This window comes from Thermoanaerobacter siderophilus SR4 (assembly GCF_000262445.1).
GTDB lineage: Bacteria > Bacillota > Thermoanaerobacteria > Thermoanaerobacterales > Thermoanaerobacteraceae > Thermoanaerobacter > Thermoanaerobacter ethanolicus.
In genome coordinates this window covers 1,808,811-1,866,481 of record NZ_CM001486.1, presented here as the reverse complement: position 1 = coordinate 1,866,481, position 57,671 = coordinate 1,808,811, and the positions used below count along the sequence as shown (strand labels likewise).

General features: G+C 34.8%; 54 protein-coding genes, 1 tRNA gene, 7 pseudogenes, 1 riboswitch and 1 other annotated feature. Of the genes and pseudogenes, 15 read left to right on the top strand and 47 right to left on the bottom strand.

The window, feature by feature from the left end:
• Positions 1 to 124 precede the first annotated feature (124 nt).
• Together THESIDRAFT1_RS09150 and THESIDRAFT1_RS09145 are read left to right on the top strand one after the other, a co-directional pair.
• Positions 125 to 424, top strand: a complete 300-nt coding sequence (locus THESIDRAFT1_RS09150; protein WP_003870331.1) for an alpha/beta-type small acid-soluble spore protein — start codon at positions 125 to 127, stop codon at positions 422 to 424.
• A gap of 392 nt (positions 425 to 816) precedes the next feature.
• Positions 817 to 1,332 carry a DUF4364 family protein gene (locus THESIDRAFT1_RS09145; RefSeq protein WP_006570199.1) on the top strand — a complete coding sequence of 172 codons (516 nt, stop codon included), beginning with the start codon at positions 817 to 819 and terminating at the stop codon, positions 1,330 to 1,332.
• Here THESIDRAFT1_RS09145 and THESIDRAFT1_RS09140 read toward each other — a convergent pair.
• The gene (locus THESIDRAFT1_RS09140) at positions 1,319 to 2,236 is read right to left on the bottom strand and encodes a YncE family protein (protein ID WP_006570198.1); all 918 of its coding nucleotides are present in this window, start codon (positions 2,234 to 2,236) and stop codon (positions 1,319 to 1,321) included. The two genes, THESIDRAFT1_RS09145 and THESIDRAFT1_RS09140, sit on opposite strands and share 14 nt — an antisense overlap.
• Positions 2,237 to 2,446: 210 nt before the next feature.
• Positions 2,447 to 2,521 (bottom strand) — tRNA-Pro (locus THESIDRAFT1_RS09135).
• A 230-nt stretch (positions 2,522 to 2,751) separates the two neighbouring features.
• Between THESIDRAFT1_RS09135 and THESIDRAFT1_RS13280 the strand changes: the two genes are divergently transcribed.
• Positions 2,752 to 2,925 (top strand): hypothetical protein, encoded by a 174-nt coding sequence (locus THESIDRAFT1_RS13280; protein ID WP_157632019.1) that lies wholly within the window; start codon positions 2,752 to 2,754, stop codon positions 2,923 to 2,925.
• Positions 2,926 to 2,951: 26 nt separating this feature from the next.
• On the opposite strand, the gene THESIDRAFT1_RS09130 is transcribed toward THESIDRAFT1_RS13280, so the two are convergent.
• From THESIDRAFT1_RS09130 to THESIDRAFT1_RS09115, 4 genes are read right to left on the bottom strand one after another with little or no spacing between them, the layout of a single operon-like run.
• Complete coding sequence (locus tag THESIDRAFT1_RS09130) at positions 2,952 to 3,185, bottom strand: hypothetical protein (protein ID WP_003870333.1); 234 nt, start codon at positions 3,183 to 3,185, stop codon at positions 2,952 to 2,954.
• 48 nt (positions 3,186 to 3,233) lie between these two features.
• Entirely contained in the window at positions 3,234 to 4,517 is a 1,284-nt protein-coding gene (locus tag THESIDRAFT1_RS09125) for a bifunctional folylpolyglutamate synthase/dihydrofolate synthase (protein WP_006570197.1), read from the bottom strand.
• Between the two features lie 28 nt (positions 4,518 to 4,545).
• Positions 4,546 to 5,082 carry a GNAT family N-acetyltransferase gene (locus THESIDRAFT1_RS09120; protein ID WP_004397131.1) on the bottom strand — a complete coding sequence of 179 codons (537 nt, stop codon included), beginning with the start codon at positions 5,080 to 5,082 and terminating at the stop codon, positions 4,546 to 4,548.
• Positions 5,083 to 5,099: 17 nt separating this feature from the next.
• Entirely contained in the window at positions 5,100 to 7,739 is a 2,640-nt protein-coding gene (locus tag THESIDRAFT1_RS09115; RefSeq protein WP_006570196.1) for a valine--tRNA ligase, read from the bottom strand.
• 41 nt (positions 7,740 to 7,780) lie between these two features.
• Positions 7,781 to 7,982: a binding site (T-box leader), on the bottom strand.
• Positions 7,983 to 8,119: 137 nt separating this feature from the next.
• Here THESIDRAFT1_RS09115 and THESIDRAFT1_RS09110 point away from each other — a divergent pair.
• Together THESIDRAFT1_RS09110 and THESIDRAFT1_RS09105 are read left to right on the top strand one after the other, a co-directional pair.
• Complete coding sequence (locus THESIDRAFT1_RS09110; RefSeq protein ID WP_006570195.1) at positions 8,120 to 8,542, top strand: bifunctional nuclease family protein; 423 nt, start codon at positions 8,120 to 8,122, stop codon at positions 8,540 to 8,542.
• 135 nt (positions 8,543 to 8,677) lie between these two features.
• Complete coding sequence (locus THESIDRAFT1_RS09105) at positions 8,678 to 9,226, top strand: biotin transporter BioY (RefSeq protein WP_006570194.1); 549 nt, start codon at positions 8,678 to 8,680, stop codon at positions 9,224 to 9,226.
• A gap of 17 nt (positions 9,227 to 9,243) precedes the next feature.
• On the opposite strand, the gene THESIDRAFT1_RS09100 is transcribed toward THESIDRAFT1_RS09105, so the two are convergent.
• Entirely contained in the window at positions 9,244 to 9,801 is a 558-nt protein-coding gene (locus THESIDRAFT1_RS09100; protein WP_003870890.1) for a DUF2680 domain-containing protein, read from the bottom strand.
• A 207-nt stretch (positions 9,802 to 10,008) separates the two neighbouring features.
• Positions 10,009 to 10,902 carry a YckD family protein gene (locus THESIDRAFT1_RS09095; RefSeq protein WP_006570193.1) on the bottom strand — a complete coding sequence of 298 codons (894 nt, stop codon included), beginning with the start codon at positions 10,900 to 10,902 and terminating at the stop codon, positions 10,009 to 10,011.
• Positions 10,903 to 11,060: 158 nt separating this feature from the next.
• Between THESIDRAFT1_RS09095 and THESIDRAFT1_RS09090 the strand changes: the two genes are divergently transcribed.
• Together THESIDRAFT1_RS09090 and THESIDRAFT1_RS09085 are read left to right on the top strand one after the other, a co-directional pair.
• Positions 11,061 to 11,735, top strand: a complete 675-nt coding sequence (locus THESIDRAFT1_RS09090; RefSeq protein WP_003867722.1) for a response regulator transcription factor — start codon at positions 11,061 to 11,063, stop codon at positions 11,733 to 11,735.
• A gap of 2 nt (positions 11,736 to 11,737) precedes the next feature.
• A pseudogene (locus THESIDRAFT1_RS09085) lies at positions 11,738 to 13,077 on the top strand (sensor histidine kinase).
• A gap of 15 nt (positions 13,078 to 13,092) precedes the next feature.
• On the opposite strand, the gene larC2 reads toward THESIDRAFT1_RS09085, so the two are convergent.
• From larC2 to THESIDRAFT1_RS09045, 8 genes and pseudogenes are all read right to left on the bottom strand, one after another.
• A complete protein-coding gene (gene larC2 / locus THESIDRAFT1_RS14635) occupies positions 13,093 to 13,524 on the bottom strand; it encodes a nickel pincer cofactor biosynthesis protein LarC2 (RefSeq protein WP_003870893.1) in 432 nt (143 codons plus the stop codon).
• 7 nt (positions 13,525 to 13,531) lie between these two features.
• Positions 13,532 to 14,263, bottom strand: a complete 732-nt coding sequence (gene larC, locus THESIDRAFT1_RS14630; protein ID WP_006570191.1) for a nickel pincer cofactor biosynthesis protein LarC — start codon at positions 14,261 to 14,263, stop codon at positions 13,532 to 13,534.
• Positions 14,263 to 15,021, bottom strand: a complete 759-nt coding sequence (gene larB, locus THESIDRAFT1_RS09070; RefSeq protein WP_006570190.1) for a nickel pincer cofactor biosynthesis protein LarB — start codon at positions 15,019 to 15,021, stop codon at positions 14,263 to 14,265. Before larB ends, larC begins: the two co-directional genes overlap by 1 nt.
• Positions 15,014 to 15,835 (bottom strand): ATP-dependent sacrificial sulfur transferase LarE, encoded by an 822-nt coding sequence (gene larE / locus THESIDRAFT1_RS09065; RefSeq protein WP_039929302.1) that lies wholly within the window; start codon positions 15,833 to 15,835, stop codon positions 15,014 to 15,016. Before larE ends, larB begins: the two co-directional genes overlap by 8 nt.
• A 127-nt stretch (positions 15,836 to 15,962) precedes the next feature.
• Positions 15,963 to 18,023: a methyl-accepting chemotaxis protein gene (locus tag THESIDRAFT1_RS09060; RefSeq protein WP_006570189.1), complete on the bottom strand. Its 2,061-nt coding sequence runs from the start codon at positions 18,021 to 18,023 to the stop codon at positions 15,963 to 15,965.
• 59 nt (positions 18,024 to 18,082) lie between these two features.
• Positions 18,083 to 18,597: pseudogene (gene pgsA, locus THESIDRAFT1_RS09055) on the bottom strand (CDP-diacylglycerol--glycerol-3-phosphate 3-phosphatidyltransferase).
• A gap of 66 nt (positions 18,598 to 18,663) precedes the next feature.
• Positions 18,664 to 19,155 carry a hypothetical protein gene (locus tag THESIDRAFT1_RS09050; RefSeq protein ID WP_003870899.1) on the bottom strand — a complete coding sequence of 164 codons (492 nt, stop codon included), beginning with the start codon at positions 19,153 to 19,155 and terminating at the stop codon, positions 18,664 to 18,666.
• Positions 19,156 to 19,602: 447 nt separating this feature from the next.
• The gene (locus tag THESIDRAFT1_RS09045; protein ID WP_006570188.1) at positions 19,603 to 20,349 is read right to left on the bottom strand and encodes a Yip1 family protein; all 747 of its coding nucleotides are present in this window, start codon (positions 20,347 to 20,349) and stop codon (positions 19,603 to 19,605) included.
• Between the two features lie 148 nt (positions 20,350 to 20,497).
• On the opposite strand from THESIDRAFT1_RS09045, the gene THESIDRAFT1_RS09040 reads away from it, so the two are divergent.
• Positions 20,498 to 21,379 (top strand): phosphatase PAP2 family protein, encoded by an 882-nt coding sequence (locus THESIDRAFT1_RS09040; protein WP_006570187.1) that lies wholly within the window; start codon positions 20,498 to 20,500, stop codon positions 21,377 to 21,379.
• 63 nt (positions 21,380 to 21,442) lie between these two features.
• Here THESIDRAFT1_RS09040 and ltrA (THESIDRAFT1_RS09035) read toward each other — a convergent pair whose 3' ends face one another.
• The 3 genes from ltrA (THESIDRAFT1_RS09035) to THESIDRAFT1_RS09025 form a co-directional block, all read right to left on the bottom strand.
• Positions 21,443 to 22,855, bottom strand: coding sequence for a group II intron reverse transcriptase/maturase (gene ltrA, locus THESIDRAFT1_RS09035; RefSeq protein ID WP_006569145.1), 1,413 nt, complete (start codon positions 22,853 to 22,855; stop codon positions 21,443 to 21,445).
• Between the two features lie 448 nt (positions 22,856 to 23,303).
• Entirely contained in the window at positions 23,304 to 23,792 is a 489-nt protein-coding gene (locus THESIDRAFT1_RS09030; protein ID WP_003869099.1) for a ribonuclease H-like YkuK family protein, read from the bottom strand.
• A gap of 107 nt (positions 23,793 to 23,899) precedes the next feature.
• The gene (locus tag THESIDRAFT1_RS09025) at positions 23,900 to 24,709 is read right to left on the bottom strand and encodes a lipid II flippase Amj family protein (protein WP_006570186.1); all 810 of its coding nucleotides are present in this window, start codon (positions 24,707 to 24,709) and stop codon (positions 23,900 to 23,902) included.
• 119 nt (positions 24,710 to 24,828) lie between these two features.
• On the opposite strand from THESIDRAFT1_RS09025, the gene THESIDRAFT1_RS09020 reads away from it, so the two are divergent.
• The 3 genes from THESIDRAFT1_RS09020 to THESIDRAFT1_RS09010 are packed head-to-tail and all read left to right on the top strand — an operon-like array spanning position 24,829 to position 27,032.
• The gene (locus THESIDRAFT1_RS09020; protein WP_006570185.1) at positions 24,829 to 26,226 is read left to right on the top strand and encodes an MFS transporter; all 1,398 of its coding nucleotides are present in this window, start codon (positions 24,829 to 24,831) and stop codon (positions 26,224 to 26,226) included.
• A 5-nt stretch (positions 26,227 to 26,231) separates the two neighbouring features.
• A complete protein-coding gene (gene ndk, locus THESIDRAFT1_RS09015) occupies positions 26,232 to 26,639 on the top strand; it encodes a nucleoside-diphosphate kinase (RefSeq protein ID WP_003871053.1) in 408 nt (135 codons plus the stop codon).
• Positions 26,640 to 26,696: 57 nt separating this feature from the next.
• Positions 26,697 to 27,032 (top strand): hypothetical protein, encoded by a 336-nt coding sequence (locus tag THESIDRAFT1_RS09010; RefSeq protein ID WP_004397193.1) that lies wholly within the window; start codon positions 26,697 to 26,699, stop codon positions 27,030 to 27,032.
• Positions 27,033 to 27,034: 2 nt separating this feature from the next.
• On the opposite strand, the gene THESIDRAFT1_RS09005 is transcribed toward THESIDRAFT1_RS09010, so the two are convergent.
• The 3 genes and pseudogenes from THESIDRAFT1_RS09005 to THESIDRAFT1_RS08995 form a co-directional block, all read right to left on the bottom strand.
• Positions 27,035 to 29,710, bottom strand: coding sequence for a calcium-translocating P-type ATPase, SERCA-type (locus THESIDRAFT1_RS09005; protein WP_006570184.1), 2,676 nt, complete (start codon positions 29,708 to 29,710; stop codon positions 27,035 to 27,037).
• A 67-nt stretch (positions 29,711 to 29,777) separates the two neighbouring features.
• On the bottom strand, positions 29,778 to 30,488 hold the full coding sequence (locus tag THESIDRAFT1_RS09000; protein WP_003871050.1) for a DUF2225 domain-containing protein: 711 nt from the start codon (positions 30,486 to 30,488) through the stop codon (positions 29,778 to 29,780).
• A 54-nt stretch (positions 30,489 to 30,542) separates the two neighbouring features.
• A pseudogene (locus tag THESIDRAFT1_RS08995) lies at positions 30,543 to 31,591 on the bottom strand (YkvI family membrane protein).
• A gap of 175 nt (positions 31,592 to 31,766) precedes the next feature.
• Here THESIDRAFT1_RS08995 and THESIDRAFT1_RS08990 point away from each other — a divergent pair.
• Positions 31,767 to 32,678, top strand: coding sequence for an LCP family protein (locus tag THESIDRAFT1_RS08990; protein WP_006570182.1), 912 nt, complete (start codon positions 31,767 to 31,769; stop codon positions 32,676 to 32,678).
• 10 nt (positions 32,679 to 32,688) lie between these two features.
• Here THESIDRAFT1_RS08990 and THESIDRAFT1_RS08985 read toward each other — a convergent pair whose 3' ends face one another.
• The 6 genes from THESIDRAFT1_RS08985 to loaP all read right to left on the bottom strand — a co-directional run bounded on the left by THESIDRAFT1_RS08985 (position 32,689) and on the right by loaP (position 37,919).
• On the bottom strand, positions 32,689 to 33,468 hold the full coding sequence (locus tag THESIDRAFT1_RS08985) for a tyrosine-protein phosphatase (RefSeq protein WP_006570181.1): 780 nt from the start codon (positions 33,466 to 33,468) through the stop codon (positions 32,689 to 32,691).
• Entirely contained in the window at positions 33,468 to 34,178 is a 711-nt protein-coding gene (locus THESIDRAFT1_RS08980; protein WP_006570180.1) for a CpsD/CapB family tyrosine-protein kinase, read from the bottom strand. Before THESIDRAFT1_RS08980 ends, THESIDRAFT1_RS08985 begins: the two co-directional genes overlap by 1 nt.
• 14 nt (positions 34,179 to 34,192) lie before the next feature.
• A complete protein-coding gene (locus tag THESIDRAFT1_RS08975) occupies positions 34,193 to 34,885 on the bottom strand; it encodes a YveK family protein (protein WP_006570179.1) in 693 nt (230 codons plus the stop codon).
• Positions 34,886 to 34,963: 78 nt separating this feature from the next.
• The gene (gene galU, locus THESIDRAFT1_RS08970) at positions 34,964 to 35,872 is read right to left on the bottom strand and encodes a UTP--glucose-1-phosphate uridylyltransferase GalU (protein WP_006570178.1); all 909 of its coding nucleotides are present in this window, start codon (positions 35,870 to 35,872) and stop codon (positions 34,964 to 34,966) included.
• A 29-nt stretch (positions 35,873 to 35,901) separates the two neighbouring features.
• Positions 35,902 to 37,269 (bottom strand): phosphoglucosamine mutase, encoded by a 1,368-nt coding sequence (glmM, locus tag THESIDRAFT1_RS08965; protein WP_006570177.1) that lies wholly within the window; start codon positions 37,267 to 37,269, stop codon positions 35,902 to 35,904.
• 107 nt (positions 37,270 to 37,376) lie between these two features.
• Positions 37,377 to 37,919 carry an antiterminator LoaP gene (gene loaP / locus THESIDRAFT1_RS08960; protein WP_006570176.1) on the bottom strand — a complete coding sequence of 181 codons (543 nt, stop codon included), beginning with the start codon at positions 37,917 to 37,919 and terminating at the stop codon, positions 37,377 to 37,379.
• Positions 37,920 to 38,319: 400 nt separating this feature from the next.
• Here loaP and THESIDRAFT1_RS08955 point away from each other — a divergent pair, with 400 nt between their 5' ends.
• Positions 38,320 to 39,699, top strand: coding sequence for an amino acid permease (locus THESIDRAFT1_RS08955; RefSeq protein ID WP_006570175.1), 1,380 nt, complete (start codon positions 38,320 to 38,322; stop codon positions 39,697 to 39,699).
• Positions 39,700 to 39,722: 23 nt separating this feature from the next.
• Here the strand turns inward: THESIDRAFT1_RS08955 and kamE are convergent, their stop codons facing one another.
• From kamE to THESIDRAFT1_RS08865, 18 genes and pseudogenes are all read right to left on the bottom strand, one after another.
• Positions 39,723 to 40,532 (bottom strand): lysine 5,6-aminomutase subunit beta, encoded by an 810-nt coding sequence (kamE, locus tag THESIDRAFT1_RS08950; RefSeq protein WP_006570174.1) that lies wholly within the window; start codon positions 40,530 to 40,532, stop codon positions 39,723 to 39,725.
• Positions 40,529 to 42,088: a lysine 5,6-aminomutase subunit alpha gene (kamD, locus tag THESIDRAFT1_RS08945; protein WP_006570173.1), complete on the bottom strand. Its 1,560-nt coding sequence runs from the start codon at positions 42,086 to 42,088 to the stop codon at positions 40,529 to 40,531. The genes kamE and kamD overlap by 4 nt, the downstream gene beginning before the upstream one ends.
• Positions 42,089 to 42,236: 148 nt before the next feature.
• Positions 42,237 to 43,674 (bottom strand): annotated as a pseudogene (locus tag THESIDRAFT1_RS08940) (IS200/IS605 family accessory protein TnpB-related protein).
• Positions 43,655 to 44,248, bottom strand: a complete 594-nt coding sequence (locus tag THESIDRAFT1_RS08935; RefSeq protein ID WP_006570171.1) for an IS607 family transposase — start codon at positions 44,246 to 44,248, stop codon at positions 43,655 to 43,657. Before THESIDRAFT1_RS08935 ends, THESIDRAFT1_RS08940 begins: the two are co-directional and overlap by 20 nt.
• 25 nt (positions 44,249 to 44,273) lie before the next feature.
• Positions 44,274 to 45,782 (bottom strand): lysine 5,6-aminomutase reactivase ATPase KamC, encoded by a 1,509-nt coding sequence (kamC, locus tag THESIDRAFT1_RS08930; protein ID WP_006570170.1) that lies wholly within the window; start codon positions 45,780 to 45,782, stop codon positions 44,274 to 44,276.
• Positions 45,772 to 46,794 (bottom strand): lysine 5,6-aminomutase reactivase subunit KamB, encoded by a 1,023-nt coding sequence (kamB, locus tag THESIDRAFT1_RS08925; protein WP_006570169.1) that lies wholly within the window; start codon positions 46,792 to 46,794, stop codon positions 45,772 to 45,774. Before kamB ends, kamC begins: the two co-directional genes overlap by 11 nt.
• Complete coding sequence (gene kamA, locus THESIDRAFT1_RS08920; protein WP_244262621.1) at positions 46,787 to 48,040, bottom strand: lysine 2,3-aminomutase; 1,254 nt, start codon at positions 48,038 to 48,040, stop codon at positions 46,787 to 46,789. The genes kamB and kamA overlap by 8 nt, the downstream gene beginning before the upstream one ends.
• A gap of 34 nt (positions 48,041 to 48,074) precedes the next feature.
• On the bottom strand, positions 48,075 to 48,380 hold the full coding sequence (locus tag THESIDRAFT1_RS15195) for a hypothetical protein (protein ID WP_279624998.1): 306 nt from the start codon (positions 48,378 to 48,380) through the stop codon (positions 48,075 to 48,077).
• Between the two features lie 50 nt (positions 48,381 to 48,430).
• The gene (kdd, locus tag THESIDRAFT1_RS08915; protein WP_279624997.1) at positions 48,431 to 49,114 is read right to left on the bottom strand and encodes an L-erythro-3,5-diaminohexanoate dehydrogenase; all 684 of its coding nucleotides are present in this window, start codon (positions 49,112 to 49,114) and stop codon (positions 48,431 to 48,433) included.
• Positions 49,115 to 49,142: 28 nt separating this feature from the next.
• The gene (gene kce / locus THESIDRAFT1_RS08910) at positions 49,143 to 49,979 is read right to left on the bottom strand and encodes a 3-keto-5-aminohexanoate cleavage enzyme (RefSeq protein ID WP_006570166.1); all 837 of its coding nucleotides are present in this window, start codon (positions 49,977 to 49,979) and stop codon (positions 49,143 to 49,145) included.
• Between the two features lie 17 nt (positions 49,980 to 49,996).
• Entirely contained in the window at positions 49,997 to 50,383 is a 387-nt protein-coding gene (kal, locus tag THESIDRAFT1_RS08905; RefSeq protein ID WP_006570165.1) for a 3-aminobutyryl-CoA ammonia lyase, read from the bottom strand.
• A 115-nt stretch (positions 50,384 to 50,498) separates the two neighbouring features.
• Positions 50,499 to 50,677, bottom strand: a riboswitch (Lysine riboswitch).
• Positions 50,678 to 50,858: 181 nt separating this feature from the next.
• Positions 50,859 to 52,258: pseudogene (ltrA, locus tag THESIDRAFT1_RS08895) on the bottom strand (group II intron reverse transcriptase/maturase).
• Positions 52,259 to 52,709: 451 nt separating this feature from the next.
• Positions 52,710 to 53,980, bottom strand: a pseudogene (obgE, locus tag THESIDRAFT1_RS08890) (GTPase ObgE).
• Between the two features lie 44 nt (positions 53,981 to 54,024).
• Positions 54,025 to 54,240 carry a Spo0B domain-containing protein gene (locus tag THESIDRAFT1_RS08885; RefSeq protein WP_028986104.1) on the bottom strand — a complete coding sequence of 72 codons (216 nt, stop codon included), beginning with the start codon at positions 54,238 to 54,240 and terminating at the stop codon, positions 54,025 to 54,027.
• A gap of 54 nt (positions 54,241 to 54,294) precedes the next feature.
• Entirely contained in the window at positions 54,295 to 54,582 is a 288-nt protein-coding gene (rpmA, locus tag THESIDRAFT1_RS08880) for a 50S ribosomal protein L27 (RefSeq protein ID WP_006570164.1), read from the bottom strand.
• On the bottom strand, positions 54,579 to 54,917 hold the full coding sequence (locus THESIDRAFT1_RS08875; protein ID WP_003871518.1) for a ribosomal-processing cysteine protease Prp: 339 nt from the start codon (positions 54,915 to 54,917) through the stop codon (positions 54,579 to 54,581). Before THESIDRAFT1_RS08875 ends, rpmA begins: the two co-directional genes overlap by 4 nt.
• A 3-nt stretch (positions 54,918 to 54,920) precedes the next feature.
• A complete protein-coding gene (gene rplU / locus THESIDRAFT1_RS08870) occupies positions 54,921 to 55,235 on the bottom strand; it encodes a 50S ribosomal protein L21 (RefSeq protein WP_003871517.1) in 315 nt (104 codons plus the stop codon).
• Between the two features lie 119 nt (positions 55,236 to 55,354).
• The gene (locus tag THESIDRAFT1_RS08865; protein WP_003871516.1) at positions 55,355 to 55,726 is read right to left on the bottom strand and encodes a LapA family protein; all 372 of its coding nucleotides are present in this window, start codon (positions 55,724 to 55,726) and stop codon (positions 55,355 to 55,357) included.
• A 262-nt stretch (positions 55,727 to 55,988) separates the two neighbouring features.
• Here THESIDRAFT1_RS08865 and THESIDRAFT1_RS08860 point away from each other — a divergent pair, with 262 nt between their 5' ends.
• Together THESIDRAFT1_RS08860 and queF are read left to right on the top strand one after the other, a co-directional pair.
• Positions 55,989 to 56,471, top strand: coding sequence for a QueT transporter family protein (locus THESIDRAFT1_RS08860; RefSeq protein WP_006570163.1), 483 nt, complete (start codon positions 55,989 to 55,991; stop codon positions 56,469 to 56,471).
• Entirely contained in the window at positions 56,461 to 56,874 is a 414-nt protein-coding gene (gene queF, locus THESIDRAFT1_RS08855; RefSeq protein WP_006570162.1) for a preQ(1) synthase, read from the top strand. The genes THESIDRAFT1_RS08860 and queF overlap by 11 nt, the downstream gene beginning before the upstream one ends.
• 63 nt (positions 56,875 to 56,937) lie before the next feature.
• Here queF and THESIDRAFT1_RS13025 read toward each other — a convergent pair.
• Positions 56,938 to 57,671: pseudogene (locus THESIDRAFT1_RS13025) on the bottom strand (group II intron maturase-specific domain-containing protein); the annotation flags it as partial.

Sequence of the window (57,671 nt, the reverse complement as noted above, 5' to 3'; positions counted from 1 at the left end):
TTTTAGTAAAATTTATGCACATAAATATTTTAACACAATAAAATATATTTTTTAAAATTTTTCAAAGTATATTTTTTATCCACCTACACAAATTAAGTATGAGAAAGAGTAAGGAGGGATTTAAATGGCAAGAGGTAGTTGGAATGATCGTCCAAAAATGGTACCAGAGGCTCACAAAGCCCTTGATAATATGAAATACGAAATCGCATCAGAGCTTGGCCTTCCAGTTAAGCAAGGTTCTGAAGATTATTGGGGATATGTAAGTAGCCGAGATTGCGGCAAAGTAGGAGGACAAATGTTAAGACGAATGGTTCATTTTGCTGAATCTGCCATGGCAAGGGGCATCAGTATATATGGTTCTACTCCTGCACAGGGTGGCCCACAAGGTGCTGCAGGAAGTGAATCAGAATATATGCAAAGATAGAAAGAGAAAAAGAGAGTATTTCGTATACTCTCTCAGACTGTAGACAAACTTTCGTAAAGGAGATATTTTGCATAAGGAGCGACTTGTTACAAAGCGGTAACAAAACTTAGCAAGACCGAGGGTGGAGGCAGGGCCGAAGCCATGGATGGCGAAGGCGGGCACCTGAGGCAAGGAGGCCGATTGTGCCCGGTACCCTGCCGGAGCCCGAAGGTCGAGCTTTAGTTTTGTCGCTTTGGAACATCGGAGCGACGATGCAAAATATCTCCTTTGAATATTTTTTAACTTTGTCAACAAACTGAGAGAGTATTTCGTATACTCTCTTTTATTATTGTATATTTTGTGATAGAATTAATTTAAATATACCACATGTAGTAATAATGCGAGGTGGTAACTTGGCGTACGAAATACAAGAATTAGCAGAAAACAAGTTAATTATACTATACATCTTAAACAGAATAAATATGCCTATTACAGACGAGCAAATAAGCAAAATTATCTTAGATAACAAACTTATGAACTATTTCTATTTAAGACAGTACCTTGACGAATTAATAGAAACTGGCTTTATAAAATTAGAAGAAGAAAAATATTTTATTACTGAAGAAGGTATAAACATTTTAAAACTATTTTTCACAAGAATCCCCTTTGAAACACGGCAAAAAATAGACGAATACATCCTTTTAAACAAAGAAAAAATAAAACAGGAATCTCAATATATAGCCACTTATTACAAAAAAGGCGAAAATCAATATATAGCTAATTGTAAAGTCGTAGAAAATGATATAGTTTTGATTGAGCTAAATATAAATGTAGTAAACAGCGAGCAGGCAAAACTCATATGCGATAATTGGAAACAAAAATCTCAAGACGTATATGCATACATAATAAAAGTCCTCACGGGTCAATAACAAGGCCTTGGGGCTCTTTTCTTGTTTCAATAAACTTTACTACCCTCATTTCATCAATGTCAATTATATTCACTTTGTTTTCTTCTGCAGAAGAAACATAAGCATATTTATCTAAAATACATAAATACCCAGGTGCATATCCGCAATAAACTTCTTTTTTCTGTTTTGTAAATAAATCTATTTTGCATAGCGTATTAGAGCAAGAATTAAGCACATACAAAAAGTTTTCCTTTTTCCGTACCATTGTAGGAACTTTTCCCACTTCTATCTCACCAGTCACTTTAAAACTTTGCAGGTTTATCACAGAAATTTTCCCATTTATCCCCGTTTCAAAATAACTGTTTATTACATACAAACAGTCCCAATCTTCAGAGAAAGTCATCCCTATAGGTCTTGCCCCTGTTCCAATAAAATCTACAATCCTATAACTAAAAGGGTCGATTAATAAAATTTCATCGGAGTTCATATTGCTCACAAAAATCAAATCATACTTTTCATTGTAAATTATGTCCTGGGGGAAACTTCCTACTTTAACTTGCCCTATCACTTTTTTCTCTCCAATATCAAAAATACTTATAGAGTCTGAGTCCCCATTAACCACTAATATATAATCTCCATGCATAATGCCATTATTAGGATAATTACCTACATACAGAGAAATTTCTGAAGTAAAATCTTCTAGGTTTATTATACTAATTGAATTATCATAAGCATTTAAAGAATACAGTTTCTGTCTTTCTTTATCTAAAATTAATCGATGAGGACCACATAAATATTTAGAATAGACATTTAAGGGCAGATGTTTATTGTTATATGATTTAATCTTTGCAAAATCTCTATGATTTGTCTCCAAATTAACTCGCTCTATAACATCTTCTCCCATATTGGCAATGTAAATGTACAAAACACATCCCCCCACATATTAGCATAATTCCATAATATGCAGGAGGATATATTTGAGAAACCAATAACTCCATAAAAAATCGCTCACTTAAATTGTGAGCGTCTTTCAATATTTTTACAAATTTACCATCGAGGTGGCCCTGTATCATACCTGCAACCACTTGTTCTTTTAGCCTGTTGATAAGTCTTAAAACCCACATGGCTGTAATAATGGTCGGGGCAACAGGATTTGAACCTGCGACCTCACGGTCCCGAACCGCGCGCGCTACCGCTGCGCCATGCCCCGACACATTATTCATTTTATCATACTCCTTTCCTTTTTTCAATAAACAAAATAAAGTTATAGCCCTACCCAAACTCAAAACTATTTAATTATTTTTTTCAAAAAACCCTTATTAGTAGCAAACTTTCTGAGAAATTTGGCTCTAAAATGAATTTCTAAATTTTATAATTGCAATTGACAGATAAATGAATTAAGTGTATAATAAAACTATCAAATTGGAAAGGGCGATTGATATGACTTATTTGGAGTTAGAATTTATGCGCTCTTCAAAACCAGTAAATGCACCAATTAGAACGTTGAAGAAATGTAATGCAATTACATGTATCCATAATTGCAACAGTTTTTGTGTGACCTATAAAGATTTTAAGTGCGATTTTCAAGAAGAAATTAAAATACCTGAACAATAAATCAGGCGGTCGAAAGACCGCTTTTATCATACGTCTATTATTTTTTCCATCAATTCATTCATGTTATATTTGATTTTTTGTTCTTTAGCAATCCTTAAGAGTCTCAAATATTCTTGTCTTGCAAAATCGTACTTCAGCCTTGCTAACTTTATCTTGAGGTAGTTGTCATTTTCCAGCATTTCTAAATTTCTTTCTGCTTCTTTCATCGCCTTTAGTGCTTTATCTATCTCCCGTAACAACGCAGTCCCTGTCATTTCCATAACAACCACCTTCTCATTACGGCCTTTACACCTTACATTATATTAAAACTATGTCTTAATTATTACCTTTTTAAGCATAGACCTCACATAACCAATCATGTACAATGACCCACAAAAAAGTACCATATCCTCTTCCTTAGCTATATCTAAGGCGTATTTTACCGCCTTTTCAATATTTTCAATTGGAATTACGTTTTCTTTATCTATCTTTTGTGCAAGTTCACTTGCCTTATAAGCTCTTTCACTTATTGGGGTGGTTGTTATTATCATATTTGCCTCTGGCACAATTATATCCAGCATCTTCTGTGTATCTTTGTCTTTAAGCATTCCAATTACTAAAATCAATTTATCATATTTAAATAATTTTAGAGACTCTTTCAAAACAGTCATTCCTTGAGGATTGTGAGCACCGTCTATTACTACGTAGGGTTTTTTTCTCATTACTTCCAATCTTCCAGGCCATTTTGCCCTGTAAAGCCCTTCCCTTATATCTTTTTCTGTGATTTCGTATCCATACATTTTCAATTTTTCTACGCTCTCAATCGCCAAAGCAGCATTGTAAATCTGATGTTCTCCCAATAAAGTAATTTTTAAGTCCTTGTATTTTTTGTAGTCAAAAATCTGAAAATCAGGGTTTTGTTCTTTTATAATTACGTTACTTTTTTCAAGTACAGTCAAATAAGCATTTCTTACCTCACATGCTTCTATGATGACTTTCAATGCTTCTGGCTGTTGATAAAAACTTACCACCACTCCATTTCGCTTGATAATGCCTGCCTTTTCATATGCAATCTCTCCTAAAGTATGTCCCAATCTGTCTGTATGGTCATAATCAATAGTGGTTATAACAGAAACTAATGAAAAATCAATAGCATTTGTTGCGTCAAATCTACCTCCAAGTCCTACCTCTAAAACTACAAAATCCACTTTTTCATCATAAAAATATTTAAAAGCAATTGCAGTTACCACTTCAAATTCCGTCGGATGATTGTATCCTTCCTCCACCATACGAGATATCATAGGCTTTATATATTCAACATAATAAATCAACTTTTCCTTGGAAATATTTTCTCCATTTATTCTCATTCTCTCTTCAAATTCTTCGAGGTAGGGAGAAGTATATAAAGCTACTTTATATCCAGCCTGCTGCAAAATGTTGCTTATAAAAGCTGATGTAGAGCCTTTTCCATTTGTACCAGCAACGTGGATAATTTTAAGGTTTTTTTGAGGATTCCCCATATAATTTAATAATCTTCTTATATTTTCTAATCCCAACTTTATGCCAAATTTGTATGTACCATGTATGTAGCTAATTGCTTCTTCATAGTTCATTTAAGCCCATCTCCCATATAAACGGATTTTACAAAAACAATCCCATCAAAACCTCATCTACGTATTCATCACCAATTTTAAACTGTTTTTTTCTTCTACCCTCTTCTTCAAAACCAAATTTCTTATAAAGGTGTATTGCTACTTCATTGGTACTAAAAACACTGAGGCAAAGTTTTTCATAGCCTTTGCTTTTTGCCCAATTAATAGCTTCCGTAAACAACTTTGTTCCGATTCCTATATTCCTAAATCGAGCGTCTATACTTATACCTATTTCTCCTACATGTTGTACTTTAGGAGACCTTCCTCCATAATAACGAAAGAGAGTAAGGCAGCCTACGATTTCACCACCGTAGTCTGCCACTAGGATCAAATCTTTGTTGCGGTCTAAATTTTTAATAAGCTGTTTTTCTTCCTCCTCAGACCAATTAAATGTCTCTGACACCATATACAATTTTTCCCTTCCAACACTGTTTAAAAGCTTTATTATCCCCCTCGCATCTTTTATCTTAGCCTCTCTTATAACCAGTTGAGACTCTTTTTTGGGCCTTTTAAACAAAGATAACATACAAATCCCCCTAGAGGTTAACTCTTTAATAACTTAAGTCTTTCCTCTATGTTTTTAAGCATCGTAGTATATTTTTCTAATTTCTCTCTTTCAGCACTGACTACTTTTTCTGGCGCTTTTTTAACGAAATTTTCATTATTTAAAAGCCCTTGTGCTCTTTCAATTTCGCTTATCACTTTTTGTCTTTCTTCATTAAGCCTCTTTATCTCTTCTTCTAAGTCTATTAAATCTTCAAGTGGAAGTACCACCAATCCTCCTTCTATTGCTCCACTCAAAGCTTTATGAGGAATTTTACTTTTATCTGTTTCAATTACAACTTCGCTAGCACCTGCAAGTTTCATTATATAATTTGTACCCACTTCAAACATCTTTACATAATTTTCATTTTCAACAGTCACAATAACTTTTGCTTTTTTAGAAGGGGAAACATTTGCTTCTGCTCTTAAATTTCTAATGGTCCTAATAGCTTCCATTATAATCTCAGCATTTTTCGCTTCTTCAGTGAAATCCAGTTCTTCTTTGTATTTCGGCCATTCAGCAATCATTATGCTCTCGCCCTCATGAGGTAAATTCTGCCATATTTCTTCAGTTATAAAAGGCATAAAGGGGTGCAAAAGCCTCAAAGTATTATCAAGCACATATCTTAAAACAGACTTTGCAACCTTTTTAGCTTCAAGGTTATCACTGTAGAGCACAGGTTTGCTAAGTTCTATATACCAATCGCAAAATTCGCTCCACACAAAGTCATAAAGTTTTGTCGCAGCTATTCCTAACTCAAATTTTTCTAAATTCTCTGTCACTTCTTTTACTATATTGTTATACCTTGTCAAAATCCACTTATCAGCAATAGTTAACCCCTCTGTATAAAGATTAGTATCATTATCAGTTAAATTCAGCAACACATATCTTGAAGCGTTCCACAATTTATTTGCAAAGTTTCTGCTGAGTTCAACTTTATCTTGACTAAACCTCATATCGTTTCCTGGAGCATTTCCTATGACTAATGTAAACCTTAAAGTGTCTGCTCCATACTTTTCAATAACCTCTAACGGGTCTATTCCATTGCCAAGAGATTTGCTCATTTTTCTACCTTGAGCATCCCTGACTAAACCATGTATCAAAACATGCTTAAATGGTACTTCTTTCATAAATTCCAAACTCATAAAAATCATTCTTGCAACCCAGAAGAAAATTATGTCATATCCCGTAACAAGTACATCTGTCGGATAGAAATATCTTAAATCTTCTGTTTCTTCTGGCCAACCCATAGTAGAGAAAGGCCAAAGTGCAGAACTAAACCAAGTATCTAATACATCTTCGTCTTGATGTATGTGTATGCTTCCGCACGCTTCACATTTTTCCGGGTCTTTACGCGATACAGTTATATGCCCACAGTCATCACAATACCAGGCAGGAATTCTGTGTCCCCACCATAATTGCCTTGAAATACACCAATCCTTTATGTTTTCTAACCAATTAATGTATATTTTTTCAAACCGTTCTGGCACAAACTTAATTTTTCCTTCTTTTACAACTTCTAAAGCAGGTTTCGCTAAAGGCTCCATCTTTACAAACCACTGCTTGGAAAGTAGAGGTTCAACTACCGTATCGCACCTGTAACAATGTCCCACATTGTGAACGTGGTCTTCAACTTTTAGAAGTAGTCCGAGATTTTTGAGGTCTTCTACTATCTTTTCTCTCGCCTCATACCTATCAAGACCTTTATATTTTCCTCCATTTTCATTGATTATCGCATTCTCATTCATTATGTTGATAAATGGAAGATTGTGTCTTGTCCCCATCTCAAAGTCATTTGGGTCGTGAGCAGGCGTCACTTTAACAGCACCAGTTCCAAATGAAGGATCAACGTAGCTGTCAGTAATTACAGGTATCTCCCTTCCTACAAGTGGCAGTATCAAAGTCTTACCTACCACATCCTTATACCTTTCATCATCAGGATTTACAGCAACTGCTACATCCCCCAGCATCGTCTCTGGCCTTGTAGTAGCTATAACTACATATCCATCTTCACCTTTTATGGGGTATTTGATGTACCACAAATGCCCTTTTTGCTCTTTATGTTCCACTTCCGCATCAGATAAAGCAGTGTTGCAGTCTGGGCACCAATTTATTATCCTGTCACCTCTGTATATGAGCCCTTTTTCATAGAGAGAAACAAAAACCTCTCTTACCGCTCTTGAACATACTTCGTCCATAGTAAAGCGTGTCCTTGTCCAATCACAAGAAGAACCCAACTTTTTTAATTGGCTTAAAATACGGTTTTCGTATTTGTCCTTCCATGCCCATGCCCTTTTCAAAAACTCTTCTCTTCCTATTTCCTTCTTTGTGAGCCCCGTTTCTTCTCTTATCGTGTCTAAAACTTTTATCTCCGTCGCAATGCTGGCATGGTCTGAGCCAGGTATCCACAAAGCTGCATAACCCTGCATTCTTTTCCATCTTATCAATATGTCCTGCAAAGTATTATCAAGTGCATGTCCCATATGTAATTGCCCTGTTATGTTTGGAGGCGGTATAACAATGGTAAATGGCTGTTTTTCAGGGTCTATTTTAGGAGTAAAATATCCTTTTTCCATCCAAAAAGCATAAATTCTATCTTCAAATTCCTTTGGATTGTAGGTTTTAGCTATCTCTTTCATGCTTTACACTCCCTCCGTAAAATTTTAAAACCCTTTCACCCACAAAGGGCGAAAGGGCATTTCGCGGTACCACCTTCATTTATCACTCAAGCTATAACGGGCAGACCCGTTTAAACCTACTCAACTTCGGTTTACAGGCTCCAGAGCTACCTTCAGTGTACCTTTGGCGGGAATCCTTTCAGCCCATGGGATATCCCTCTCTTTAGCCAGTATACACTTACTCCTCTCTTTCATAGCCTCATATTCCATTTGATATATAATATATATAAAATCTCATGAATTGTCAACAGTTAAGTTGTTTTAAAGCAAACAATCAGATTAAATTTGCATAAGTATGATATAATGATAATAAGAAGATGTTTTAAATCGAGGTGTAAAAAATGTTAAAATTTCATGTTAAGGCAATTACGATGGACGTAGAAGGAAATTTCTCCGTCCTATTGACAGATGAAGAGGAAAAGAAAGTTTTACCTATAGTTATAGGTCCACTGGAAGCTCAAAACATAGCTATCCCTCTTCAGGGAATTACACCGCCTCGCCCTTTAACCCCCGACCTTTTAAAATCTGTTATTGAACAACTTGGAGGAAAACCTGAAAAAGTTGTAATTACTGATTTAAAAGATGACACTTATTATGCAGAGCTTTATATAAAACAAGGGGATAGAGTTATAAAATTAGACTCAAGACCCAGTGATGCGATAGCTTTGGCAATGCGAACTGATATACCAATTTTCATAAATATTCGTTTAGCGGAATTCACTTATGATATGGCAGATTTAAAATTTGATGATAGAGATAGTTAAAATTCTATTGGCCCTCTTAAAAATTTAAGAGGGCTACTTTTTTAAAGAATTGTTAACCATTATGTAAAAATAGTTGACAATTCTTTTTAAAAAAAATATAATAATTGTTGTAATAATACAATGAGGAGGAAAAATATGATAAAAACTAAAGACATGATTTTAGCTTCTCTTTTTGCTGCTATTACTTTTATAATGGGTTTTGTAAAAATCCCCTTACCTTTTTCTCCAGTACCTATCACAGGACAGACTTTTGCAGTAATGTTAGCTGGAGGGCTTTTAAATCCTACATCAGCATTTTTGAGCCTTTTTATTTTTGACCTTTTAGGTGCAATTGGAATACCTGTCTTTTCTGGACTTACAGGAGGCTTAAATGTTTTAGTAGGACCTACAGGAGGATATATTTTAAGTTGGCCCTTTGCAGCTTTTTTAATTTCTTTGACTTTAAAAAACAAAAAAGCAAATTTTATTAATATTTTTATAAGCTATCTCTTATTTGCAATAATTTTTGTTTATATTTTAGGAGTAACTCAACTCTCTTTTGTTACAGGAATGCCATTTAAAAAAGCCATTTTAGTCGGGGCACTTCCTTTTATACCTGGCGATTTAATCAAGGCATTTATCGCTTCCTATCTCACTTTAAAATTAAAACCTGTTATAAAATCTAATGAAAAAAGGCAAGGTTGAACCCTTGCCTTTTTTCATTACTGCTGAACAGTTGGTCCAAAGTTTCCTCTATAGCCTGCTCCTTTATGCGCTCCTTTAGCACCAAAACCTGCTCCCAAGCCTACACCTGTATTGCCATTGCTATTTTTTCCAAGTCCAAGACCTAAACCTACACCTGAACCTTTACCATATTGACAGGTTCCATCCCATGAATTTATCTTGTCTTCAATGGTTTTTTTGATTGTGTCAGCCCTATCCTGAGTTATTTTACCATCTTTAACTAATTGGTCTATAAACCCTTCTTTTTGCTCAATTAAAGCTTTTTTCAGATTGTCAAGTGTTATGCCATTTTCTTCTGCAATCTGAACTATTGTTTTCCCTGATTGAAGTTCACTTAAAATTTCATCTGCTGTCTTACCAGTCAGTTTTGCAAGAAAATCTGCATTTCTACTCATTCCGTATCTTGGTGCTGTCGTAGAATATTGAGGTGGCGTTGAAGAACTAGCTGTATTGCCAGTTGTGGCTGCATAAGCAGCTATTCCACTTAAAAGCATACCTCCTGTAAGTACTACTGCTACTACCTTTTTGAAATTCATTTAAAACCACACTCCTTTTTGAATTTTGTTTTTTATTTGTTACACTTATATAATAACCTTTTAGTTTGAGGTAACCATATTGAATTTGTGAAGGATGTGTGAAAATTCGTTTAAATTAATATGAGTATTGGCAATCTATAAAGTTTTGACAATATAAAAAAGAGATGGCTTCCCACCACCTCTTCTAACAATCAAATATTAAATTCATCAAATCGAATTATTGGAGCTTTGTGGAACACTATTCTGTTGATTATTTTCATTTTGCCATTTACCTTTAAAATCTCTTCTTTTTCCTTCAAAATGTTTGAAAAATCCTTGAGGCAATCCGTTTTGTTCCATATTTTTTACCATTGTATCAATTCTATTTTTAATCGTATTTCCTTGGTCCTGAGTAATAACTCCAAAGCTTACAAATTTATCAACTAATTGTTTTTGCAATTGTGCCATTTGTTTGTAATAATTGACTAACTCATTCTTTTGCTGGTCTGTCAATTTAGATGGATCAACACCTCTCAAAATAAACCCTAATCCATCGTTGCCACCAAACATCGCATAGCCTTTTTTATCAGCATTAGCTATTGCATTATCTATCGCACTTGTGATTTTGTTTGCTTGGTCTTGAGTCAATAATCCTTCAGATACCAATTTGTTTACTATATCCTTCTGAAGTGACGCCATTTGTTTGTATATTTCTGTCAAAGCTGCTTTTTGTTGTTCTGTAAGCTTTGAAGTATCAATTGGGCCTATTCCAAAATATCCTTTGTCAAATCCTCTTCCGCCACCAATGAAGAAGGGAACATTGTCTTGATTTGCTTTAGAAACTTTGCTATCAATGTTTTTAATTATATTATCTGCTTGTTGTTGAGTTATAAGCCCTTCTGATAAGAGTTTGTTTATAAACTCTTTTTCAAGGTCGGCTATTTTTTTGTTGTAATCTGTAATTATTTGCTTTTGCTCTGGTGTAAGCTTTGATGTGTCAATTCCAAAAAAGCCTTTTATGCTGTTTGTCAGTGGTGAATCAGTATTTGCTGCAAAAACTGTCAAAGGAATTGCTAAAGCCAATACAACTGCTAAAACTATTAACCATTTGTTTCTCTTCATATATGGATACCTCCTTTTAAATTTTTCCTTTTCATTCTTTATGATACCCAAATAGTTTGAAGTAATTTTATATAATTTGTGAGGAAAGTGTGAAGTTTAATTTTAAATGTTGTAAACTGAGTAAAAAATAATTAAACTAAAGATGGGAGGTGTTTTTTATGCAAAAAGTTTTAGTAATTGAAGACGAAGAAGGAATGAGAGATATTTTAAAAACTTATTTAGAAAATAATGGATATGAAGTATTGGTAGCTGAAAATGGCAAAATAGGGCTTGAATATTTTAATAATAATAAAGATATAAGCATAATCCTTTTAGATATAATGCTTCCAGATATAAGTGGTTGGAGCCTTTTAAAAACAATTAGAGAAAAGTCAAAAGTGCCTGTAATGATGATAACAGCAAGAGGAGAAGAGTATGATAAACTTTTAGGGTTTGAATTAGGAGCAGATGATTACGTTGTAAAACCTTTTAGCCCTAAAGAAGTAATCGCTCGCGTTAAAGCAATTTTGTCAAGAACTTATGGAGCTTCAGAAGAAGATGGGAAAACAGAATATGAAGGAATTTCTATAAATGTAAGTTCTAGAGAAGTCACGGTTGATGGAGAAAAAATTGACCTTACGCCAAAAGAATTTGACCTTTTAAAACTCTTAATAGATAATAAAGGAAAAGTTGTATCCCGCGAAAAGTGCCTTAATGAAGTATGGGGATATGATTTTTATGGAGATTTAAGAACCGTAGACACCCATATAAAACAGTTGAGAGAAAAATTAGGAGAAAAGCGCAAACTCATAAAAACAGTTTGGGGAATAGGTTACAAATTGGATGGTGAATAAATTTGAAAGGAATAAGAAAAAAGCTTTTTATCTCTTACCTTATCATAGGCCTTATAATTTTATCTATGTTTTGGCTTACTCAAGTAGTTTTTATTAATAAGATATACTCTTATTACAAAATAAATCAACTTAAAAATTACAGTGAAAAAATTGTAGAAGCAATAAATAACAACGATGAAATACTTATAAGTAAACTTATCGACAAATCTAGTGCCAGAGTTGTGGCAATAACAGAAAATAACATAATAATCGCGGGAGATAACAGAGGATACGGTAGGGGATTGGGAATCCCTGAAATATTTCTTCGTCCTACAAGCACTGTAAAAGTTGTAAAATATGAGCATCCTTTTTTGCATATAGAATATCTTTCTATTGTAAGGCCTTTTTTATATAGCGGAAAACCCGCTACTTTAATAATGAGCATCCCTATCGCCGCTATAAACGACTCTGTCAATCTTTTTAAACAAGTTTTTTGGCGGATTTTTGTCGTCACAATAGCAGCAATTTTATTTGTGTCAATTTACATGTCGAAAAAGTTTACTCGACCTATACAAATTTTGAAAAATGCTGCTCACCAAATCGCTTCTGGAAATTTAGATGTCAAAATAAATTACCAAGAAGAAGATGAATTAGGAGACCTTGCAAAATCTATGAACACAATGGTAAAACAACTGTCTATTACAGATAAATTTAGAAAAGATTTGATTGCAAATATAAGCCATGATTTAAAAACACCTCTTGGCCTTATACGTGGATATTCTGAAATGCTTTTAGACTACTATGGAGACGATAAAGAAAAAAGAGAAAAATATTTAAATACAGTGATTAAAGAAACAGAGAGAATGTCTAAATTAGTAGACGACGTGTTACAGCTTTCTAAGCTCCAATCAGGAATGGTAGAAATAAAAGAGGAACCTATAGATTTAGAAAAACTTATATTTGAAACTTTAGACATATTTGAAATTCAAATTTTAGAAAAAATATAGAAGTAAAGCTTAATAATCTTAAGCTTAAGGTAATAGCGGATAGGGAAATGATAAAACGGGCAATTATAAATATAATAAGCAATGCTATGGCGAGTATGGAAAATGGCGGAATTCTTACTATAACTGCAGAGCCTCAAGATAAAGAAATTTTAATTAAAGTATCAGATACGGGATGCGGCATCCCTCAAAAAGATTTAGAACACATCTTTGACAGATATTACAAAGGAAACAAATCAGGAACAGGGCTTGGACTTGCAATAGTGAAAGAAATATTGACATTGCACGGCAGTAAATATGGTATAGAAAGTCAAGAAGGAGTAGGAACCACTTTTTATTTTACATTAAAAGCGGGTTAACCCCGCTTTCAATCTTTAAAAAAATAGCAAATCAATGTGTCTTATCACATTCCGGTAAATATCGCTAATTGAATTCCCAGTCTTTTCAGCAATGGCTTTAACATCTTCATACTCAGGATACGCTTTAATAAGTTTTCCATTTAAATAGCCCTTTTTAACCCTTACTTTTCCGTAAGGAGTTTCCACAATTGAAAAATCCCTATCCAGTTTATGCCTTAAAACTTCATAATACCTTATGCCAAAAGTAGAAGTTTCTTTAAAAATTATCTCCTTTAATTTATCAGCATTTTCTTTCTCACAAATTACAGTAATGAGCGTACCCGGCCTTTGCTTTTTCATGATAATAGGAATCAAAAACACATCCAATGCCCCGTTTTCAAAAAGTTTTTCAAATAGATACTGATAAAACTCTGGATTCATATCATCTATATTAGTCTCTAAAATCATCAATGACTCAGGTTTTTTTTACCTCTTCCTCTCCCACATATGTCCTCAAAACATTTGGTATTTCCAAATCTTTGGTACCAGCTCCATATCCTATAGAATTTATAGTCATATCCGGTATACCACCAAATTCATTTACTAAAGTTTTTACAATAGCAGCACCAGTTGGCGTTACAATTTCGCCTTCTATATCGCTTTTATACACAGGTATTCCTTTTAAAAGTTCTGCTGTTGCTGGTGCAGGCACAGGTATAAGGCCGTGTTGAGTATCTACAAAGCCTGAACTTACTGGCAATGGAGAAGAAACAATCTTATCTGGCTTTATCATGTCTATAAGTATCGCCGTACCTATTATATCTACTATAGAATCTACTGCCCCCACTTCATGAAAATGCACTTCTTCAGGAGATTTGCCATGCACTTTTGCCTCTGCTTCTGCTAATTTCTCAAACATCTCAATACTCATTTTCTTGACTTCTTCTTCCAAATCACTCTTCTCGATGATTTCTCTCACATCTTTCATATGCCTATGATGGTGATGATGCTCTTCCTCATACAATACCTTAAAAGTCCTAGCACTTATACTGTTCTTTTGCGTTTCACCTATCTCTATATCAAAATTGTCCAAAGCTATCTTCTTTACCTTCTTTTTAAACTCTTCCACATCTACATGAGATAATAATGAAGCAATAGTCATATCTCCAGAAATTCCAGCAAAACAGTCAAAATATAAGACTTTCATTATGATTTCTCCCCTATCCTATTTATTAAACTGGCAGAATAAGCCGCACCAAAACCGTTATCAATATTTACAACACTTACGCCACTGGCACAGGAATTAAGCATAGTCAAAAGAGCGGACAAACCGTGAAAGTTAGCACCATATCCTACGCTTGTAGGTACTGCAATTATAGGAGAGCTAACCAATCCTCCTAAAACAGTAGGAAGTGCTCCTTCCATACCAGCAACTGCAATCAATACACGGCATTGTCTGATTTCATCTAATTTATCTAAAAGCCTATGTAATCCTGCAACTCCAACATCATAAAATCTCTTCACAGTGTTTCCCATAAGTTCTGCAGTAATAGCCGCTTCTTCAGCAACAGGCAAATCAGAAGTTCCAGCAGCCACTACTCCAATTATGCCTTTTGTCTTATTTATTGGCGTATTTCTTATAGAAATTATACGAGCTTCCTCATAATAGACTGCTTTTTCTACTACCTCTTTCACTGCTTCAAAATGTTGTTGTGAGGCTCTTGTCCCTAAAATATCACTCCCATTTTTATACATATTAAAAGCAATTTCTCTAACCTGCTGGGGAGTCTTTCCTTGACAAAAAATTACTTCAGGAAATCCCTTTCTTATCTCTCTGTGATAATCAATTTTAGCAAATCCCAAATCTTCATAAGGAAGTTTCTTTAAAGCTTCTAGCGCTTCATCTATTGATAACTTGTTTTGTTTGAACTCCATTAAAATTTGCAATATTTTCTCATTATACATTTTTTACCACCTTCACATGAGGTTCATTTAAGCTGCCAGTTCTGTATCCTTCTAAATCCAGTGCTACATACTTAAATCCAGCATCTTTAATCCTTTTTACAACTTCCTCCCTTATACCTTCTTCAAAAATTGTCTCCATCTGCTCCTTTGGAAGTTCAATCCTTGCAACATCTCCATGGTATCTCACTCTAAATCCTGAAAAACCTAAGTCTTTCAAATCCTCTTCTGCCTTTTCTACCATAGAAAGCTTATCATAAGTTATCTTTTCTCCGTAAGGAATCCTTGAAGCAAGACATGCATAAGAAGGTTTCCACCATGTAGGAAGCCCCATCTCTTTAGATAAAATTCTTATCTCTTCTTTTTTTATACCACATTCTAACAAAGGGCTTAAAATTCCTAATTCTTTTAAAGCCCTTCTTCCTGGTCTAAAATCAGACACATCATCTGCATTTGTGCCTTCTAGGATATATTTGAAGCCCTTTTCTTCTGCAATAGCTTTAAACCTTGAAAATAAATTGGATTTACATATATAGCACCTATTTAAAGGATTTTTTTTAAATTCTTCTATTTCAAGAATATCATTAAACTCCACAACCAAGTGGGGGAGTCCTATTTTTTTAGCAAGCTCTACAGCTTCTTTTAATTCACTTTTAGGATGCATCGGAGAAGTGGCAGTAACAGCTAATACTCTATTCCCTAAAACATCGTAACTTACTTTTGCCAAAAAAGTGCTATCTACACCTCCAGAAAAAGCAATTAATGCGTTATCTAACCTTGACAAATATTCTTGCAATTTCCTTAGCTTCTCTTTAATTTCTATATTAACACCCCCCTATGGTATACCCATCTATACTGTGTATAACTATTTTATCACATATATTAAAATAAACAAAATGTCAAAGCGCTTAAAAGTAAAGGCCTTTAAGCGCTTTTTAATCTATCTAAATTTTAAAAATCTTCACAGCCTCATCTAATTTCACTGCTACCTCTTCTAAATTCTTAGCTGAATCTGTTAGGTTTTCTACAGCTGAAAGCTGCTCTTCTGTAGAAGCACTTACTTCTTCAGTAGAAGCCGCTGTCTCTTCTGAAATTGCAGAAATACTTTCCATCGATATGACAATTTCATTTTTCTTTTCTTCCATGGCATTCATCAATGAATTTATATTGTCTATCATTTTTGTAATTCCACTTATAAAAGCTTCAAACTCCATAAAAGCATTTTGCGTATCTTTTACAGCTTGATTTTGTTTTTCAATGCTTTTGTCCGCCGACTGCATAGCATTTGTAGCCATATCAATTGCTTGTTGCATCTTTTCTATTATGTCTTTTATTTGATTGGTAGATTCTGCAGATTGCTGAGCCAATTTTTTTACTTCTTCGGCTACAACAGCAAAACCACGTCCAGCTTCTCCGGCACGGGCTGCTTCAATTGCAGCGTTTAATGATAAAAGGTTTGTCTTATCCGCAATTTCTTCTATCACTGCTGTTATAGCACTTATCTTATGAGAATTTTCCTTGATTTTGTTAATAGTTTCAAAAACATAAAATGTTGCCTTATTTGTCTCCTCTGAACTTTGTTTTAAAGCCTCTAACTTTTTCAAACCATCAGCTTTGACATCTTCTGCTTTATCTGAATATCTCTTCATTTCTTCGGTAGTTTTCAAAATTTCATCTATATCATTTCCAAATTCCGATATCTTTTGTACGCTTACCGATATTTCTTGTGCTTGGTCATTAGCCCCTTTTGCTATATCATCTACGGCATTTGCAATATCTTGAACAGATTGTGCTGTTTCATCGCTTATCTCTCTAAAACGAGTTGATGCTTCTATTAAAGAAACACTCGACTCTTTAACTTTTGTTGCAATAGCCCTTAATTTCTGTACTGTATCATTATATTCCCTTTCTAACACTCCAAATTCGTCTTTTCTTCTTGCATCAATAAAGGAAGTTAAATCTCCTTCTTTTAATTTATTCATGGCTGTTAACATTTTGTAGACTGGTCTTGTAAAGTTTCTAGCAAATAGATAAGCGATAACTAGCGAAATGAGTGAAAATATGATTATAATTGCTATAAAAATATTATTAATTTTTGACACTCCAGAAAGATAATCAGATTTATTTACAATTCCAACGACTTTCCATCCTGTAGTCGGATTAGTATCAAAAATTACAACACTGTCTTCATTGTTGAAGCGTGTTTGTATTTCTCCTTTTTGTTCTTTGAAAACATAATTTGCAAAAGATTGTTTATAGAAATTACTTCCTATCATTTTTTTAGTAGAATCCAAAAAAACTATTCCATTTTTATCGACTAAAAGGACCATGCCATTCTGTCCTATTTTGACATCCTTTAGGAGATTTTCTATACCATATAAATTTAAGTCCATTCCTACAACGCCAACCACTTCATTAGTAAGAGGATTCAACACGGACTGAGATACTGAAATTACATAATTTCCAGTTGCTTCATCTTTATAAGCATCTGTCCAAAAAGGATTTCCATTAGCCTTCACAGCCCCTGTATACCACGGTCTAGTAGTAGGGTCAAAATCAGAACTTAAATCAACATGTGGAAAAGTATAAATTTTTTTATCAGATGTCCCATAATAAATCAAAGAGGCATTAGGAGTCATATTTTTTAAATTTATAAGGACACTGTTTATTTTATCTGTAGTCTCTTCCTCTGTATTTCCTTTAATTAACAAATTAGAATCGCTCTTTGCAAAATAGTTGAGTTTACTTGCAGTATTATCCAAATAAAGATTTAATTCTTGATTAACTGAGCTAACACTACTGCTCATATTAGATAATGTCGAATTAGTAATTTCTTGCGCAGAAAACCTATAAGATATGTACCCGCTTAAAGCCAAAGAAGAAATTACAATGCCAATAATCATTAAACTTAATTTTGTTTGTATACTCGAAAGTTTTACCTGCTTTTTAAGATTCAATACTTCATTGATATTCCTCATTTTTTTTAAATTTATAGCTTTTTTCAATATATCTCCCCCCCAGATTGATATACTATTTCTTATATCGTCTTGTCCTTGTAAAAAGTTTAATTTCTCCTTGCTCTTTTATAAAATTCAAAAGCATAAATAAAAAATGCTAAAATTGCTAAAGCTAAAGCTATGATCATCAATGTAAAACTATAAGGCCATTCAAAAATTGAAAAAATTATAGCTATATAAAAGAAAAAAGTAGCAGTTTTGCCGTAATTGTTTGCGGGTATAGCAATTTTTTGTTTTTTGTAAAGTATTGCGGCTCCTATTATCATTGAAAATTCTTTTATCATTAAAATAGCAATAATAAAAAAAGGAATTAAATCTTTTATCCATAAACTGGTCAAAACGGTAAGTATCATCAACTTGTCCGCAAGAGGATCAAGTAAAGTACCCATTTTTGTCACTTGATTATAGTGCCTCGCTATATAACCATCCAAAATATCCGTAATACCTGATAATATAAAAATCAGTGCAGCATAAATGTTTCCTTCAGGCACATAAAAAAAGTATAAACAAAAAGAGGTATAAGCAAAAACCTAATAAAAGTGAGAAGGTTTGGTATATTCATGTAAACACTCCCTGCCTGTCAAGTTTAATAAAATTATAATACAAAAAAATCAAAAGTAAAAGGCCCTTATCGGGCCATATTTGCTGGGAACTTCATCTCATCCAAAGCTATTCGGAAACTATATCCATCTTCTTCTTTTTTAAAGTCTTCTATGTTGGTAAAACATTTAGCAAAAACGTCATTTTTTGTGTGGACTTCAATATCTCTTAAATTATACTTTAAAGCCGTCCTTCTCAGCAACGAATTAATTATTTCTTGAGCAGTTTCTAATTCTACATTTTCCTTCTTCTCAATATAAATATACATGCTGCTCCTTTTTTGTTGCCAGTCAATATCGTATAACACACAAAAGCCTAATTTCACGCCTTCTTTTGTTTCCAGCACAAACATTTTCCTATTCTTCCCAAAAGGTATATTTAAAACATTATCTTTCTCTCGAGATATTTTAAACAAATCAATTAAAAATTTGACCACATTAATGTCTTGCAACCATAAGGAAAATATTTTTTTGTCTTTTTTCTCTAAATCTTTAATTAAAACTTTTCCATTTTCTCCCATTCTCAACACCACCTATCTATAAATATATATTCTTTACAAATTTCAAAAATCCTGCTTAAAAACAGAAAATAATTTTCGACAAATAAACAATATAGAAATAAAAAAGAGGAGAAAGCCTCCTCTCAGACTGTAGACAAACTTTCGTAAAGGAGATATTTTGCATAAGGAGCGACTTGTTACAAAGCGGTAACAAAACTTAGCAAGACCGAGGGTGGAGGCAGGGCCGAAGCCATGGATGGCGAAGGCGGGCACCTGAGGCAAGGAGGCCGATTGTGCCCGGTACCCTGCCGGAGCCCGAAGGTCGAGCTTTAGTTTTGTCGCTTTGGAACATCGGAGCGACGATGCAAAATATCTCCTTTGAATATTTTTTAACTTTGTCAACAAACTGAGAGGAGTAAAACCTCCTCTGAGCTTGTTGAAATTTTCATAAGTCTTTATTTCTATAATTTATTGCATAGGAACATTTTTTAAAACCTCTGAAAATATGCTTATAAAGGTTGCACCTGCAAAAATTATCATTATTATAAATAAAACGACCAAAACTATGTAAGGAAGAAAATATACAAGCACTGCATTCCCCGTACTCATTTTATAATTTTCCTTTATAGCTATAATTTCTAAAACAATTACCCATACCGTAAATATCGCTAAAAATAAATACGTAAGTATTAAGCCAGCTCTTGAATTTAACAAACGGACAAATAAGTTTACAACAACCATAAAAATCATGGGAAGTTTTGCAAACCCTATTGCAGAATACAATCCCTTTGCTGTACCTATTACTACCTCTTCTTTCTCACCGCTTGCCTTTTGTTCAATTTCAGCATTATTCTCTTCAATTTGATCAAAAGATACATTATCTTCCACTTTAGCATACATTTTACCTTCTAAAATTTCCGCTAAAAAGTGATACACTGCTGCATAAACAAAGTAAGTCAAAGGAGCTATAAATATACTCCCAAATACAGCCATCGGAACAAATAAAGCTCTTAGCCTCCCAACATCAGGCATACCTGAGCTGGAAGTAAAAAAATCTGTACCAACCATTGTAAACCTATAATTGCTTGTCACAGTCAATAGTCCTGTAACTATAATGACAACAACAGCTTGCCAAATCGGTTTTTCCCTTACAATCTCTTTTATAGTTTCTACCGGCTGAAAAAATATCCCATATAATCTCTCTAAAAAATTCACTTCTATAACCTCCCAATTTTTTAAATTCAAAATTATGCTTATATAAATTTTACCACACTTTTTATTTTTTCTTTAAATTTTTGTTAAATTTTTTAACCATGAAGGAAAATAAATTTTTTTGGTGAATTATATATATCGAGGTGATAAAATGCAAGCAGAAATATTAAAAGCTATTCAAACAATTTCAAATCCTTTTTTAGATTATTTTTTTATAGCTGTAACCATGTTGGGAAACTCAGGTTTTTATTTTATTTTTATTCCAATCTTTTATTGGTGTGTAGATAAAAGATTTGGTTTAAAGCTGGGACTCATCTTGATAAGCTCTATCTATGTAAATACTGTTTTGAAAGAGACAACAAAAATAGCCAGGCCCATAGGATATCCAGGAATAAGGTCTATTTTTACACAATCGGCAGGAGGATATTCTTTTCCTAGCGGCCATGCACAAGGTTCTACAACCCTTTGGGGGACTTTAATGGTGCATTATCAAAAAAAATGGCTGTGGTATGTAGGAACTGCTATTGTGTTACTAGTCTCCTACTCCAGAATGTACTTAGGAGTCCATTGGCCAATGGATATTGCTGGAGGAATATTGATAGCTATTTTAATTATAATTTTAAGTGAACTTATTGATAGTATTATAAAAGAAAGCACTTTTAACATAAGTTTATCTTTTAAAGTTATTTTGTCAATTTTAATCCCTGCGCTTTTTATATTAATTTTCCCTCACAAGGATATTTATGAATACATGGGCTTAATTTCTGGTACTTTAATAGGTTATTTTATAGACAAAGAAAAATTTGATTTTACTGTCCATGCTCCTCTTCAAAAGCAAATTTTGAAGTTACTAATTGGCATAATTGTATTTTTTGCATTTAAAGAGGGATTAAAATTTGTGTTGCCTTCTGGAAATATTTTTAACGCTATAAGGTATGCAATTTGTGGCTTATGGCTTTCTCTTGGGGCACCTTACATATTCAATCTTTTTAAATTAAACGATAAAACAATAAAGGCATCGAGTAGGAGCTGAATAATTATTTTATTCAGCGTCCTCTCACACCACCGTACGTACCGTTCGGTATACGGCGGTTCATTAGGAATTGTGTACAATTAGATATCTTTGGGATAAACTCTTATAACCTATGCTTTCAAAGTATTTATTTGTAAGAGTCTTATTTAGGATTGGGCTATTGGATATTCTCCAGTAGCCTTTCCTTGTATTGGCGTATTCCCAGGCTTTTTGTTCTTCTACTCCTAGTTTTACTAAGTTATCATGCTTCGTTTTTATCTTCTTCCATTGTTTCCATATACATGCCCTTAGTCTTCGCCTTATCCATTCGTCAAGGGTTTTCATTATGCTTTTCGCGTCTGCTAATCCAAAATAGTTGACCCATCCTGTTGTTATTTGATTTAGTCTTTTTATTCTGTTTTCCATGCTTATTCCCTTGTTCCGATTGGTTATTTCTCTTACTTTTTCCTTAAACCTTTTGATGGATTTTTCATGGATTCTTATTCTTACTTCGTTTTCTTTTGTGTAGAATGAAAATCCAAGAAATTTTCTTCTCCATGGTCTATCTACAGCACTTTTTGCTTCGTTGACTTTTAGTTTTAATTTGCTTTCTATGAATTTCTTTATGCTCTTCATTACTCTGTTTCCTGCAGACCTGCTTTTTACATATATGTTGCAGTCATCTGCATATCGGCAGAATTTGTGCCCTCTCCTTTCAAGTTCTTTGTCTAGTTCGTCCAACATTATGTTTGCTAATAGGGGACTTAATGGCCCTCCTTGGGGTGTCCCTTCTTCTGTTGATATTTTGATTCCGTTTATCATTACTCCTGATTCTAGGTATCTTCGTATTAACTTTAGTACTCTTTTGTCCCCTATCCGCTTTTCTAGTTTGGACATTATTATGTCGTGGTTTACTCTGTCAAAGAACTTTTCTAAGTCCATATCTACAACCCATGTGTATCCTTCATTTATGTATGCTTCTGCGGCTTTTATTGCGTCTTTTGCACTGCGTCCTGGTCTGAATCCATAACTGCTATCTGAAAATGTATGGTTGTAGACTTTATTCAGTATTTGGGCTATTGCTTGTTGTATTAGTCTATCTAGTGCTGTAGGTATTCCTAGTAGTCTTACTCCTCCATCTGGTTTGGGAATTTCTACTCTTCGCACTGGTTGTGGTTTGTATTTCCCCTCCAGCAGTTGTTGTTTTATGGTTGGCCAGTTTTCTTTGAGATACGGTAGAAGTTCATCTACTTCCATCCCATCGACTCCATGGCTTCCTTTATTTGCAACAACGCGCTTGTATGCTGCTTCCATGTTCCCTCGTTCTACTATCATTTCAAGCATCTTGCCGGTATATCTTTGTACCTCGTTTCTTCCATCTTCCGACGCCGATGATATACTATGCACTTCCGTTGTCTTTTGAAATTCCATTTCTCTATTCAACGGATAGCCTCTTTGTTGAGTTGTCTGCAGTCTCTGCATATCTTTCGAGTCCATAAGATTTCCAAAACCTCCTAACGTTCGGTCCTTCCTTATCTATTCATGTCTAGATAAGTACTATGACCTCTGCTGACTTCTCAAGGTTCAACCATACATCACTGTATGGGTTGTCACTTCAGATTTTACTTCCATGACTTATCCTTGAGACCTCCCCGGGTAAGAACGATAACTTTCATCTCATATATCTGCCAGATTTACTGTATGGGATTCGGGTAGTGTTGGACTTCGTTTTGTTACGCAAACTCATCCATCCCAATTCAGCCTCTTATCTGGTTCTTGTTCATCAGACCGAGATTTTGCCTTAAGCTTCCTTCAGATTCCACCTCACGATGGACACCCTTGCTCTTGGCTAGTGGTTCCCACTACCAAGCCCACAGCGGACTTTCACCGCCTAGTTATCGCCCATGCCGGGCGCACATAAAAATAAGACCTCCTTCGGGAGGTCTTATCCAATATTAGCCATACTTTTAGTGTGCTTATCAGCTACTTTGCTAGCCCCATAAGATGCAGGCTTAACTTGTGCTTCAAATCCACATCCTAACACCATGTTAACCACTTCTTTTATAATATCTCTCGTTTTACCATTTTCCCCTACATCTAAATGAATCTGTATATTTATATCTTTTTTATCAGTCTGATTGATCTTTTCAAAAAGCTGATTCGCTATTTCAATGCTGTAAGTAGCCTCCATAAAAATCCGTTGTCTTAAAGACAACACCTTTTTATTATAAAATTTCCTATAATAGTACCTGGCACCTTTTCCTTCTCGGTATATGATTACAGCAGTAACAAAACATACGGATTTACCTGGTTGAGAGTCTGTGCCCACCATTAATTTGTAATTAGATTGCCGGTCTCCCTCAACAAATTCCATGATGTCTTCGAACATTTTATCAATATCCATTTTTCCCTTCGTTGGGCTAATGAAATACAATGGCCCCATCTCCTTTAACTGCAAATTGCTTAGCGCAATTAAATCTTATTTTAATTTTTATTATACACCATTTTCTTAAAAAGTGTATTAAAATTTTTTATTTTTTGTTAAACTATCAATTTTGTAACAAACAGTATCAAATCTGCAGCTGGTATAAATATAAGCTGAGCCAGCAACGTACCCAAAATTTTCCCAAACACAAGAAGCACTACCATACTGTCCACATCATGTTGGGTCCTTTTACCGCTTAAGGCCTGGTCAGTTATAAGAGCCGCCACAGGGTCAACTACAACGGTAAACAATACAGTCGCAAATCCATTTACAATACCCGAAAGCTGACTGGCTGTAATTCTATACTCAGGAATAATAGCTCCGGCGTAAAGTGAAGATATAACACCTGTGGTGTAGATAGAAGTAATAATAACGTTATATATCAAAAAAGTTTTTGGTATGTTAGCCTTCCAGACACCTTTTAACATAGACAGCCTTGGCAGAACAATCTTTTTCTTTACCTTTTTTAAATTACTCCATCTAAACCCCTTAAGAATAAGCTTAGGGACTGTTCCAGCTCCTTCCATTCCATTTATGGCAACAGTAAAAATCGATACAAAAGTGGGCATCAGGGGTGCTCCTATCAATGCCCCTAATGTAGCTGAAAAAAGTACAATTCTCATATCATTTTGAAGGAGATGAACCTTGTCCACTTTTATCGCCATATCTACAATACTGCCAAGAAAAGGTGCTTGAATCATATTTGATAGTCTTGATATCACAGCCATAATGTTAAAAAGCGAAAGAGCAACAGCAAGCTTTCGAGTTCTTACACCAGAAGGTCTTATGGAATAAGAAAGTGTATCAATCAAATTTATAACCATCGTAAAGAAAGCTACAATTATGAGTCTTTTTGCATCTATCATTTGTTCACATCCGTTTCTTTATTTAAATTCCTTTATAATTATATTGTACAATGCTTTTTTTTCAACATTTATCTTTTTCCAAAGTTTGTGGTATAATCTATGATATCGGAGGGATATAAATGACACAAAAACATTACAGCAAATGGGTAATTCTTTCTGCAGTCGTCATAGGCAGTATTATGGGACCAATTGATGGAAGTGTTGTCAACATAGCGATGCCAGAATTCACAAAAATTTTTCACACTAACATAACAACAGTAAGCTGGGTCTCCATGACATATTTATTAGTTTTAAGCAGTCTAATGATGACTTTTGGTAGACTTGGCGATATGTTGGGTTATAAAAAACTGTATCAATACGGTCTTTTGACTTTTTCAATATCTTCTGCAATTTTGAGTCTTTCTGTAAACATATATATGTTGATAATTATGAGAGCTTTTCAAGCAGTAGGAGCCGCCATGCTTATGTCAATGTCTTCCGCCATAATTACATCTGTGTTTCCTCCAAACGAAAGAGGTAGAGCTCTTGGCATCAACGCTATGTCTATATCAATCGGTCTCGCGATAGGTCCTACATTAGGTGGACTTCTTTTGAAATACTTAGGCTGGCGTTCTATATTTTACATAAACGTACCTATCGGTATAATAGGTTACATATGGGCTCATATTGTGGTCCCTGACAACAAAGGAGTAGCTGAAAAATTCGATCCTTATGGCTCTATTTCTTTCTTTGCTTTTCTTGCAAGCCTTTTGCTTTTTATTTCAGAAGGTGGAACATGGGGTTGGTCGTCTCTTACAAGCATAGTCGCATTAGTTACATCAATAGCATCTTTGATAATTTTTATCAACGTAGAAAACAAAGTAGAGTTTCCTATGTTTGACTTTTCCCTTTTGAAAATAAGGTCTTTCACTTTTGGAAACATAAGCACCCTGCTAAACTTTATGGCTCAAAACACGATGACTTTTTTAACCCCTTTCCTCCTTCAGCATCTAGGATTTACTACCGAAAAAGCAGGTATAATCATGACTTCTTTCCCTCTCGTCATGTTCGTCGTAGCACCTTTAAGCGGTATTTTAGCTGATAGATACGGCGCTCAAATTTTATCAACTATTGGCGCACTAATTTCTGCAACAGCCCTTTTTCTCATGGCAACTTTAACGGGAAAATCTACTATGTTTGCCATTATGGCTCGCCTTGCTCTTTTTGGAATAGGAAATGCTATCTTCCAAACGCCAAATAACAGTGCAGTAATGGGAAGTGCACCAAAAAACAGATTAGGGGTAGCCTCCGCCTTCCTTGCAACAATGAGAAATGTAGGAATGGTAATGGGCATCGCAGTAGGAAGTGCGATATTTACCAACAGGTTAAAAGTTTATCAAGCTCTAAAATTTTCTTCTAATGCAGCCTTTATGATTGCGATTAAAGAAGCTTATATAACTGCAGGGATTTTCTCATTGATATGCGCTTTTACTTCTCTGGTGAGAAATAATGTTAAATTAATACAAGGAAAGGATTGATTTAAATGGAAACCACTCTTGCTATAGTAAAACCCGACGGTGTCAAGAGAGGGCTTATAGGAGAAATATTAAAAAGATATGAAAACAAAGGTTTAAGGCTTAAAGCGGCAAAAGTAATAACTCCAACAATTGAGCTTTTAGAAAAGCACTACGAGGAACACAAAGGCAAGCCTTACTACAAACCTTTAATACAGTACATGTCCTCAGGTCCTGTCTTTGCAATGGTACTAGAAGGAGAAAACGCCGTAAAAATAGTTAGATTATTAAACGGTGCTACTAAAGTGGAAGAGGCCCTCCCTGGAACGATAAGAGGTGATTTTGCTTCTAGTACTACTTTTAACATTATTCACGGTTCAGATAGTATTGAATCTGCAAAAAGAGAAATAGCACTGTGGTTTCCTGAATTAGCATGAATATTTTTGTGGACAGGGCATAAACTCTAATAGAGAAAACTATTGGAGGTATATCTTATGCCCAAAATAACAGTAGAAAGTAAAAATAACCAGTTTGGAATCATCTACGGAAGAATTGATGACTATAACTGGTACGCATTGGTACAAAAAGAAAAAGTAAGTTACGGAATAAATCCTGTTACTTTAGAAAAAGGAGATGGGAAAGTTTCAAGATTGTTTGTTTACAAAAAATTTTCTTCCAAGATTCCCAATGACTTTATAAAATCAGTAGTGGCTGATTACAGACATAAATGGAATTGGTTAGAAAAAGACAAAAAAGAGCTAATAGCAAGATTAGTAAATTATTTAGAACTTCGATATTCTCTAAAAGTATTACAAACTAAGGCGAAGTGACTTCACTTCGCCTTAGTTAATGGTACTATATAAGCAGTATAAAGATTGTTAAATACAAATTCTATTGAAGAGAAAAACACCACGACCAGCCAATCATAGCCAGTAAGCACTGTTGTCTTAAACACAACACTTAAAGGTGGAATATATATTGTAGCTAAGAAAAGCAAAAATGATGTCAAAACTGCTAACACCAAGTAAGGATTAGTAAAAATCCCTATCTCAAAAATTAAATTTCTTTCTGACCTACATTCAAAGGCGTGTATCAGCTCTACCATCACTAATGTAGCAAAAGCTATAGTTCTAGCTTTTTCCAATGTACCATAACTTAATGCAAATACATATGCTCCAAGAGTACTCAATGCCATTAAAAATCCCACTATAATGATTCTTATACCCAACCCTCTTGAAAATACACTTTCTTTAGCATTTCTCGGTCTCATCATCATTATATCTTTTTCAGGAGGATCCATCCCCAGAGCTAAAGCCGGCAACCCATCAGTAACAAGATTGACCATTAATATTTGAATTGGAGCAAGAGGCAATTTTAAGGCCATTAAAGCTGCAAAAAACATAGTCAAAACTTCTCCAAGATTACAAGAAAGCAAAAATCGTATAAACTTTCGTATATTGTCATAAATTATTCTTCCTTCTTCAACAGCTGCCACAATAGTGGCAAAATTATCATCTAATAAAATCATAGAGGAAGCCTCTTTTGCAACTTCTGTTCCTCCTTTTCCCATAGCAATACCTATATCTGCCTCTTTCAAAGCAGGGGCATCATTTACCCCATCCCCTGTCATTGCTACTGTAAAACCTTTGTTTTTAAGGACTCTGACAATTCTGAGCTTATGTTTTGGGGTTACCCTTGCATAAACACTAATATTTGTACAAACTTTCTCAAGGTCCTTATCTTCCATGTTATCTAAATCCTGCCCTGTAATCACTTTATCATTTTCCCCTAATATTTTTAATTCTTTTGCTATAGCAGTTGCAGTAATCTTGTGGTCACCTGTTATCATAACCGGTTTTATTCCTGCCATCTTACATTTTAAAACTGCACCATATACTTCCCCTCGAGGAGGGTCTATCATCCCTTCCAATCCTACAAAAACCAAATCTTTTTCTATAAATTCTGCAACCATTGGAAATTTAGGAGGAAGCTTTTTGTAAGCAAAGGCCAATACTCTCAAAGCTTCCCTGCCAAAACTTTCATTGATATCTAATATTCTTTTTTTATCAAAAACAGTAAGGGGCACTTCTCTGCCTTCTGTATATTTATATGTACAAAGGTCCAATATTACATCTGGAGCACCTTTTACATACGCATATTTTTCACCATTTATCTCCACAATAACAGACATCCTTTTTCTATCTGAATCAAAAGGAATTTCCTCCATTCTTTTAATATTTTCTACCAACTCAAGAGAAAGTCCTGATTTCATTGAAAAAGAAAGTATAGCGGCTTCAGTAGGGTCTCCTATGTATTTTTCTTCTTCTAAAGTTTCTTTGCCAATTTTTATCTTTTCCCTCTTAATCTTTGCATTATTGCACAATGCCCCTATCTCCACCATCTTTCTAAAAGCGCTTCTCTCTTTATTTCTCATTTTAGCAATTTCTTTACTTTTATCACCTTTTACTTCAAAAACTTCTTCATCACAAAACACTTTTGTCACAGTCATTTTGTTCTCTGTCAAAGTACCTGTCTTATCCGTACATATTACATTAGTGCATCCCAATGTTTCAACAGCAGGTAATTTTCTTATTAATGCATTTCTTTTAAGCATCCTTTGTACCCCGATGGCCAAAGAAACTGTAACAACAGCAGGAAGTCCTTCAGGAATAGCAGCAACTGCAAGGCTTACACCTGATAAAAACATATAATACAAAGACTCTCCTCTTATTATTCCTAATACTATTACAATACCGCATATAGCAAGAGCTCCTGCTACTAATACTTTTCCAAGTTTATTGAGTCTTTTTTGTAATGGCGTTTCATCTCCTTCAATATCTTTAATCATTCCTGCAATTTTCCCCATTTCTGTTTGCATACCTGTAGCAGTTACAATAGCTTTCCCTCTTCCTTTCGTAACAATAGTACCCATATAAACTACATTACTATCAGTTACTACCGCTCTTTTTACATTGTTTACAGCTTCCTTGTGGACAGGGACTGACTCACCAGTCAAAATCGATTCATCCACTTCTAAATTATGACTTTCTATCAAAACAGCATCTGCTGGAACTTTATCTCCCGCCTCCAAAATAATAATATCATCTATTACAATCTGAGAAGCCTCTATCTCTTTTTGTTCTCCATCCCTCAAAACTTTTGCAATAGGCGCTGCAAGTTTTTTTAAAGCTTCCAAAGACTGCTCTGTTCTACATTCTTGGATAAATCCTAATACAGCATTTAAAATGACGATTATCGTTATTGTCAAAGCATCCGCTAATTCTCCCATCAAAGCAGAAATTAAAGTTGCTGCCAATAAAACCATCACCATAAAATCTTGAAACTGATTTAAAAATATTTGCAAAGGACTAACTTTGTGCCCTTCCTCCAATATATTCGGCCCATATTTCAATAACCTTTTTTGCGCTTCTTGACTATTTAAGCCGGTAAAGTCAGTTTTATCAAAGTAGTAAATTGTTTGTTGCATTTGCTTCTTACCGTAAGACATCCCAATCCCCTTTCTTAAACTTTTTGCTCTCTAAATAAAATATGAGGGCATTCTAAAAAACATGCCCTCATTCTTTTAAACTTTGCCATCCATCTCTTGCAAGATTGACTATTAAATTATACCGAGACCTATCAGGATGATTTATCACTTTATTATACCATTTTAATGCCTCTTCCCTGTTGCCTAACATTCTATTAAGTTCTGCTATCATATATATGAGAAGTACTTCTTCTTCATATATATCCGAACCACTATAGGCTTTTATATAAGAATCCAATGCATATTTCAAATATTTTTCTTCATTTACCTTATCATTTAAAATCCTATATATCCAAGCAATTCTAAGACAAGTCTTCGCAAAAACTATGGGCTTATCTTCTTTTATCTGGGAACAATATAAAGCCAATAAATAGGCTTCTAACGCTTTTTGAGGTGTTCTTTCACCAGAAAATTCTCTTTTAACCCACTTAGCCGTTACCAGTGATAAGATTTTTTCCTTTTTGTCATTAGTTATTCTGTCAAATTCAGATTCCAAAGCAGCATATCCACAATTTGGGCACACAATAACTTCATAAAAGAAAGGATTAATGCCATCTTTATATTTAGTATAAAAATCTCTTTCTCTTTCTTCCACCTTCAATTGCGAAGATCTTACTTTGGTATATGTAAACTCTTTTTTACATACTGGGCATACAGTTTTTTTATCGTACAAATATTTGTTCCCCAATATTACACCTCCGTCCAACATTAGTCCTATTAAATATTTTAACATACTCATCTACATTTTTCGACATTCTATAGATAAAAATTAGCTATACCTCAAAAATTGAAATTATTTGTGATTTATTATTCTATATGTAAGGCCAATAAGCATAATAATGCCTCCATAACCAGCGATAGGATATAAATAATGAACAAGTTTTGCAAAACCAAACCCACTAGCTATAAGGGCCATTCCCCCCGAGGCAACAGTAAAAATCTTATATTTCACTGACCCAACTTCTGTAAACCTTGCCGCAAACCCATATAGATTTCCAACAGCCGTAGTATATATTTCTGCAATCAAAATAAAACTGTATACAAATTTCAAAACCGGTGAAATTTTACCAGCAACATAAAGCATGGGTATCTCATATAAAGAAGCAGTAGGCATATTTATAAGAATTGTAAAAAATATCAAAAATGCTCCTAATCCTAATCCCATTCCTCCTAATATAGCTCCCCATCTTAGTTTTGACCTGTCGTTGGTTTTCTGTCCAAGAGGAGCAAGAATGGCAACTGCCATCAAAAGATTATAGGAAGCATAAAGTATCCCCGACAATGCAAAATTTTTTACTGCAGCTTTAAAAGGAAAGTCAGCAGTTGTTATAACCGTAATGTCTGGTACATAAATAAGGGAAAAAATACTCACAATAATTACGGCAAGCAAGAGCAAAGGTACGACAAAAGAAATGGCAGAAATAACTCCTCCAATTCCTGTTAATACTGTTACAACCGATAATACTGCCATTACTACACCACCAAAAGCAGAAGAAAGCCCAAATTGCTCTTCAAAAATTGCTCCACAACCTGCTATCATTGCAGATAGTGCTCCAAACAAAAAAATGTAACTACTAAATCTATCACCCTTCCAAATAAAGGTCCCCCAGCCTTCATGATGACCTTTTTATAGGAGGAGGCATTAAGCCTGTTACCTAATCGCAAAATTACATACCCATAAAACACAAACATAAAAATAGCAATTAAAAGCCCTATAATTCCGTTAATTCCATGGTATACAAAAAATTGCAATATTTCTTGTCCCGAAGCAAATCCCGCTCCTACTACTGTTCCTATATAAGTTGCAGCAACTTTAAAAGCCGAAATCTCTTTTCTAATCAAAAAAATCCCGCCTTTCTTTCTATTTTAAATATATTTTTGGCGGGAGAAAAAATATTATTCTTTTGTAAAAAACTATTTACTTTTTATCATAAAATGAGTTAAAATAATAGTTGCGCCATAACAAAATATTCTAATACGTTACATTTTTTATACACAAGCAACAGGGTGAAAACAAATGAAAAAAAGAAAATGGTTTATTTTCTTTTTAATAGTAGCTATTATAGCTTCATGTGCCTTTTTTGTATATTATAAATACATCCATATAACAAAACATCCAGAATCTGTATTTAATAATGATAACAAAAATACTATTTCCAATTCTGAACAGGCATTATCTAAAAGTAAAATATATATTGCCTTTTTAGGCTTAGACAAAGATGATGAAAGAGTACACACCATAGGAAATTTTAGGACTGATACTATAATGATATTTTCAATTGATTTTAATGGTAAAGTCGTAAAAGTTCTTTCTATTCCGCGAGATACATATGTAGATATTCCCGGATTTCATAAAGACAAAATAAATGCTGCATATGTATATGGCGGTATGGGAGAAAAAGGTTATGCTCTTAGCTTAAAAACCATAAGTGATTTTTTAGGTATCAATGTGCCTTATTACATTTCAATAGACATGCAGACAATACCAGATATTGTAGACGCAATCGGTGGTGTACCTCTCGATATAGAAGTAAACATGCATAGCCATGGAGCCAACCTAGATAAAGGATACCAAATTTTGGATGGACAAAAGGCTTATCAGTATGTAAGATGGAGATATGACCCCATGGGAGATATAAACAGAGTTAAAAGGCAACAAAAGTTTATAATTGCCTTTGCTAGCCAGCTTAAGAGTAAAGCAAAAGATGTTTCTACTTATATAAATTTATACAATACTTTTAAAGGAAAGTTGTACACTAATCTCAATTATGAGCAAATACTTGCCTTAATATACTTCGTTAAAGACGTATCACCAGATTCGATAGAAAAATTCACAGTGCCAGGAGACTTTTATGATCTAAATGGAATAAGTTATTGGAAACCAGATATAGAAAAATTAAACGAGGTGCTTCAAGAATTCACAAAATAAAAAGACGCGGCTAGAAGCGTCTCTTTATTTTGTGAAACCAACTTAGTTTCTTTTTTATTGGTTCTATCACTTCAATATCTTCACCATTAATCACTTTTTGACTGTTACTAATCAAATAGTCTATGTAGGCATCTTCAATTCCTTCTTTTTTTAAAGTCTCTAAAGCTTTTGATATCTTAGGCGCTCTTCCCCTTGTTGTATGAGCATCAGAAGCTATAAAATGCACCATATTGTGTTTTATAAGCTCTAATGACTTATACCTTATCTCATCTCCAAACAAGCCTGTAATGCTTGTAGAATTAATTTGCATAAGCGCTCCTTCGTTAATTAACCTGTATATTATATCAAAATCTCCTTTAACATATGAATATCTTTCTATGTGAGCTATAATAGGAGTAACTCCTATCACCTTAAAGTCAAATATTACATCCTCTATGTATTCCGGATAACTAGCTACTGGTAATTCTATCAAAATATATTTACCCATATCATTTATTGACATAACTTCCCCTTTTTTATAACTTTCCACTAATGTAGGAGAAACAAAAGCTTCACACCCTGGAATTATCTTTAAATCTATGCGATTTTGAATTAAAAACTCATTTACCTGCTGACAAGTATTTAAAATACTCTCTTTTGATATTTCATGCTCATATTCTATATAATGAGGTGTCGCTACAATTGACTTTATACCATCTTGTACTGCAATAAGTGCCATTTCCTTCGAAATGTCCAAGGACTCAGCACCATCATCAAGGTTAGGTAATATATGACAATGTATGTCCACCATTATCTTTTCCTTCTTTTCTTATGTTGTGGTTTATTATCATCATAATAATAATAGTAATAGTAGTATCCTCTATGGCTTTCTTTTACTCTATTTAGTACAACCCCAAGAATATTAGCTTTTACACTTTCTAAAATTTCTTTTGCTCGGCTGACTGCTTCAATTTCTGTTTTCCCAGCTTGTATAACAAGTATTACTCCGTCAACCACTGGCGCTAATACTACTGCATCTGTAACAGTTACAACAGGAGGACTATCTATAAATACATAGTCGTAATCTTTTTGAATATTACTTAATAATTTTTTCATTTTATTCGAACCCAATAACTCTGCTGGATTAGGTGGAATCGGTCCGGAAGTTAATATATGTAAATTACTGTAGCTGTTATCTATATTTAAATAAGCCTCATAGTCCCCTTCATCTATCAATAAATTTGTTAAGCCTCTACTATTAGGCAAATTAAAAGTTTTATGAACTGTGGGATTCCTTAAATCTGCATCTATTACAATAACTTTACTTCCTGTCAAAGCTACAGAATAAGCTAAGTTTTTAACAACAGTACTCTTTCCCTCATTAGGTAGTGAACTGGTAATTAATATACTTTTAACTTTTTTATCTACACTTGTAAATTGCAAATTAGTTCTTAAAGCACGAAAAGCCTCAGCAAAAGGCGATTTTGGATCTGCTACAATTAGATTTCTTGCTGCTACCATTCATTTTCACATCCTCACCTAAATTTAATTTTTATTTCGGGAATGACACCTAATACAGGTAAGTCCAAGTATTTCTTTATATCTTCTGGGCTTTTTATAGTCCTGTCCATATATTCCAATAAAAATACAACAAAAATGCTTACCATAAGGCCTAAAATAGCTGCTACTGCAATATTCAAAGTTGTTTTCGGGCTAATTTTAGAGGTTGGTGGAATAGCTTTATCAATTACCTGTACATTATCAATTTTCATTATTTTTACAATATTTTCCATAAACGAATCTGCAATGGCATTTGCCATTTCTGCTGCTTTACTAGGATCACTATTTTCTACGCTTATCTCAATAATCTCTGTGTTATCTTTAGCTGCTACATCAACACTATTTTTTAATTGGTCAACTGTTAGAGGTAACCTCAGTCTCTCAATTACTGGCTGCAGAACCCTCCTACTTTTAACAATTTCACTATAAGTGGCAGCTAACATCCTACTAGTTTGTATATCTTGAACTTGTATCTGACTATTGGTAAGCACAGAACTTTGTGTTCTGCTGACTATCAAAGAAGTACTCGCCTTATACACAGGAGTAGCAATGAAATATGAAAATATCCCGCTCACTATCATAGCTAAAAGGGTAATAATTACTATCACTTTTGCCCTTTTTCTCATAATCAGGAAAATTTCGCGCAAATCAATTTCCTCTTCTGCCATTTTTAAACCCCCTTTTATCTTTTCCTTTGTATACAATTCGCTATAAAAGCAAAATTTAGTTCTTTTTAAACTTTTTTGCTATTTTACTTTTGTAACCGCAGCCTCCTTTTCGATAGCTGTTAAATTGTCAACAAGTTCTAATAAATACCTCTTAAAAGGTTCCCTTAAGTCCTCTCTTTTCAGAGCATACTCAACAGTTGCCATAAGGTAACCTAATTTATCTCCCACATCATATCTCTTGCCAATAAAATTATAGGCGTAAATTGCTTCATAATTTAAAAGAGTTTTTAAAGCATCTGTAAGCTGTATCTCCCCACCTGCTCCTGGTGGCGTGTTTTCTAATATTTCAAATATTCTTGGCGTTATTATATATCTTCCCAGAATAGCTATATTTGATGGAGCTTTTTCTTTTTTAGGCTTTTCTACGAGATTATTCACCTTGTACAATCTGTCCTCAATAGGTGTAGAATCAACAATACCATATTTATCTACATCCTCATACGGCACTTCTTGTACCCCAATAATAGAACAATTGTACCTTTCGTATTGTTCTATCATCTGCTTTAAAACAGGGACTTCCGCATCTACTATGTCATCCCCTAAAAGAACAGCAAAGGGTTCATTGCCCACAAATGCTCTCGCACAGTATATAGCATGTCCTAAACCTTTTGGTTCCTTTTGCCTTATATAGTGAATGTTCACCATATTGCTAATATCCTCTACAAGGTGTAAAAGGCTTTCCTTCTTTTTCTTTTTTAACTCCAGCTCCAACTCCACAGACTTATCAAAATGGTCTTCTATTGCTCTTTTATTTCTGCCAGTTATTATAAGAATGTCCTCTATCCCCGACTGTATCGCTTCTTCAACTATGTACTGAATAGTGGGCTTGTCCACAATGGGAAGCATTTCTTTAGGCTGGGCCTTGGTAGCAGGTAAAAACCTTGTACCAAGGCCTGCAGCCGGAATTATCGCCTTTCTTATTTTCACTGTTTTTCCTCCCATGCAAGTTTTACAGCTTATTTAAACTCTACGCCAAATTTAGCTAAAGCTTCTGAAAGCTCTTTTTTAATCTCTTCTAGTTTTTCTTTTGTCTTTGCCTCACATCTCACAATAAGCTCTGGTCCTGTGTTAGAAGCTCTAACCAGTCCCCATCCTTCGTCAAACAACACTCTTGCACCATCAACATCTATAATGTCGTATCCTTTTTCTTTAAAGTACTCAGTCACACCTTTTACCACATCAAATTTTTTCTCATCGTCACATTCTAGCCTTATTTCAGGTGTTGCAGGATATTTAGGAACATCAGCTAAGAGCTCAGACAAAGATTTATCTGTATTAGAAAGTATTCGTAAAAGCCTTGCAGCAGCATATGCCGCATCATCAAATCCATAGTACTCATCTGCAAAAAACATATGACCAGACATTTCTCCTGTAAACACAGCACCTAATTCTTTCATTTTTGCTTTTATAAGGGAATGGCCTGTTTTGAAAAAGATAGGTTTGCCTCCCAATCTCTCAATTTCTTCTACTAATGCCTGAGAACATTTCACTTCTACAATGGCATCGGCACCGGGATGTTTTTTCATTATTTCTCTCCAATAAAGAATCATCAACATATCTCCCCAAATTATATTCCCCTTATCATCCACAACGCCAATTCTATCACCGTCACCATCAAAAGCTATACCCAAATCAGCCTTCACTCTTTTTACTTCTTCAATTAAATCTTTTAAATTTTCTTCTTTTACTGGATCTGGGAAATGGTTTGGAAATGTAGGATCAGATTCACAATAGAGAGGATATACTTCACAACCTAAGTTATATATAACATCAGGATAAAAATATGAACCTGTGCCATTCCCACAATCGACAACAACTTTAAGCTTTCTGTCGCCTAATTTAACCTTTTCTTTTATCATGTTAATATACGAATTAATAGGATAAGCATGCTTCACATTCCCTGTACCTTTTTCAAATTCGCCTTTTTCTGCTATATAGTATAGTTTTTTAAGTTCATCGCCATAAATAGTAGAAGGTCCTACCATAACTTTGAAACCATTAAATTGTGGCGGATTGTGGCTTGCAGTAATCATCATCCCTGCTTGATAATTGTACAGGACATTAGAATAGTAAAAAGCTGGAGTTGTCAAAACCCCTACATCTAATACATCACAGCCTGTAGAAGTAAGTCCTTTAATCAAAGCATCTCGTATAGGCCTTGATGATAATCTATTATCTCTGCCTATCAGCACATCCTTAATTCCTTTTTGTCTCACATATGTACCAAAAGCCTTTCCTATTATTTCTGCGGTCTCAGCAGTTAAATCTTCACCCCACACCCCTCTAATATCATACATCCTAAACATGTTTTCATTCAACTTCATTTGTCTCAACCTCCTTTTTATGTCATACAATTTAATTATATAGATAATACTGAAAATCCTCAATACACAATCTTCACAAAATTGTTTCTTGACTTTCCGCAAATATATCAACAAGCGTAAACCAGACTCCTTTGCTGCTCAGATACATTTTCAATTACTTCAATAGCTAAATCTACACTTTTCAGTTCCCCCGCTATACTAAGCATAACTTTTGCTCTCTTTTTCCTTTTGTCTATTTTCTTAATAAGCCCCTCATACCCTTTCAATGGTCCTTCAATTATCTTTACTCTTTCTCCTTCCATTATACCTTTTGACAAATCTATTAAATCAGAATTTTTAGTAAGAGACAAAATTATTTTCATCTCTTCTTCTTTTACAAAAGCTGGCCTTTTCCCTTCTTTCAGAAAAATACCTCTTTTTAAAATATCAGACATTTTATAATATAAATCATCGCTCATCTCGGCATTTACAAAAACATATCCAGGAAACAAAAGTCTAATTTTTTCCACTGGTTGTCCTTTTTCTCTCTCTATAATTTTTCTTTTCGGAATAAGCAATTTCACTTCCTCTTGTTTAAAGCAACTCTCAATAATATCTCTAACTTTGTTTTCATATCCACTTCGAGTAAAAATAACATACCATTTTTTCATTTTTCTACACCCCATTTTATAATTTTAGCAATTATTTTTACAAAATTCAACATATAATTTCCAAATCTTATATAAATGAGTATACGAATGGAAACTTGAAAAACTCAGCTATTGTGCTATATTATAATTATTCGAAACAAATTAACGTTTAAAGGGGGACTTTTTATGCAAATTTTTATTGTTGACGCTTTTACAAGCAAAGAATTTAGTGGCAACCCTGCAGGAGTAGTAAATCCATCAAGGTGAAAGCATAAGTTTAAGTTATATTAAAAAATTATTGTTGTAAATTTTTAAAGCTTTATAACATTAAAACATTCACAAAGATAGGGAGACATGAGGCAAAATTTTTGATAAAATATTTAAGCGTGTGATTTTAAATTTCGGATTAGGAGGATTTTAGATGGACTTATTTAGAAAAAAATCAGCAGACCAGCTGCTGGAAGCAGCTGAACGGACAGGTTTAAACAAAAAACTCACCGCTATTGACCTTGCCGCTTTGGCAATAGGTTCTGTCGTAGGTACAGGTGTCTTTGTGGCAACTGGGGAAGGCGCATTAAGAGCTGGTCCAGCCGTTATAATTTCTTATGTTATAGGCGGTATAACTGCTGCTTTAGCTGCCCTTATATTCGCCGAATTGGTTACAATGTTCCCTGTTGCTGGAAGTACTTACACTTATTCCTATGTTGCCTTTGGTGAGATTATCGCATGGATAATAGGTTGGGACTTACTTTTGGAATATTTAGTCTCAGCCAGCGCAGTAGCTTCTGGATGGTCTGGTATTTTTGTAGGACTTTTAAAGTCTTTTGGCATAACTTTGCCAGAAATTATAACAAAACCTCCTATTTCGGGAGGAATAATGGATTTGCCCGCAATTTTAGTAACAGCATTTGTCGCTTGGATTTTGTACATTGGTGTCAGAGAAAGTGCAATGACAAACAACATTATAGTGCTCTTAAAAATAGGGGTAATCCTTTTGTTCCTGTTCTTAGGCTTTAGCCATGTAAAATTGTCAAATTTAACACCTTTTGCACCTTACGGTTGGAAAGGCATAATGTCTGCTGCAGCTATTATATTCTTTGCATATATAGGGTTTGATGCCGTATCTACCGCAGCAGAAGAAACAAAAGATCCAACTCGAAATGTACCGTTAGGACTTGTAATGGCAATGATTGTAATATTAGCACTTTATATTTCAGTTGCCGTCGTTTTAGTAGGTATGGTACCTTATAAACAGATTATTCCGGATAATGCTCTCCCAGGTGCATTAATGAGCATTGGAATTAACTGGGGTTCTGCATTAGTAGCTACTGGTGCTGCCGTAGGTATGATATCCACACTCCTTGTAACTCTTTACGGTCAAATAAGAATATTTATGGTTATGGCAAGAGATGGACTTTTACCAGAAGTTTTCTCCCATGTTCATCCCAAATATAGAACACCTCATATCAACACTATAATTACAAGTGTAGTAGCAGCTATTATTGCTGGATTTTTGCCACTTGATATAATTATTGAGCTTTGCAATATAGGTACTCTGTCTGTATTTGTAATTGTATCAATAGGAATATTAGTCTTAAGAGTTAAAATGCCTAATGTTGAAAGGAAATTCAGAGTTCCTTTTGTTTGGGTAGTAGCACCTCTTACAATGGCTTTCAGCTTATACCTTATGGCAAGTCTACCTTGGGTTACATGGGCAAGGTTTGGAATATGGATGTTAGTAGGCTTGATAATATATTTTGCTTATGGCAGATACCATAGCGTGCTAAATACACAAAAATAAGGGAGGCTGCAAAAAACAGCCTCCTACTTTTGTATATCTCTTAAACCTTTTATTCCTCTTTTGACCATTTCAGTTACTATAAACGTCGCCACATCATCAGCATATTTACCTGGTCCAAAACCTGCATCATACCCCAATTCCTTTGCAAGTTCATGAGTTATTCTAGGGCCGCCACATATTAATAACACCTTATCTCTTATTCCCTCTGCTTCAAGAAGCTCTACAAGATGAGTCAAATTTTTTATGTGAATGTCCTTTTGTGTAACTGTTTGAGAAATCAAAAGCGCGTCTGCTTTCAGTTCTATCGCCTTTTTAACAAATTCCTCGTTGGGAACTTGACTCCCAAGATTATGGGCTTCTATCATCTCATACCTCTCAAGCCCATAATGACCTGCATATCCCTTCATATTCATAATGGCATCCAGTCCGACGGTGTGGGCATCTGTTCCTGTTGTGGCACCAACTACCACAATTTTCCTCTTTATGTGCTCTTTGATGTATTCATTGACTTCTTCCATTGTCATAGTTTTGATATCTATAGTCTCTACATGTATAGAAGTATAGTCTACAGTGTGAATAAGGCTTCCGTATATTATGAAGAAGGTAAAATCTTTGTCCAAAGGTGTATGATATACCACCATTGGATTTTCCAGTCCCATCTTCTTTGCTAGTTGCTTAGCCGCCTCCACTGCTTTTTCTTCATCTGGTACAGGTAAAGTAAAGCTTAATTGAACTTTTCCATCATTCATCGTATCTCCATAGGGTTTAACTTTGGTCAAATCAAGGGTTTTATCGTAATCTTTCCGCTCTGTAGAGTAAAGCCCACTGCTCATTGTCTATCACCTCTTAGCATAAGGTCTATGAAAGGATTAAAATAGTTTGGGTCTTTCTCTACAACTCCCTCTAAACCTCTTCCTCCATTCATTGACCTTTTAATTCCTGCAAACTTACCTTGCTCTAATGTTCTAAAGAGTCCTTCCTTTTCAATTTCCCTCAATAGCTCATAAGCTTTAATAAGAACTTCATTAGCCCTCTGTTGGATTATTCCACCTTCTTTAAAGTATATCTCATCTGCTATATCTGCCATATTGTTGAATATATACTTTGCACTCTCAATAGACAAAGCCCTATCAGACATAAAAGGCGTGTGTATAGCTTCTGTAAGCATACCCAAAAGGTGAATCTTTTGCTTTGTCATTATAGTCACAATATTAAATAAAGCGTCTTGCACATGCCCTTTAAAAATATTCCCTGTCATGTACTTTGTAGGTGGCATGTATTTTAAAGGAGCTTTAGGGAATATCTCTCTTGCCATTTGCGCTTGCGCAAGTTCGTATAAAAATCCATTTTTAAGGTCAGGATTCATTTCAAAAGCGTGCCCCAATCCTATCTGCTCTTCAGGAATTCCTGCTAAAAGAGCAAATTGTTCATTTATAAGCTGGGAAGCTAAAACTGTGTGAGCCTCTTCATAAGCATCAGAAGTTGTCAAATAATTGTCTTCTCCAGTGTTTATAATAATTCCTGCAAAACCATTTATAATTCTTGAAAAATATTGGTCTACAAGAGTTCTCTTCATATTTATATCTCTAAAAAGAATCCCATACAATGCATCGTTTAGCATAACATCTAATCTCTCTAAAGCCCCCATAGCCGCAATTTCGGGCATACAAAGGCCAGAACAATAATTGCAAAGCCTTATATACCTCCCTACCTCTTCAGAAACCTCATCAAGGGCTTTTCTCATAAGGCGGAAATTCTCTTGTGTAGCGTAAGTACCTCCAAATCCTTCAGTAGTTGCTCCATAAGGTACATAATCTAAAAGGCTTTGTCCTGTAGTCCTAATTACCGCAATTACGTCTGCTCCCTGCCTTGCAGCAGCCTGTGCCTGCACAATATCTTCATAGATATTACCCGTTGCCACAATCAAATAGAGAAGTGGACCTTCTTTCTTACCGTATTTTTTCAAAAGTTCTTCTCTTTTCCTTCTATTTTCTTTTATCTTTTCAACAGTTTTTACCGCAACCTCTTGAACAGCTAATTTTATATCAAACAAATCTGCCATCGGCATTTTAGTAAGGTCAAGCTCATTTCTACCCACTTTTTCAGCTATCTGTTGAGGAGTAAGTCCTGTATAAAGCATAGCATTACCTATAAAGAAAGCTACCCCAAGTGAAAGTCCCCCTCCATTTTTTATGTTGTCAACCACAACATTAGGAAGAGGAACTCCCATCTCATCTACTCCATCTATTCCTAAAAGCCTACATACTGTTCTTTCAATTGCAACAGTAGTATGGGCATCAATAAATTTTTGTGTATCTTCTGCAATATTTCTTGCGCACTCTCTCGCCTTATTGACTATATCCCAATTTAAATTGAGCTTGCTTTTCATATATCACCCCTGGTTACCCAAACTGTACAAAAATGTACAGTTTAGATAGCTGGGGTATTTGTAGTCCGCCTTTCAGGCTTTCCCAGCCCCAGCAGGCGGTATTTGGGAAAGCCATAGCCCCTGCCCCAAGAAGCAGGAACTCACGTCCTTACGGGTCTCCCCACTTGCCCCGAATGTAATACACCCTTCAGGGCAGAGACATCTCTTAATACCCTCTCAGGGGAGAGTGGCGTTACCACCGCTACCTTGAGAACTCGCCAGAAATCATAGGTACTAAAACTTGTTCCATCCAGAGATTCTAGCACCCTTCCTGGCTTACTCTCAAGGCTTTGTAAAAATTTTATTGCCTTATCTATTTCCCTTAAATGCTTTTTATTTATATGCTTATTTCTAACTGTTTTCTTTACATGTTCTTTTAATTCTTCTAATTCATCTACAGTCAATGCGTTGAGAAACTTTATATAATTATCTGGTATCTTTTCTTGCAGTCCCAACCCTCTTCTTGCTATTACATAGGCTGCTGCTATATCTTTCGTTATCATGTATTGCGGTGCATATTTTAACATTCCTATTATTGATGTGTAAGAAGGGTCTACCTCTATTACTTCTATCCCTTCTCTTTTTGCTAGTGTTTTTATTTTTGAAAGAAGTGATTTGTAGCTAAAGTTATGTCTTATCCTTCTTGATTTTCTCCCTGAAAAATCTCCTCTTTTACCTTTTTCTTTTATTTCTAATTCTTCAATTATTATTGCTTTTCCTTTCTCTTTTGCTATTTTTACTATCTCATGAGCATATTGCCATCTGAAATATTCTTTTTTGTCCTTACTGCCACTTGCAAGCTCTGGCATTGGTATACTGCCATAGCTTATTAGATTACCTTTTTCATCTGTCTCTGCCCATGATATGTTGTCTGGATATGCATTTAAATCTATTCCTATGACTCCTTTTCCTTTTGTTATTTTTATTTTTGGATATTCTTCTTCAATAGCAAAATAGGCGTATATACTGCCGTTTTTAAGTTTTAATTCTACAGAGTAGGGTATGTTTGATTGGGCAATTTCCTGTAGAAGTTCTCCTCTGCTCTTATTCTTTTTGTAGCCTGCTTCTATTCTGGCGTATAAGTATTTTCTTTCCCCTACATTTATCCTTAAGAAAGTGCCATTTTCTTTTATTTCTATTCTTGTGTTGAGATTTCCTTTTTTGCTTTTATCTCCTCTTGAATAGAGATTTCCTTTTCTTCTTTCTTGCCACTTTGTTTTTAGCTTTTGATATTCTTTCCCATTTATATGGCGCTTTTGAAGTTTTCCAAACAAGTCTCTTCCTCCAAAAATGACTTTCTTTGGATTTTCGCCTAATTCTCTAGCAGATTCCAGTGTGCTTTTTGCTTTCATTATTGCATCTTCTACATACCTTGAGTTTAAATTGAAAGTTCTCGGAAGGTCCCTTTTTAATGTTTTTCTATCATAACCTTCTAGAAGCCTTTTGTATGCAAATCTCATGCAGGACGACCATCTTCTCATTAAGTCTAATACTATTTGTTTGTCCTGTTGGTTTAGAAAAATGAGTTTAGCCTGTATTACTATCATGCTTTTTGCCACCCCGTTGTCCGTAAATTCTTGCTGCAAAAGATGTTACTATTGCTATTAAGTCCTCTGCTAGCTCTTTATTTATATCTTCTTCGTTTTCTTTCCCGTCTAAAACTATAAGCTCCACCCCAAAGCTTTCCATGAAAAATTTGAGATATTCAAAGCCAAATCTCGCTAGTCTATCAGGATATTCTATTACAACTTTTTCAACTTCTCCTCTTTTTATCTTGTTCAAAAGCTTTAATAAGCCTCTTCTATTTTCATTTACTCCACTTGCTATTTCGGATATGACTTCATACTGCCATCCTTGGGAATTAGCGTATTCTTCAAGCCTTCTAATTTGATTCTTAAGATATTCTTCTTGTTTTTTTGTGGACACTCTTGCATACAAAACTACTTTAGGTTTTGGTTTTTCTCCCAGCATACCTAATAATTTCTCTATATCTTCTTTTTTGTACCTTCTTCTTCCTTTTGGTGTCCTAACTGGGGTTATTAATCCTTCCTTTTCCCAGTTTATTAATGTAATTCTGCTTATATCATACAGCTCTTTAACCTTTTTTATAGTTAATAACATCCATCATCACCTAATTAAAATTATATCATTTTTTACTACCAATTTTAACCGTTTTGACATCCTTCTCATAGTACTTTTCTGCAAGTTTTATAACTTCTTCTTCTAAGCCCAATATTCTACAAATGTTCAAAGCATCTTTTGGAACTTCATAGAAAGAATCTGCCCTTTCCAAATTGTAATCCATATATTCTTGAAGAATTTCTATCGAATTGCTTCTATTCATGCTAATTTTTTGTTTTAGCATTTCAAAGTCAACATTTTTCAGCCCCACTACTTGATAATGAATCATATTTTCCTCTACCACACCGTCATAATGGGTGGCTAATACGGTTATAGAAGGAAAACTATTCAAATACTTTGAAATAGCTTTTACAATGTACAATCCCTCTTCTGGATTTGTTCCCCTCGCTATCTCATCCAATGCAATAAACCCACTCCCTTTTTTTACATCCTCTATTATTTCTTTTAATTTAATAACTTCCGCTCCAAAACTACTTAATCCTCTTGATACAGACTGTAAATCCTCAGAAACAAAATGTATAAAATCTACAATAGGAAAGGAAGCTTCCTCAGCAAATACAAAAAACCCCATTATGCCTAATAAAAGATTAAGAGTGATAGTTTTTAATGCTACAGTTTTTCCTCCCATGTTGGCACCTGTTATAACAGTAGTTCCATTTTTTATCTTTAAACTTATTGGAGTAAATTTTTTGCCTTGAGCCTTTAAAATGTCTGAAACCTGAGGATTTATTACATTCGTAAAGTTAATCTCTAAGTCTTCATTTATCTTGGGTTTTATTCCTCCATATTCCATTGACAATTTAGTTTTTGCCATCAAAAAATCAAAACGACCTATAGCTTTTATATTAGCTTCTAATATACTGATGTAGCTAAACAACTCTTTAGAAATCCTCTTTTTAACTTCTAACTCTTCCTGTTGCTCTAAAACCACTATCTCTAATCTTTTTTCCTTTAACTTTTCGATTTTTTCCTTTTCTGTCTCTAAAAATATTTGTCTTTCAATTTCCCTTTTTTTCTCTCTTATTTCTTTAAGCCTTTGTGAATATTCATCATAAATGTGAAAAGTAGCAATCCTCTTTTTTTGAGGGTCAAGTAAATCTAAAATAGATTTTACTGATTTTAGCTTTATATCTTCTATGTCAATCTTTAATCTTTCTATAAAAGTGCGCAGTTCTTCACTCAAAAGGCAAAATATTTTTATTTCGTATAGCTCCACTTCATCTAAAATTTCGCCAGTTTTACACTTTTTTACACTATTTCTTATATCTTTTATCTTAAAAAGTATTTTTAAAATTTTATAAAACAACTCTTTGTCCTTTTCTAAACTCCCTCTCATTAATTCAATATAGTCATACTCTTTTATAACTTTTTCTTTTTCCTCTCTTTTAAAAGGTTTTACATTTTTCATCTCTTCTTTCCCATAAGGAGTTATAACCTGCAATTTAGCCATTATATAGTTAAAGCCTATTTGCTCTCTTTCTTTTTCTGTCAAAAATTTAATATTAATCACCACCCATTACATCAAATACAGGGATAGAGATTTCTTTTTTTAATCTCTCTAAAAACTCCTTTTTGTCATACTGATAATTTAAAGAGGAGACAGGATTTATAGTAACGCAAACTAAATTTACTGGTTTTAGTACTTTTAAAATGCCACCACCCTTTTGAAACTTTAAAAATGTTTCTTCTTGTAAAAAAAGCTTTGTAGAGTCTTCTGCAAGAAACACTACTCCTTTATACTTATCTGTACCTCTCATCACATCTTCAATTAATTTATCAGAGACCACTCCCTTTATAATTACATGAGTGGCCCCTTCTAAATTTACAACAATCTCTTTAGAAGAATCTATAGCTGTAGGTAGTTCTATCGTTTTATAACGCTTGTCTTTGTATATAAAACCCAAACGAGAGTTATCTAAAATATTTTGCGCCAATTTTAAAATTTCTTTATCTTTTTCTGCCTCTATAGACAAAAGTTTCACAGTAAAAGCTGTTTTTCTAATCGTCTCCTCCATATCATAGGACAAAGCTGCTCCTGTAGCCAGTATTGTAGCTTCAGATACAGAAGGAGAAGCCTGAGTTTTTCTACTTAAGGCTCCATCTATAATAGCTTTATCACAACCCAATTTCAAAAGAAGGTTACATACTTTTGCCATTTCACTATTTATAGATGGTCCTGCTAAATCTACATAACCATCGCTTAATGCTTTAGCAATTACTATTTCTCCCATTGGAGTATCAAATCCTGTAGTTGCAACTATTTCTTTAGTAATATCGCTGTTTAGCAAAGCCTCTTTCGCTGTCGCTATATAGCTACCTTTAGCTATGTAAATTCGAGGTTTGGGGAAAAAAGCTACTTGGTCATACTCTTCTCCATCTCTTCCTATTGAGGTAAGACCAAGGGTATATTTACCCCTGGCCTTACTCAAAATATAATTTAGCACAGTGGTTTTCCCTACATTTTTCGCCATACCTATTATAGAAATAGTACGATAGTCCTTCAGCAATTCAAGTATTTTACTCATCTAATCTCCTTCTCTTTTTCCTTTCTAATTCTTGAGGCTCTATTGTAGCAATTTTGTCTTGCTGGAGAAGACCCGCAACACCAGTTATTTCTTCTGGTCTTTCCTCATCGCATACACAAGGACCTGGCATATAATTTTGTGGCTCTATATATGTGGTGATAACTCCTTCATAATTTCTAAGAACTACTTTGTCATGGCTTTGAGATATTACATAATTGGGGCCTACTGGAATTTTCCCTCCTCCGCCTGGTGCATCTACCACAAAGGTAGGAACGCAAAATCCTGATGTATGACCTCTCAAAGCCTCAATAATTTCAATTCCCTTTGAAACAGGAGTCCTAAAGTGGGAAAGCCCTAATGACAAATCACATTGGTAAATATAATAGGGCCTTACCCTTATTTTCACCAATTCATGAACAAGTTTTTTCATGACATGTACGCAATCATTTACTCCCCTTAGAAGAACCGTCTGGTTTCCAAGAGGAATTCCCGCATCTGCCAGCATTTCGCAGGCCCTCCTAGAATCCTCTGTTATTTCGTGAGGATGATTAAAATGAGTATTTAACCATATTGGATGATATTTTTTGAGCATATTAACAAGTTCGGGCGTTATTCTTTGTGGAAGCACAACAGGAGTTGAGGAACCTATTCTTATTATCTCTACATGAGGTATCTCTCTTAGCCTTTTTATAATCCTCTCTAACCTATCATCTGAAAGAGTAAGTGGATCTCCCCCCGAAATAAGTACATCTCGTATTTGCGGAGTTTTAGCAATGTACTCGATGGCCCTCTCTATTTTATCCATTGGAAGTGGCGCATCAGTTTGTCCTGCAAATCTTCTCCTCGTGCAATGTCTGCAATACATAGAGCATTGGTCTGTTATAAGAAGCAGCACCCTATCAGGATATCTGTGAGTAAGCCCCGGCACTGGTGAATCTACATCTTCACTAAGTGGATCTACCAAATCTTCGGAAGCCCTGTAAAGTTCATTTATAGTAGGAACCGCTCTCTTTCTTATAGGGTCATTTGGATCGTTTGGATCTATTAAAGAAAGGTAATATGGCGTTATAGCCATTCTCAAAGTCTGCAAAGTCTTAGAAATCGCTTGTTCTTCCTCTTGTGTCAAAGGCAAATATTTTTTAAGTTCTTCCACTGTCTCTATTCGGTTTCTAATTTGCCACTTCCAATCGTTCCACTCTTCGTCCGACACATGGCCGAAAAGCTCATATCTCCTATTAACTCTCATTTTTAAAAATCCCCCCATTTAATTTACCTCTGCCTCACTTAGCATACATTTCTTCAAAAACTTTCCTCAGCTTTTCATTCTCTCTCAATTCTTGCAGAGTGATTTCTGCATGATCTTTTGTATAGCCATTTCCTATTATCATCGTGATATCTTTTCCTACGCCTTCTGCACCTAAAGCTGCTTTTGTGAAATTTGTCGCCATTGAGAAGAAATAGGCAATTCCTTCATCTCTTACAGGCAAAATAGTGGACATCTCTGTGTTTGGGATATTTACACAGTTTATAGCAATATCTACTTCTTTTCCTCCGTTTGCTTCTAGAGTTTTATTTAGAACCTCCACTGGTTTTTGCGCATCAGCGATTATAATCTTATGGCAAATGTCTAATTCCTCTAATTTTTCTTTGCTTCTTCTCTTCTCACAACTCCTATAACTTTGCCAGTCGGTCCTACTCTTTTTTTAGCCTCATAACAGCAAAGCATTCCTGACTTCCCATTAGCTCCAAGCACTAAAACACTCTGACCTGGTTTTACAAGCTTTGCGGTTTGAGCAGGCGCTCCTGCTACATCTAAAGCAGCCAAAGCTAATGTTTCTTCCATGTCATCAGGAAGTTTAGCATAAATTCCGCTTTCAAAAAGTATAGCTTTGCCCTTTATTTCAACTCTGTCTATATCGAGTTTGACGGATAAAATCTCATCTATTCTAAGAGGAGTAAGTGTAAGAGAAACTAATGTCGCTATCTTATCCCCTATTTTTAAGTCCCTCTTGCCGAGTAGTGCATCTCCTATTTTTTCAACACGGCCTATAAGCATTCCCCCAGAGCCTGTAACGGGGTTTTGCATTTTTCCCCTTTCATTTACAATTTGAAAAATTTTTGCCTTGATTTTTTCCACATCTCCGCCAGCTTCTTCTTTAAGCTGTGTAAAACTTGCAGAATCTATATTCAACGCCATCACATCTATTAAAATTTCATTATCATAAATTGTATCCATATCGTTGGAAATCTTGTATGCCGCTTGTGGCAAAACCCCTTTTGGTTCAATTACGCGATGTGTTCCATATTTACATCCCATCATATATAACTCCTCCTACCTTCCTTTAAAATTAAACCTCCATGTATTTTACCCCTAATCCCAATATCTTTCTTGCCTCATCAGGGGTTGCAATTTCCTTTCCTAATTCTCTTGCAATCCTTACAACTTTTTCTACTAATTCTCCATTGGATTTAGCAAGGACTCCTTTAGAAATGTATACGTTATCTTCAAAACCAACTCTTACATGCCCACCAGTCAGTATAGCCATTGTGGCAACTGGAAATTCATATCTTCCTATCCCAGTTGCAGTAAAAGTGCTGCCTTCTGGAATACTTTCTTTTAAAAACAGGAAGTCTCTCATTTCGCCCGATATTCCACCGTTTACTCCCATCACAAAATTGAAATGCATAGGCGCTTTTATGTATCCTTTTTTGTGAAGCCTTATTGCTGTATCAATCATACCTTTGTCAAATACCTCAAGTTCAGGCTTTATTGACAACTCATTCATTTTAAGTGCAAACTCAATTATCATATTTTCAGTATTTGCAAATATTTCATCTCCACCAAAATTTAAAGTACCACAATCTAAAGATGCCATTTCTGGCTGTAAATAAATAGGTTGAAGCCTTTCTTCACTGGTCATACCAACAGCTCCACCAGTTGAGGGCTGAATTATCACATCTGGACATCTCGCCTTTATGGCTTCGATACACTCTCTAAATCTCTCTTTGTCTTGTGTAGGTGTTCCATCATCATAACGGACGTGCAAATGAATAATGCTTGCCCCTGCGTTGTACGCTGATTCCGCTTCTCTTGCAATTTCTTCTACTGTATATGGTACATTTGGATTGTGTTTTTTTGTGACTTCTGCTCCACATATGGCAGCAGTTATTATCAATTTTTCCACTGCCTATCCCCCCATCTTTATTTCTTATACCTTTGCTTATCCTTTGGAACTACGCATGTACCACTGGCTCTACATACAACGATTGGTTTATTTAAAACTTCTGCCGCCGAATCGCTAATGTCAGGCCTTGCTGCTATCACCTTTTTGGCTTCAAACACCATTTTCCTCGAAGTATTGCCCACTTCTACTATTTCACCTGTAGCTTCTATAAAATCTCCTGCATACACTGGTGCGAGAAATTCAACATTGTCATAGGCTCTAAAAAGTCCTTCATCTCCATCATGCCGTATCAAAAGTTCTGTTGCAACATCCCCAAAAAGGTTTAAAATTCTTGCCCCATCAACAAGATTTCCACCATAGTGGGCATCGTGCATACTCATCCGCACTCTTATTATTGCCTTCAAACCAATCCCCCCTTTACTTTTTCTTTGTAAAAATAAAAGCACTGAAAGATTTTCAGTGCCTAAATAGCCTTTTTGACAAAGAAAAGCGCTATTTATGCAATGAAAATCTTTTCACTGCATAAATAGCGCTCCATGGGCCCTCACCCATGACAGTGATGAGTTTTGTTCTCACCCCCAAGGATATACTCAAGAACAAGTATACCCTTTCGGCAGACAAACCTTCGCCACAAGTATTGGAGGTTCTTCTCCTTAACACCTTGTAGGTACCTGCTTGCCCGCTCCTCTATTTATGCTATTAAAAGCTATTAAGTTTTCAAAATTAATGTAAAGCTTATCATCTATAATATATTATATCACACCCAAAAAATTTTTGACAATACAATATCAAAAATTTTTATCGAGTAGGAGCTGAATAATTATTTTATTCAGCGTCCTCTCACACCACCGTACGTACCGTTCGGTATACGGCGGTTCATTAGGAATTGTGTACAATTAGATATCTTTGGGATAAACTCTTATAACCTATGCTTTCAAAGTATTTATTTGTAAGAGTCTTATTTAGGATTGGGCTATTGGATATTCTCCAGTAGCCTTCCTTGTATTGGCGTATTCCCAGGCTTTTTGTTCTTCTACTCCTAGTTTTACTAAGTTATCATGCTTCGTTTTTATCTTCTTCCATTGTTTCCATATACATGCCCTTAGTCTTCGCCTTATCCATTCGTCAAGGGTTTTCATTATGCTTTTCGCGTCTGCTAATCCAAAATAGTTGACCCATCCTGTTGTTATTTGATTTAGTCTTTTATTCTGTTTTCCATGCTTATTCCCTTGTTCCGATTGGTTATTTCTCTTACTTTTCCTTAAACCTTTGATGGATTTTCATGGATTCTTATTCTTACTTCGTTTCTTTGTATAGAATGAAATCCAAGAATTTCTTCTCCATGGTCTATCTACAGCACTTTTGCTTCGTTGACTTTTAGTTTAATTTGCTTTCTATGAATTTCTTATGCTCTTCATTACTCTGTTTCCTGCAGACCTGCTTTTTACATATATGTTGCAGTCATCTGCATATCGGCAGAATTTATGCCCTCGTTTCTCAAGTTCTTTGTCTAGTTCGTCCAACATTATGTTTGCTAATAGGGGACTTAATGGCCCTCCTTGGGGTGTCCCTTCTTCTGTTGATACTTTGATTCCGTTTATCATTACTCCTGATTCTAGGTATCTTCGTATTAACTTTAGTACCCTTTTATCTCCTATCCGCTTTTCTAGTTTGGACATTATTATGTCGTGGTTTACTCTGTCAAAGAACTTTTCTAAGTCCATATCTACAACCCATGTGTATCCTTCATTTATGTATGCTTCTGCGGCTTTTATTGCGTCTTTTGCACTGCGTCCTGGTCTGAATCCATAACTGCTATCAGAAAATGTATGGTTGTAGACTCTATTTAGTATTTGGGCTATTGCTTGTTGTATTAGTCTATCTAGTGCTGTAGGTATTCCTAGTAGTCTTACTCCTCCATCTGGTTTGGGAATTTCTACTCTTCGCACTGGTTGTGGTTTGTATTTCCCCTCCAGCAGTTGTTGTTTTATGGTTGGCCAGTTTTCTTTGAGATACGGTAGAAGTTCATCTACTTCCATCCCATCGACTCCATGGCTTCCTTTATTTGCAACAACGCGCTTGTATGCTGCTTCCATGTTCCTTCGTTCTACTATCATTTCAAGCATCTTGCCGGTATATCTTTGTACCTCGTTTCTTCCATCTTCCGACGCCGATGATATACTATGCACTTCCGTTGTCTTTTGAAATTCCATTTCTCTATTCAACGGATAGCCTCTTTGTTGAGTTGTCTGCAGTCTCTGCATATCTTTCGAGTCCATAAGATTTCCAAAACCTCCTAACGTTCGGTCCTTCCTTATCTATTCATGTCTAGATAAGTACTATGACCTCTGCTGACTTCTCAAGGTTCAACCATACATCACTGTATGGGTTGTCACTTCAGATTTTACTTCCATGACTTATCCTTGAGACCTCCCCGGGTAAGAACGATAACTTTCATCTCATATATCTGCCAGATTTACTGTATGGGATTCGGGTAGTGTTGGACTTCGTTTTGTTACGCAAACTCATCCATCCCAATTCAGCCTCTTATCTGGTTCTTGTTCATCAGACCGAGATTTTGCCTTAAGCTTCCTTCAGATTCCACCTCACGATGGACACCCTTGCTCTTGGCTAGTGGTTCCCACTACCAAGCCCACAGCGGACTTTCACCGCCTAGTTATCGCCCATGCCGGGCGCACGTAATAATAAAAGTGGAATCAAATTCCACTTTTATTCATAGTATTCAAATTCAAAATCTCTCACATTTATTGTATCGCCACTTTTAAATCCCTTTTCCTTAAGAGCATCTATTACCCCGCTCTTTCTAAGAAGCATTTCAAAGTACCTTAAAGAATGCTCATCTTGTAAATTTACTCTTTTTAAAAGTTTGTCAATTTTTGTACCGCTAAGATAATAGGTATTATCTTTTACTTCTATATTGAGAGTTTCTTCCTCTTCAGGAGGTGTATAAACAATAACTTCTGGTACTTCCTTTATCTCCTCAACCGGAATAGAAGAAAGAATTTCTATAGTCTTGTCCAAAAGTTTGTCAATACCCTCTTTTGTCAAAGCAGATATAGGATATACATCATAACCTCTTTTTTAATTTCTTTTTCAAAATCAGGGTAATTTTCTCTACCACTTTGTAAATCAATTTTATTTGCAGCAACAATTTGAGGCAAAGTAAGTAATCTTTCACTGTAGAGTTTAAGCTCTTCATTTATCTTCTCAAAATCTTCTATAGGGTCTCGTCCCTCATTTCCAGATACATCCACAACGTGTATCAACATTTTTGTCCTTTCAATGTGCCTCAAAAAGTCATGACCTAATCCTTCGCCTCTGTGAGCTCCTTCAATTAAACCTGGAATATCTGCCATTACAAAAGATTTCCCTTTATACTCTACAACTCCTAAATTGGGTGTCAGGGTAGTAAAAGGATAATTGGCAATTTTAGGCTTTGCTCTTGTGCAACTGGCTAAAAGAGTAGATTTACCTGCATTTGGGAATCCTATTAATCCCACATCAGCAAGAAGCTTCAACTCCAATCGTACCCACATTTCTTTGCCTTTTTCACCGCTTTCAGCAAAACGAGGAGTCTTCAAAGTAGAAGTAGCAAATTTAGTATTCCCTCTTCCTCCCTTACCTCCCCGTAAAACAATAGCCTTTTGATTAGGTTTTACAAGGTCAGCTATGATTTCTCCTGTTTCATCGTTAATTATCAAGGTTCCTACAGGAACTTTTATGTACAAATCTTCTCCGTTTTTGCCATATTGATTTTTACCTCTACCATTTTCTCCGTTTTGCGCAATGTACTTTTTTCTGTATTTAAAATCTAACAAAGTAGACAAATTAGGATCTGCTACAAATATTACATCTCCACCTTTTCCTCCGTCGCCACCGTCCGGCCCACCATAAGCAACGTATTTTTCCCTTCTAAAAGATATAATTCCATTTCCACCGTCTCCAGCTTTTATGTATATCCTTGCCGTGTCTATAAACATTCTTTCACCTGCCTTCCTTTATAGTATATACTTTTCAAAATTTTTTACCCCTCTAAGATATTTTTTATAATCTCTTCTGCATTCTCGGAATTAAAAATATCTCTTTCTCTATTAAGGTGGTCAATTGCAATGTGAAGAGATTCAATCACTTTATCTAATTTCCCCAGTTGAGCATACCCTAATACCACTTGTAAATCATTTAAAAGTTCATGTCTGCTTCGTTTGATGTAGTCTACCAATAACTCCACATCTGACACCATTTTTCCACCACTTTCTATTATTATTTATGAAAAAATCCTGGTATAAACCAGGATTTAATTCTGCGCAGCTTTCCTTTCTGGATAAACACTTACTTGTTTTTTGTCGCGGCCTTTTCTTTCAAAAGTAACATATCCATCAATTAATGCAAAAAGTGTATCGTCTTTTCCTTTTCCTACATTTACACCTGGATGTATTTTAGTTCCTCTTTGTCTTACAAGGATATTACCAGCTAATACAAATTGGCCATCTGCCCTTTTTACTCCCAAACGCTTAGATTCACTATCACGACCGTTTCTGGAACTTCCAACACCCTTTTTATGAGCAAAAAGTTGGAGTTTCATTTTTTGCACCTCCTATCCATAACCCTTACATATTCAGGATAATCCGCTTCAATATCTTTAAGGCCTAAAACCATAGTCTCCAGAATAGCTTTTAATCGTATATCATCTTCTGCCAAACCTTTATCAATAATGTCAATCTGCAAATCGCCACTTTCTATTTTTTTCTTTATTTTAACAGTTTTTAACGCCTCTATTCCCAGCACCGCTGTCTGAGATATAGCAGAAACAGCTGCACATATGATGTCCTTTCCGTACTCATCGAAACCTGCATGTCCTTTTATATTAAATTTATAAATATCCCCTTTTGGATCTCTCAATATTTCTACTCTAATCATGGCTTACTGAATTATTTTTTCAATCTGTACTTTTGTGTAAGGTTGTCGATGTCCTTGTCTTCTTCTATAATTTTTCTTTGGCTTATACTTAAAAACTCTTATTTTTGGTCCTTTCCCATGCTCTAAAACCTTGGCATTAACCTTAACATTTTCTAAATAGGGTTTGCCAAACTCTACATTACCGTCCTCTTTTGACACAGCCAAAACTTTGTCAAAAGAAATAACTTCTCCTTCTGGATAATTTAACTTTTCTACTGCAAGAACATCTCCTTCACGAACCATATACTGTTTTCCGCCAGTTTCGATTATTGCGTACATCTTTGCACCTCCTCCATCCAGTCTCGCCGGGAAACAAGGTAAAAATTTAAAAACCCGTCCCGAGCGGCCGCAAGTGATATTTTAACATAATAAAATATCACTTGTCAATTAAAAATCGACTAAAGAGTTTGTGTTCCTTTTTCTTCCTCCTCTTCCTTGCCATCGCTTTGTTCCTTCGTTTTTTCTTCCGCTAATTTATAGTTTTGCAATTCTATAACCTTTTGATTCAATTCTTCCTTTTCTTTTTCCAATTCTTTTATCCTATTGTTAAGTCCTCTTATCGTTACGCTATAGCGAATTTGTCCAAACAAACCTATTGTCCCCACAATTATAGCTCCAATAGCTGCTGACAATAAAATTACTAAAGCTTGAGAAATTGAATAATGCCAATACAAAAAACTTATATCCACAGGTCCAGCATTAGAAATAGCAAAAATCGCTACTATAATTGCGAATATCAAAGCTAATATTGTATAATATTGCCCCTTCACAAAATTCACCTCCCCCATCTTCAGTAACACTCATTAACACCTTTCTACCTTTATGATAAATTATACAAATTATTATTGTCAATAAAAATTATAAATTTTTCGATAATGACAAAAACATCATTGTTTACTTTTATCATTTAATTGATAGAAAAAGTTTTTATGTTGAAACTACTCCAGTAGTTGTGTTAAAATTGATTATAGTGAGCAAAATGCTCACCTGGGTCGCAGTAACCCCAGTTAACAAAACAAAGGAGGTAATTTTGTGTCCAAAAAAAGAATAAAAGATCTAGCAGAAATTGCTCTGGTCGCGGCAATTTATTTTGTACTCACAGTTATATTTTCTTCTATTTCATTTTTACCCCTTCAGTTTCGCGTAGGGGAAATTACAAAATCCATTGTAGTATTCAATAAAAAATATGCCATTTCCATGATGATAGGAAATTTTTTTGCAAATTTGTTTAGCCCATTTGCTGGCACAATGGAGCTAATTTTTATGCCTCTTTCAAACTTAATCGGTTGTACAATTGGATACTACATTGGAAGAGCTACTCACAAATTGGTAGGTGTTGTATTCGTAGCTCTTTGGATTGCAGCATCTGTTGGAATCACTTTAAATATCTCTGCCAATATACCATTTATTCCAACTTTCTTAAGCGTAGGATTGGCTGAAACTGTACTTTTGGTAACGGGATATTTTTTGCTTTTTACAATTGAAAAGAAAGGAGTTGTGAAATTTGACAGATAAATATAAAGAGAGAAGATTTGACACTTACGGTTATGAAAAGATTGACAAAGAAGTTTTAGAATCGATTGAATATGAATACCCTGAAAAAAATACTATTGTGGAATATATCACTAATGAATTTTCTTCTGTTTGCCCTTGGACAGGATTACCTGACAATGCAAAACTTACTATAAGATATATACCTTCTAAAAAATTAGTAGAACTTAAATCTTTAAAGTATTATCTCACCTCCTATAGAAATGTAGGTATACTGCAAGAACATGCTATAAATAGAATTTTAGATGACTTAGTTGAACTTCTACAGCCAAAATTTATGGAAGTAATAGGTGAGTTTCAAGAAAGAGGTGGAATAGCCACGAGAATTGTGGCAAAATATGAAAAAGAAAAATCGAGTAGGAGCTGAATAATTATTTTATTCAGCGTCCTCTCACACCACCGTACGTACCGTTCGGTATACGGCGGTTCATTAGGAATTGTGTACAATTAGATATCTTTGGGATAAACTCTTATAACCTATGCTTTCAAAGTATTTATTTGTAAGAGTCTTATTTAGGATTGGGCTATTGGATATTCTCCAGTAGCCTTTCCTTGTATTGGCGTATTCCCAGGCTTTTTGTTCTTCTACTCCTAGTTTTACTAAGTTATCATGCTTCGTTTTTATCTTCTTCCATTGTTTCCATATACATGCCCTTAGTCTTCGCCTTATCCATTCGTCAAGGGTTTTCATTATGCTTTTCGCGTCTGCTAATCCAAAATAGTTGACCCATCCTGTTGTTATTTGATTTAGTCTTTTTATTCTGTTTTCCATGCTTATTCCCTTGTTCCGATTGGTTATTTCTCTTACTTTTCCTTAAACCTTTTGATGGATTTTCATGGATTCTTATTCTTACTTCGTTTTCTTTTGTGTAGAATGAAAATCCAAGAAATTTTCTTCTCCATGGTCTATCTACAGCACTTTTTGTCTTTCGTTGTACTTTTAGTTTTAATTTTGTCTTTTCTATTGAATTTCTTTATTGCTCTTCATTACTCTGTTTCCTGCAGACCTGCTTTTTACATATATGTTGCAGTCATCTGCATATCGGCAGAATTTGTGCCCTCTCCTTTCAAGTTCTTTGTCTAGTTCGTCCAACATTATGTTTGCTAATAGGGGACTTAATGGCCCTCCTTGGGGTGTCCCTTCTTCTGTTGATATTTTGATTC

Bases quoted from the DNA above. Each gene is read 5' to 3' on its own strand.
- THESIDRAFT1_RS09040 (WP_006570187.1), top strand. From the start codon at position 20,498: ATGCAAGCAGAAATATTAAAAGCTATTCAAACAATTTCAAATCCTTTT.
- THESIDRAFT1_RS09050 (WP_003870899.1), bottom strand. From the start codon at position 19,155: ATGGGAGAAAATGGAAAAGTTTTAATTAAAGATTTAGAGAAAAAAGAC.
- THESIDRAFT1_RS09000 (WP_003871050.1), bottom strand. From the start codon at position 30,488: ATGAGTATGTTAAAATATTTAATAGGACTAATGTTGGACGGAGGTGTA.
- THESIDRAFT1_RS09020 (WP_006570185.1), top strand. From the start codon at position 24,829: ATGACACAAAAACATTACAGCAAATGGGTAATTCTTTCTGCAGTCGTC.
- larC (WP_006570191.1), bottom strand. From the start codon at position 14,263: ATGAAAGTCTTATATTTTGACTGTTTTGCTGGAATTTCTGGAGATATG.
- THESIDRAFT1_RS08935 (WP_006570171.1), bottom strand. From the start codon at position 44,248: ATGTTATTAACTATAAAAAAGGTTAAAGAGCTGTATGATATAAGCAGA.
- loaP (WP_006570176.1), bottom strand. From the start codon at position 37,919: ATGAAAAAATGGTATGTTATTTTTACTCGAAGTGGATATGAAAACAAA.
- rplU (WP_003871517.1), bottom strand. From the start codon at position 55,235: ATGTACGCAATAATCGAAACTGGCGGAAAACAGTATATGGTTCGTGAA.
- THESIDRAFT1_RS09025 (WP_006570186.1), bottom strand. From the start codon at position 24,709: ATGATAGATGCAAAAAGACTCATAATTGTAGCTTTCTTTACGATGGTT.
- THESIDRAFT1_RS08975 (WP_006570179.1), bottom strand. From the start codon at position 34,885: ATGGCAGAAGAGGAAATTGATTTGCGCGAAATTTTCCTGATTATGAGA.
- THESIDRAFT1_RS09100 (WP_003870890.1), bottom strand. From the start codon at position 9,801: ATGAATTTCAAAAAGGTAGTAGCAGTAGTACTTACAGGAGGTATGCTT.
- kamA (WP_244262621.1), bottom strand. From the start codon at position 48,040: ATGAGAGTTAATAGGAGATATGAGCTTTTCGGCCATGTGTCGGACGAA.
- larC2 (WP_003870893.1), bottom strand. From the start codon at position 13,524: ATGATTTTAGAGACTAATATAGATGATATGAATCCAGAGTTTTATCAG.
- THESIDRAFT1_RS09090 (WP_003867722.1), top strand. From the start codon at position 11,061: ATGCAAAAAGTTTTAGTAATTGAAGACGAAGAAGGAATGAGAGATATT.
- THESIDRAFT1_RS09120 (WP_004397131.1), bottom strand. From the start codon at position 5,082: ATGTTATCTTTGTTTAAAAGGCCCAAAAAAGAGTCTCAACTGGTTATA.
- THESIDRAFT1_RS09010 (WP_004397193.1), top strand. From the start codon at position 26,697: ATGCCCAAAATAACAGTAGAAAGTAAAAATAACCAGTTTGGAATCATC.
- THESIDRAFT1_RS08990 (WP_006570182.1), top strand. From the start codon at position 31,767: ATGAAAAAAAGAAAATGGTTTATTTTCTTTTTAATAGTAGCTATTATA.
- THESIDRAFT1_RS08875 (WP_003871518.1), bottom strand. From the start codon at position 54,917: ATGATTAGAGTAGAAATATTGAGAGATCCAAAAGGGGATATTTATAAA.
- THESIDRAFT1_RS09130 (WP_003870333.1), bottom strand. From the start codon at position 3,185: ATGGAAATGACAGGGACTGCGTTGTTACGGGAGATAGATAAAGCACTA.
- larB (WP_006570190.1), bottom strand. From the start codon at position 15,021: ATGTATAATGAGAAAATATTGCAAATTTTAATGGAGTTCAAACAAAAC.
- glmM (WP_006570177.1), bottom strand. From the start codon at position 37,269: ATGAAGTTGAATGAAAACATGTTTAGGATGTATGATATTAGAGGGGTG.
- THESIDRAFT1_RS08955 (WP_006570175.1), top strand. From the start codon at position 38,320: ATGGACTTATTTAGAAAAAAATCAGCAGACCAGCTGCTGGAAGCAGCT.
- THESIDRAFT1_RS13280 (WP_157632019.1), top strand. From the start codon at position 2,752: ATGACTTATTTGGAGTTAGAATTTATGCGCTCTTCAAAACCAGTAAAT.
- THESIDRAFT1_RS09005 (WP_006570184.1), bottom strand. From the start codon at position 29,710: ATGTCTTACGGTAAGAAGCAAATGCAACAAACAATTTACTACTTTGAT.
- THESIDRAFT1_RS08885 (WP_028986104.1), bottom strand. From the start codon at position 54,240: ATGGTGTCAGATGTGGAGTTATTGGTAGACTACATCAAACGAAGCAGA.
- THESIDRAFT1_RS08985 (WP_006570181.1), bottom strand. From the start codon at position 33,468: ATGGTGGACATACATTGTCATATATTACCTAACCTTGATGATGGTGCT.
- kamB (WP_006570169.1), bottom strand. From the start codon at position 46,794: ATGAGTAAAATACTTGAATTGCTGAAGGACTATCGTACTATTTCTATA.
- kdd (WP_279624997.1), bottom strand. From the start codon at position 49,114: ATGATGGGATGTAAATATGGAACACATCGCGTAATTGAACCAAAAGGG.
- THESIDRAFT1_RS08980 (WP_006570180.1), bottom strand. From the start codon at position 34,178: ATGGTAGCAGCAAGAAATCTAATTGTAGCAGATCCAAAATCGCCTTTT.
- kamD (WP_006570173.1), bottom strand. From the start codon at position 42,088: ATGAAAAGCAAGCTCAATTTAAATTGGGATATAGTCAATAAGGCGAGA.
- THESIDRAFT1_RS09125 (WP_006570197.1), bottom strand. From the start codon at position 4,517: ATGAACTATGAAGAAGCAATTAGCTACATACATGGTACATACAAATTT.
- ltrA (WP_006569145.1), bottom strand. From the start codon at position 22,855: ATGGACTCGAAAGATATGCAGAGACTGCAGACAACTCAACAAAGAGGC.
- kamE (WP_006570174.1), bottom strand. From the start codon at position 40,532: ATGAGCAGTGGGCTTTACTCTACAGAGCGGAAAGATTACGATAAAACC.
- THESIDRAFT1_RS09095 (WP_006570193.1), bottom strand. From the start codon at position 10,902: ATGAAGAGAAACAAATGGTTAATAGTTTTAGCAGTTGTATTGGCTTTA.
- THESIDRAFT1_RS09150 (WP_003870331.1), top strand. From the start codon at position 125: ATGGCAAGAGGTAGTTGGAATGATCGTCCAAAAATGGTACCAGAGGCT.
- THESIDRAFT1_RS09105 (WP_006570194.1), top strand. From the start codon at position 8,678: ATGATAAAAACTAAAGACATGATTTTAGCTTCTCTTTTTGCTGCTATT.
- THESIDRAFT1_RS09110 (WP_006570195.1), top strand. From the start codon at position 8,120: ATGTTAAAATTTCATGTTAAGGCAATTACGATGGACGTAGAAGGAAAT.
- ndk (WP_003871053.1), top strand. From the start codon at position 26,232: ATGGAAACCACTCTTGCTATAGTAAAACCCGACGGTGTCAAGAGAGGG.
- rpmA (WP_006570164.1), bottom strand. From the start codon at position 54,582: ATGAAACTCCAACTTTTTGCTCATAAAAAGGGTGTTGGAAGTTCCAGA.
- THESIDRAFT1_RS09115 (WP_006570196.1), bottom strand. From the start codon at position 7,739: ATGAAAGAGATAGCTAAAACCTACAATCCAAAGGAATTTGAAGATAGA.